The following is a 55,448-nucleotide window of genomic DNA, read 5'->3' as shown; positions in this document are numbered from 1 at the left end:
CCCGCTCGCGGAGTCGGGCATCGTCGGCACGGCGATCGGTCTCGCGCTGCGCGGGTACCGGCCGGTGGCGGAGATCCAGTTCGACGGGTTCGTCTTCCCGGCCTACGACCAGATCGTCACCCAGCTGGCGAAGATGCACGCCCGCTCGCTGGGCAAGGTCAAGCTGCCGGTCGTCATCCGCATCCCCTACGGCGGCGGCATCGGGGCGGTGGAGCACCACAGCGAGTCCCCGGAGGCGCTGTTCGCGCACGTGGCGGGCCTGAAGGTCGTCTCTCCGTCCAGCGCCTCCGACGCGTACTGGATGATGCAGCAGGCGATCCAGAGCGACGACCCGGTGATCTTCTTCGAGCCGAAGCGGCGCTACTGGGACAAGTCCGAGGTCAACACGGAGGCGATCCCGGGTCCGCTGCACAAGGCGCGCGTGGTGCGCGAGGGCACGGACCTGACCCTGGCCGCCTACGGCCCGATGGTGAAGGTGTGCCAGGAGGCCGCCGCGGCCGCGCAGGAGGAGGGCAGGTCGCTGGAGGTGCTGGACCTCCGGTCGGTCTCCCCGCTCGACTTCGACTCCGTCCAGACGTCGGTGGAGAAGACCCGCCGTCTGGTCGTGGTGCACGAGGCGCCGGTGTTCTTCGGTTCGGGCGCGGAGATCGCCGCTCGCATCACGGAGCGGTGCTTCTACCACCTGGAGGCGCCCGTGCTGCGGGTCGGCGGCTACCACGCGCCGTATCCGCCTGCGCGGCTGGAGGAGGAGTACCTGCCGGGCCTTGACCGGGTGCTGGACGCCGTCGACCGCGCCCTGGCGTACTGAGGAGAGGGTCGTGACGACGATGACTGACGCGTCCGTGCGCGAGTTCAAGATGCCCGACGTGGGCGAGGGGCTCACCGAGGCCGAGATCCTCAAGTGGTACGTCCAGCCGGGTGACACGGTCACCGACGGGCAGGTCGTGTGCGAGGTGGAGACGGCGAAGGCGGCCGTGGAGCTGCCGATCCCGTACGACGGGGTGGTCCGCGAGCTGCACTTCCCCGAGGGCACCACGGTGGACGTCGGCACGCCGATCATCGCGGTGGACGTGACGGGGGGCGCCCCCGCCGAGGAGGCGCAGGCGCCCGTCGAGAAGGCGGTGGAGGAGAAGCCCGAGGCGAAGGAGACCCGGCAGGAGGGCCGCAAGCCGGTCCTCGTCGGTTACGGCGTCGCCGAGTCCTCCACCCGGCGCCGCCCCCGCAAGGCGCCCGCGGCGGCGGCCGAGGAGACCGTCTCCGTTGTCCAGGGCGACCTGAACGGGCACGGCAGGCAGGCCCGTCCGCTGGCGAAGCCGCCGGTGCGCAAGCTGGCGAAGGACCTGGGCGTCGACCTGGCGACGGTACGGCCGTCGGGCCCGGACGGGATCATCACGCGCGAGGACGTGCAGGCGGCGGTGGTCTCCGCACCGGTCCAGGAGACCCCTGCGGCCCCGGCGGCCCCGGTCGCGCCCGCTCCCGTCGTGGCGCCGGCGCCGCCGGTGACGTACGACGGCGGGCGGGAGACCCGTATCCCGGTCAAGGGCGTCCGCAAGGCCACCGCGCAGGCGATGGTCGGTTCGGCGTTCACCGCCCCGCACGTCACGGAGTTCGTGACCGTCGACGTCACCCGCACGATGAAGCTGGTCGAGGAGCTCAAGCAGGACAGGGACTTCGAGGGTCTGCGTGTCAATCCCCTGCTGCTGATCGCCAAGGCCCTGCTGGTCGCGATCAAGCGGAACCCGGACATCAACGCGTCCTGGGACGAGGCCAACCAGGAGATCGTGCGCAAGCACTACGTGAACCTGGGCATCGCCGCGGCCACCCCGCGCGGTCTGATCGTGCCGAACATCAAGGACGCGCACGACAAGACACTCCCCCAACTGGCCGAGGCCCTGGGTGAGCTGGTGGCCACGGCCCGGGAGGGCAGGACGAGTCCCGCGGCGATGCAGGGCGGCACGGTCACGATCACGAACGTGGGCGTCTTCGGCGTCGACACCGGCACACCGATCCTCAACCCGGGCGAGTCCGCGATCCTCGCGGTCGGCGCGATCAAGCTCCAGCCGTGGGTCCACAAGGGCAAGGTCAAGCCCCGCCAGGTCACCACCCTGGCCCTGAGCTTCGACCACCGCCTGGTCGACGGCGAACTGGGCTCGAAGGTCCTCGCGGACGTGGCCGCGATCCTGGAACAGCCGAAGCGGCTGATCACCTGGGCGTAGCGCAGGACGACATGCCTATGGCGAAGGGGGTCTGCCGCTGACCGGCAGCGGCAGACCCCCTCGGCGTGTGGCGGGTGTCAGCCGAGCTTGGCGAAGCCGTAGTTCAGCAGCTTCGTGGCGTCGGCGGCACGCTGGTTGATCGACGACGAGGCGAGGACCGTGCCGATGACCGTCTTGCCGTTGCGGGTGGCGGCGAAGACGAGGCAGTACTTGGCCTCGGGGCCGGAGCCGGTCTTCACGCCGATCGCGCCGCTGTAGCTGCTGAGCAGCGTGTTGGTGTTGGTCCACGGCGCCATGGTGCGGACGGTGCCGGACTTGGTGATGGTCTTCGCCGTGTACGACTTGGTCTTCACGATCGTGCGGAACGTGGAGTTCTTCATCGCGCTGCTCGCGATCTTCGTCAGATCGCGCGGCGTCGAGTAGTTGTTGCCGTTGCCGATGCCGTCGAACGAGTCGAAGTGCGTGTTCTTCAGGCCGAGGCTCGTGGCGGCGCTGTTCATCTTGCCGATGAACGACTTCACGCGCGCCGCACGCGTCGTGCCGGAACCGAACTTGTCGGCGAGCGCGTAGGCCGCGTCACAGCCGGAGGGCAGCATCAGCCCGTACAGCAGCTGACGGACGGTGACCTTGTCGCCGACGATCAGGTGCGCCTGGGAGGCGTTGTTGGCGACCACGTAGTCGCTGTACGCCTTCTGGATCGTCACCTTGGCGTCGAGGTTGAGGTTCGGCTGTGCGAGCACCACCTTCGCGGTCATGATCTTGGTGGTGGAGCCGGTGGAACGCCTGGTGTCCGCGGCCTTCGTGTACAGCGTCCCGCCGTTCGCGTTGTTCATCACGTAGCCGCCCGCGGCCACGATCGAGGGCGTGGTGACGGCCTGAGCGGGCACCGCGGTGAGGGCTCCGGTGGTGAGCACGGCTCCGGTGGTGACCACTGCCGCGACTGCCCTGCGAACTCGCGTGCCCTTAATGCCGGTAATCAAAGTTGAACGCTCCGATTGCGTCTCTGATGCCTCTGAATGCATCCAAATGCCCCTGGGGTGCGGCCAGATGACGCGGCCGCCTTCTCGTGAGACTCGTAGGTAGCACAAAAGGATGTGCGGTTGCCCGGGTGAAATCCGGGACTCGTGTGCCGAGTCCACATGGTGGACGCCCATCGGCATGCGTACGTGTTGTATCTATGATGTGCTCATGCCTGCAGCACCGTCCGTCGCCCGCGTCCCCGAGAAGATGCCCCTCAAACAACCCCCCGCCGCCGACCGTGTCTACACGCACGTCAAACAGGGTGTCCTGGAGCGCCGTTACCAGGGCGGGACGCTGCTGACCGAAGGTGAGCTGGCCGAGGAGGTCGGCGTCTCGCGGACGCCGGTGCGCGAGGCGCTGTTGCGGCTGGAGGTCGAAGGGCTGATCAAGCTCTACCCGAAGAAGGGTGCTCTCGTCCTCGCCGTCTCCGCCCAGGAGATCGCGGATGTGATCGAGACGCGCCAGCTCGTCGAGGAACACGCGGCCCGCAAGGCCGTCCCCGCCCCGCCGGGGCTGATCGAACGGCTCGAGGAACTGCTCGCCCGCCAGAAGGAGCAGGCCGCCGCCGGTGACCTGGCCGGTGCGGCGCTCACCGACCGCACCTTCCACGCCGAGATCGTGCGCAACGGCGGCAACGAGATCCTCTCCCGCCTGTACGACCAACTCCGCGACCGTCAGTTGCGGATGGGCGTCGCCGTCATGCACTCGCACCCCGACCGCATCGCCAAGACCCTCACCGAACACGAGGAGATCCTTCAGGCGCTGCGGTCAGGCGACGCCGAGGCGGCCGTGGACATCGTGCACCGGCACGTCAGCTGGTTCTCCCACCTGGCGCGGGGTGAGGTGCGATGAGGTCGGGGTCGGTGGGCTCCCGCTCCGTGTCCCTGCCCGGTGATCCGCCGGGCGGCCGGCGTGCCGTCGCCGTGTGGGCCATCGGCGTCTCGGTCTACTTCGTCGCCGTCATCTTCCGTACGTCGCTGGGCGTGGCCGGACTGGACGCGGCGGACCGCTTCCATGTGAACGCGTCCGCCCTGTCCACCTTCTCGATCCTCCAGCTGCTCGTGTACGCGGGCATGCAGATACCCGTCGGCCTGCTCGTGGACCGGCTCGGCACCAAGAAGGTGCTGGCCCTCGGGGTCGTCCTGTTCACGGCCGGTCAGCTGGGGTTCGCGTTCTCCCCGTCGTACGGGACGGCGCTGGCCTCGCGCGCGCTGCTGGGCTGCGGCGACGCCATGACGTTCATCAGCGTGCTGCGGCTCGGCACGCGCTGGTTCCCGGCCCGCCGCAGTCCGCTGGTCGCGCAGCTCGCCGGTCTGGTGGGCATGGCCGGCAACCTGGTCTCCACGCTCGTGCTCGCGCGGCTGCTGCACGGAGTGGGCTGGACGGCGGCGTTCGGCGGCAGCGCGGTCGCCGGGGTGGTCGTCCTCGTCCTGCTGCTGCTCTTCCTGAAGGATCACCCGGAGGGGTACGAGCCGGAGCCGTTCCCGCACCGCGGGTCGGCGTACGTGCGACGGCAGATCGTGGCGTCGTGGAAGGAGCCCGGGACGCGGCTCGGCATGTGGGTGCACTTCACGACGCAGTTCCCGGCGATGGTGTTCCTGCTCTTGTGGGGCCTGCCGTTCCTGGTGCAGGCGCAGGGCCTGTCCCGGGCCACGGCCGGTGAGCTCCTCACGCTCGTGGTGGTGTCGAACATGCTGGTCGGACTGGTGTACGGCCAGATCGTCGCCCGGCACCACGCGGCGCGGCTGCCGCTGGCCCTCGGCACGGTCGGGGCGACGGCGGCGGTGTGGGCGGCCACGCTCGGCTACCCGGCCGCGCATGTGCCGATGTGGCTGCTGGTCGTGCTGTGCACGGTGCTCGGGGCGTGCGGTCCGGCCTCGATGATCGGCTTCGACTTTGCTCGGCCGGCGAATCCGCCGGAGCGTCAGGGGACGGCGTCCGGGATCACCAACATGGGCGGTTTCGTCGCCTCCATGACGACGCTGCTGGCGATCGGGGTGCTGCTGGACGCGACGGGCGACGACTACACCGTGGCGTTCTGCGCCGTGTTCGTGCTCCAGGCGGTGGGGCTCAGCCAGATACTGCGGCTCCGGAAGCGAGCGGCGCGCAGGGAGCGGGAGCGGCTCGTCGCCAGCCGGGTGGAGACGGTGCACGTCCCTGCGTGAGGGCGCGCCCGGTGTGCCGGCTAGAGCGGACGACGCGGGGGCGCCAGACCCAGGACCCGGTCCTTCAGCGCCGGGAACTGCTCCCTCGTCGCCGCCACCCTCGCCGGGTCGAACTCCACCGTGAGGATCTCCTCCTCCGCGCCCGCCTCGGCGAGGACCTCTCCCCACGGATCCACCACGATCGAGTGACCCGCCTGCGGAACTCCCGCATGCGTTCCGGCCGTTCCACAGGCAAGGACGTACGCCTGGTTCTCGACCGCCCGCGCCTGGGCCAGCAGCGTCCAGTGGGACCGGCGGCGCTCCGGCCAGCCTGCCGGGAGCACGAGCGTCTCGGCGCCCGCGTCCACGAGCGACCGGAACAGCTCGGGGAAGCGGAGGTCGTAACAGGTGGCCACGCCGACGGTCGTCCCCGGCAGCCGCACCGTCACCGGCTCGGTCCCCGCACCCATCAGCACGGCCTCGCCCTTGTCGAAGCCGAAGCGGTGGATCTTGCGGTAGGACGCGGCCAGTTCACCGGAGGGGGAGAAGATGAGGGACGTGTTGTAGAGGGCGCCCTCGGGGGCGCGCTCGGGGATCGAGCCGGCGTGCAGCCACACGCCCGCGTCGGCCGCAGCCTTCGCCATCGCCTCGTGGGTCGGTCCCTGAAGCGGCTCGGCCTCGGTGCCGAACCGCTCGTAGGCGAACGCCCCGGTGGTCCACAGCTCGGGCAGCACCACGAGGTCGACTCCGGCTTGATCTCGTACCAGCGAGGCGGCTCTCCGCCTACGCGAATCGACCGATTCGTCCTCGTTCACCCGCATCTGGATCAGGGAGGCGCGCACAGTACCACCGTCCTGGTAATCGAGCCTTCTCAACGGGCCTACGATCGTCACACCAAAGCACTGCCGGGGTGCCTCGCAGCAGCGTAACTTAACGTCCCAAGACATCCGCTGACAGCCACCTCCCGCAGTACAGCCACCGACAGAGCCGTCGACCAACGACCGTGCACCGACCGCCCGAGGGGTCCCGTTCCGTGAGTCTGCATCCCACTCTCCAGCCCTACGCCGATGCCTGGACCCACTCCGTCGAAGCGATATCCGAGCTGGTGCAGCCGCTCGTGGAGGGCGAGTGGAACCGGCGCACACCGTGCCCCGCCTGGTCGGTGCGTGACGTGGTCTCGCACGTCATCGGCATGGACTGCGAGATGCTCGGCGATCCGCGCCCCATCCACACGCTCCCGCGCGACCTGTTCCACGTCACCAACGACCACCAGCGCTACATGGAGATGCAGGTCGACGTCCGGCGCCACCACACGGCCCCGGAGATGACCTCCGAGCTGGAGTACACGATCATCCGCCGCAACCGCCAGCTGCGGAACGAGTCGCGGGATCCGGGCACCAAGGTACGCGGCCCGCTCGGCATCGAGCAGACCCTCGAAGAGGCCATGCGGTACCGCGCGTTCGACATCTGGGTGCACGAGCAGGACCTGCGCACGGCGCTCGGCCGACCGGGGAACCTCGACTCCCCGGGCGCCTACATCACCCGGGACGAGCTGCTGGCCGCCCTGCCGGAGGTGGTCACCAAGGGCGCGGGCGCGCCGCCCGGCTCGGCGGTCGTCATCGACGTGCACGGCCCCGTGGAGTTCCTGCGCACGGTCCGGGTGGACGCGGAGGGGCGCGGCTCGATCGACGGCACGCCCTCGCTGGGCCCGGCGGTGACGCTGACGCTCGACTGGGAGACGTACGTCCGCCTGGCCTGCGGTCGGGTGAGCGCGGACGCCGTGGCCGACCGCATCAAGGCGGAGGGCGACCCGGAGCTGACGGCGGCGATCCTGCGCTCGTTCGCGGTGACGAAGTAGGGGACGCGGACGGACCCTCGAGCGTCCTCCTGGCGCCCCTCGGGGCCGGCTCAGTCCTCCTCCCGCTCCTTGTCCGCCAGGTGGATCACGCATACGGCCACCGCGATCAGCAGTGCCGGGTCCGCGTCCTCGCGCACGATGTCGACGCCGTACGTCTCGCGGACGTGCAGCCAGCGGCGGGAGATCTGGGCGAGCAGTTCGCCGTCGTACTCGACGGCGAACTCGCGGTCGAGGATCTTGCCGCTGACGTCGAGTTCCGTGCCGTCCGCCAGCGAGACGCGGTAGTGGTTGCGCAGCAGGGAAAGGCGCTTGCGCTTGATCGTGGCCAGCCGCTCGCCATCGCGCTCGATGATCATCGTGTCGCGCAGGGCGAACATCTTCTGGTGGATGTCGATCAGGACGCGCCCCTGCGGGTCCTTCAGCTCGAAGGTGTCCCTCAGCCGCATCGCCTTGCCGTCGACCAGGAAGACCTTGGTGCCGTGCTGGTCCTCGATCCAGTAGTCCTCGCCGATGCCGAGGAGCCGGTCGCGTACAAAAAGTCTCATACGGTCAGAGCTTCCCCCGGGGCGGGCCCGAAACGCCGCCGGTAGGCCGACGGACTGAGCCCGGTCTCAGCCCGGAGCCGGGCCCGCAGGTTGGCGGCCGTGCCGAGGCCGCTGCGCGCGGCGACCACGTCCAGCCGCTCCTCCCCGCGCTCGATCAGCCGGCAGGCCAGGGCTACTCGCTCCCCCGTCAGCCAAACCAGTGGTGTGGTGCCGAGCTGGGCGCGGAAGCGGCGGTGCAGGGTGGCGGGGCTGACCGCGGCGCGGGCCGCGAGGTCGCCGACGGTGAGCGGTTCGTCCAGTCGCTCCTGGGCCCAGGCCAGCACCGGGGCCAGCGACTCGTCCGGTATGTCCGGCACGGGCCGCTCCACGAACTGCCGCTGTCCCCCGTCGCGGTGCGCGGCGAAGACCAGCCGGCGGGAGACCGCGTTCGCGATCTCGGCGCCGTGGTCGCGGCGTACCACATGCAGGCCGAGATCGAGTGCGGAAGCGCTGCCGGAGGCGGTCAGGATGTCGCCATCGTCCACGAACAGTACGTCCGGTTCCAGCCTGACCCGGGGAAACCGCGCCCGGAAGGAATCCGCCCACATCCAGTGGCAGGCCGCTCGCCGGCCGTCCAGCAGCCCGGCCTCCGCGATGGTGAACGCGCCGGAGCAGAAGCCGACCAACCGTGCGCCCCGCTCATGCGCCCGACGTACTGCGTCCAGGACCTTCGGGGAGCGCGGGGTGTCGGTGTCGGGCCTGTTCGGCACGATCAGGGTGTCCGCATCGTCCGCTGCCTCGAGCCCGGCGACGTCGGTGAGCGTGAAGAAGCCGTCCCGCATCCGGATCCTGGGCCCGACGGCGCACAACCGGAAGTCGTACAGCTCACGGCCGAGTTCCGGCCGCGGTAGGCCGAACACCTCGATGGCGCAGCTCATCTCGAAGGGGTTGGAGTTCTCGTCCACGACGAGCACGACCCGGTGCGGGCGCGACGCCTGAGAGGATCCTTGCGACATATGCGATTTCTAGCACTCGTACGGCGGCAGGTCACCCCGCACGATGACGGCATGGAACCCGACGCACCCATCTCCCTCACCGCGGCCCTCGCCTCCTTCGCCGAACTGTGGAGCCCGCGCATCGTCACCACCGTCAACGACTACGACGTCCGCGTCGCGAAGGTCGAGGGCGAGCACGTGTGGCACACGCACGACCACACCGACGAGTTCTTCCTCGTCCTCGACGGTGAACTGCACATCGCGCTGCGTGAGCCGGCCGGCGAACGCACGGTCACCCTTGCCAGGGGCTCGGTCTTCACGGTTCCGCGGGGCACGGAGCACAAGCCGTCCGCGCCCGCCGGGGCATCGATCCTCATGTTCGAACCCACCGGCACGATGACGGTCGGTGACCGGCACGAAGAGGTCCCCGACCACGTGGACGCGACGACCGGGCACGCCCTGGCCTGAGCCCGCCCCGTCCCGGGCATCCGCCGCCCGCGACATGGACGAGTCCCCCGCAAGCGCGGCGGGGGACTCGTGGACGGCCGTGAGGGACCGCGCAGGGGGAACCGGTCTACCGGTAGCCCTCCCGCCTGTCCTGCTCGTCGAGCTCGTCCTCGTCCCAGGAGGAGCGCCGGTCCTCGCGGTCACGCCGCGTGCCGGACCTGTCCAGGTCCTGGTCCGAGAGGTCGGAGCCGCTCATGTCGGGGTCGCGGCGCTTCCGGTCGCGGATCTCCTCGCCGCTCGTCTCACCGCGCTCGCGGTCGCGGTTCGGGCGGCGCATCTGGTCGTCGATGTCACGAGGCATGGAACTGCTCCCTTGCACTGACCCCCCTGTGTAGGACGAGCATCTCTCCGTCACGCCATGTGCGCATCCCGTAGGAGAGCTTGTACGCACAGTCACCGAGTTGTCCACAGGCCCCGCGGCATGACGAAGCCGGATGGCACTCTTGACCCATGAACGACTCCACTTCGCGTCGCGTCCGTGTCCGTGCCCCCGAGCTGATCGGCAAGGGCGGCTGGCTGAACACGGGCGGAGAGCAGTACAGCCTCGCCGACCTGCGAGGACGCATCGTCATCCTCGACTTCTGGACGTTCTGCTGCATCAACTGCCTGCACGTCCTGGACGAGCTGCGCGAGCTGGAGGAGAAGCACCGCGACACCGTGGTGATCATCGGCGTGCACTCTCCGAAGTTCGTCCACGAGGCGGAGCACCAGGCGGTGGTGGACGCGGTGGAGCGGTACGGGGTGGAGCACCCGGTCCTCGACGACCCCGAGCTCGCCACCTGGAAGCAGTACGCCGTCCGGGCCTGGCCCACGCTGGTCGTCATCGACCCCGAGGGGTACGTGGTCGCCCAGCACGCGGGTGAGGGTCACGCCCATGCGATCGCCCGGCTCGTCGAGGAACTGGAGGAGGAGCACGCGGCCAAGGGCACGCTGCGCCGGGGCGACGGCCCGTACGTGGCACCGGAGCCCGAGCCCACGACCCTCCGCTTCCCCGGCAAGGCGCTCCTGCTGCCGTCCGGCTCCTTTCTGGTCAGCGACACCACCCGGCACCAGCTGGTGGAGCTGGCGGCGGACGGGGAGACGGTGCTGCGGCGCATCGGTTCCGGCGTACGGGGCTTCGCGGACGGCCCGGCTCGGGCGGCGAGCTTCAGTGAGCCGCAGGGCCTGGCGCTGCTCGATGAGGCAACGGTGGTCGTCGCGGACACCGTGAACCACGCCCTGCGCCGACTGGACCTGGCGACCGGTGAGGTCGGCACGCTGGCGGGCACCGGCAAGCAGTGGTGGCAGGGCTCGCCGACGTCGGGGCCGGCCCGGGAGGTGGACCTCTCCTCGCCGTGGGACGTGGCGGTCTTCGGCGGCCGGGTGTGGATCGCCATGGCGGGCGTGCACCAGCTGTGGACGTACGGCCCCGCCACGGCGACGGTCGCGGTGGCGGCCGGCACCACGAACGAGGGGCTGGTGGACGGTCCGGGCGCCGAGGCCTGGTTCGCGCAGCCGTCGGGACTCGCGGTGTCGCCCGACGGGGAGCGGTTGTGGCTGGCGGACTCCGAGACGAGCGCCCTGCGCTGGGTGGACCGGGACGGCGCGGTGCACACGGCGGTCGGGACGGGGCTGTTCGACTTCGGGCACCGGGACGGCGCGGCTGAGCAGGCACTTCTCCAGCACCCGCTGGGGGTGACGGCGCTGCCGGACGGCTCGGTGGCGGTCAGCGACACCTACAACCACGCGCTGCGGCGTTACGACCCGGCGACGGGTGAGGTGAGCACGCTGGCGACGGATCTGCGGGAGCCGTCGGACGCGGTACTCGTCGGCGAGGACATCGTGGTGGTGGAGTCGGCCCGGCACCGGCTGACGCGGCTGCGGCTGCCGGAGGAGGCGGTGCAGGTCGCCGCGGTCGCGCACCGTACGCAGCGCGCGGCGACCGAGGTGACGCCCGGGAGGCTCCGACTCGACGTGATCTTCCAGGCCCCGGCGGGCCAGAAGCTGGACACGCGCTACGGACCGTCGACGCGCCTGCTGGTCTCCTCGACCCCGCCGGAGCTGCTGCTGAAGGGCGAGGGCGCCGACACGGACCTCGCGCGCGAGCTGGAGCTGAACCCGGCGATATCCGAGGGCGTCCTGCACGTCTCGGCGATGGCGGCGTCCTGCGACGACGACCCGGCCAACGAATACCCGGCGTGCCATGTCCACCAGCAGGACTGGGGCGTCCCGGTCCGCCTCACCGAGGGCGGGACGGACCGGCTGCCGCTGGTCCTGGCGGGGCTGGACGACGACCGGTAGACGGAGCCGCCCGGGCGTCCCCCGGACGGGGGATTCCCGGCACCTGAGCGTCCCCGGGCCCGAGCGTCCCCGGGCCCGAGCGTCCCCGGGCCCGAGCGTCCCCGGGCGCGGGCGGCCGCGCCCGGGAACGGGGATGGCATCGGTGGGCGGGTGTCAGCGGCGGCGCGGGCGCGGCGCCGGCTTGAACAGGGCCACCCCGGCCGCCACCAGGGTGGTGGCCGCCACCATCAGCGCCATGCTGTTCATCCACAGGCCGGTGGCGGTTGTCCGTTGTCGTCCCTTGGTCGCCGCATCGTCCCTTGAGTGCCGTACGCGGGCCAGGGCCGTACACGCCTTCTCACTTGGCTTACAGCCAGTACGGCCGGTACAGCGGTACAGCGACGGCGGTTACAGCCCTTACGGCCCTTGGCCCTCAGGGCAGTTGTTGCCCTTACACGCCGTACCCATCGGTGTAGCCGTCGCCGCGGTGGTGCCGGTTCTCCTCCACGACGGTCGTCGGGGGCGGCACGACGACCCGCCTGCGGCGGTAGATGCCGCTGAAGGTGGTCACTCCTATCAGCCCGACGATCATGAGTATGACGCCGACCAAGTGGATGTTGACGCCTTGCATGTGCCAGTCGGTCGCAAACGCGAGGATGGCCCCCACGGCGATCAGGATGATGCATCCACCCAGGCCCATGAGTCCTGCCCTCCCTGTGGGTCCGGTCCTTCCGGCCCCGAACCCGAGTACCCGGGACATCCGTGGACATGCCGGGACGATCGGCGGGCGGGCGGGAGTGTCAGCCCTCCAGAAACGCCGTCAGGGCGTTGGCCAGGAGATACGGGTCCTTCGCGCCGCACAGTTCGCGGGCGCTGTGCATCGACAGGATCGCCGCGCCGATGTCCACCGTCTTGATGCCGTGGCGGGCGGCGGTGATGGGGCCGATGGTGGTGCCGCAGGGCATGGCGTTGTTCGAGACGAAGGTCTGGAAGGGCACGTCCGCCTTCTCGCAGGCCGCGGCGAACAGGGCGCGCCCCGAACCATCGGTGGCGTAGCGGTTGTTGACGTTCACCTTGAGGATCGGTCCGCCGTTCGCGCGCGGGTGGTGCGTCGGGTCGTGCCGCTCCGCGTAGTTGGGGTGGACGGCGTGCCCGGTGTCCGAGGACAGGCACACCGTGCCGGCGAAGGCCCGCGCCCGGTCCTCGTAGGAGCCGCCCCGGGCGAACACCGAGCGTTCCAGGACCGACCCGAGCAGCGGGCCGTCGGCGCCGGTGTCCGACTGCGAGCCGTTCTCCTCGTGGTCGAAGGCCGCGAGCACCGGGATGGACGACAGGGCGGCGTCGGAGCCGGCGACGGCCGCGAGCGCCGCGGTGCCCGCGTGCACGGACAGCAGGTTGTCCATGCGCGGACCCGCCACCAGCTCCTTGTCGCGGCCCAGGTAGGCCGGCGGCTCCACCGAGTGGGTCATCAGGTCCCAGCCGGTCACGTCACCGGCGGCCAGCCCCAGCTCCTGCTCCAGGAACGCGATCAGGTCGCCGTCACGCACGTCGTCGCCCAGGCCCCAGATGGGCTGGAGGTGGCGCTGCTTGTCCAGCTTCAGGCCCTCGCTGGAGACCGAGCGGTCCAGGTGGATGGCCAGCTGCGGCACGCGCAGCAGCGGTCTGTCGATGTTCACCAGGCGCGTCGAACCGTCGCGCAGGGACAGCCGGCCGGCCAGGCCGAGGTCCCGGTCGAGCCAGGAGTTGAGCAGGGGGCCGCCGTAGATCTCCACCGCGATCTGCCGCCAGCCGTGCGCGCCGCTGTCCGGCCGCGGCTTGACCCGCAGGTTGGGCGAGTCGGTGTGTGCGCCGACGATCCGGAACGGGGTGTGCGGATCGGCGCCCTCGGGGACGTACCAGGCGATGATCGCGCCGCCGCGCAGCACATACCGGCCGCCGGACGTGCCGTCCCAGGCGTCCGTCTCCGAGACCTGCCGGAAGCCGGCCTTCTCCAGTCGTTCGGCGGCGCCTGCCACGGCGTGGTACGGCGACGGGCAGGCCGCAAGGAAGGACATGAGGTCGTCGGTGTGGCCGCGGTCGAAGCGCGCACTTGTGCTCATGGGTTCACCTTAACGACGGAGGAGGGCCCGCTCCCGGTGATGGGGAACGGGCCCTCGTAAGGGGTATGTGGAAGTGGTCCTAGAACGCGGCCTCGTCCAGCTCCATGAGGTCCAGGTCCACGCCCTCGGCGATCTTGCGGGCCAGGGTCACGCCCGGCAGGACGTTGGCCGCGAAGAACTTCGCCGCCGCGATCTTGCCCTGGTAGAACGCCTTGTCCTTGTTCGACGCGTTCGGCAGCTTCTCGGCGGCGACCGCGGCGCCCTTCAGCAGCAGGTAGCCGACGACGACGTCACCGGAGGCCATCAGCAGGCGGGTGGTGTTCAGGCCCACCTTGTAGATGTTCTTGACGTCCTGCTCGGTGGCCGCGAGGTCGGTCAGCATCAGGCCGACGATGGCCTCGAGCTCCACGGCCGCCTTGGCGAGGTGGTCGCGGGCCCCGGCCAGCTCCTCGCCGCCCTCGCCCACCGCCAGGAACTTCTTGATCTCCTCGGCGAGGGAGTTCAGCGCGGCGCCCTGGTTGCGGACGATCTTCCGGAAGAAGAAGTCCTGGCCCTGGATCGCGGTGGTGCCCTCGTACAGGGTGTCGATCTTGGCGTCGCGGATGTACTGCTCGATCGGGTACTCCTGCAGGAAGCCGGAGCCGCCGAAGGTCTGCAGCGACTGGGCGAGCTGCTCGTAGCCCTTCTCGGAGCCGTAGCCCTTCACGATCGGCAGGAGCAGGTCGTTCAGCGCGTGCTCCGTCGACGCGTCCTCGCCGTTCGCCTCCTTGACCGCGATCGCGTCCTGGACGGAGGCGGTGTACATCACCAGCGCCCGCATGCCCTCCGCGTACGCCTTCTGCGTCATCAGCGAACGGCGCACGTCCGGGTGGTGGGTGATGGTGACCTTGGGCGCGGTCTTGTCCATGAAGTTCGCCAGGTCGGGTCCCTGGACGCGCTCCTTGGCGTACTCCAGCGCGTTCAGGTAGCCGGTGGACAGCGTGGAGATCGCCTTCGTGCCGACCATCATGCGGGCGAACTCGATGATGCGGAACATCTGGCGGATGCCGTCGTGCTTGTCGCCGATCAGCCAGCCCTTGGCGGGGTGCTTGTCGCCGAACGTCATCTCGCAGGTGTTGGAGGCCTTCAGGCCCATCTTGTGCTCGACGTTCGTGGCGTACACGCCGTTGCGCTCGCCCAGCTCGCCGGTCTCGAAGTCGAACAGGTACTTCGGGACGAGGAACAGGGACAGGCCCTTGGTGCCGGGGCCGGCGCCCTCGGGGCGGGCGAGGACGTAGTGGAGGATGTTCTCCTCCATGTCGTGCTCACCGGAGGTGATGAAGCGCTTCACGCCCTCGATGTGCCAGGAGCCGTCCTCCTGCTGGACGGCCTTGGTGCGCCCGGCGCCCACGTCCGAGCCGGCGTCCGGCTCGGTGAGCACCATCGTGGAGCCCCAGCGCTTCTCGACGGCTATCTTCGCGATCTCCTTCTGGACCTCGGTGCCCTCCTCGAAGAGGATGCGCGCGAACGCCGGGCCGGAGGAGTACATCCAGATCGCCGGGTTCGAGCCGAGGATCAGCTCCGCGTAGGCCCAGATCAGGGACGGCGGGGCGGTGGTGCCGCCGATCTCCTCGGGCAGGCCGAGGCGCCAGTACTCGGAGTCCATGAAGGCCTGGTAGCTCTTCTTGAAGGACGCCGGGACCGGAGCGGTGTTGGTCTCCGGGTCGAAGACGGGCGGGTTGCGGTCGGCGTCCGCGAAGGACTCCGCCAGCTCGTTCTCCGAAAGGCGGGTCAGCTCCTCGAGGATGCTCTTGGCGGTCTCGGTGTCCATCTCCGCGAACGGGCCGGTGCCGTACAGCTTGTCGCGCCCGAGCACCTCGAAGAGGTTGAACTCGATGTCGCGGAGATTCGACTTGTAGTGCCCCATGGCGACGGCTCCGTAGAGGGATCGGCGAGGCACTGTCTCCTCGCAACTGGTTCATCTACCAACAAGTAGCTCCGATGATGCTACCCGTCGGTAATAAGAAGCAACCCCTCATGGCCCAGATGTGGCCCACTACTCTTTGGGGCATGTACGGCTACCAGAACGCGGGCGCTCAGCAGAGTTACGCCTCGGAGCAGATGCCCGGGCAGCAGATGCCGGGTGGGCAGATGCCCGGCGGGTACGGCCAGCAGCCGCCGCTGTACCCCGAGCCGTCGCCGCCGTCGCTCGCGGACGCCGTCCGTGCCTTCACCACCGGGTCGATGTCCGCGGAGGACTTCCAGCAGATCTTCGCCACGTCCAAGGTGTACTGCCCGCGCGGCGACAACCCCGGCTTCCTGGCGCTGCACAACACCCAGCAGCCGGTGATCCCGATGTTCACCTCGCTCAAGGAGCTGCGGCGGTACGCGGGCAAGGAGTCGAAGTACTTCGTGATCACCGGCGCGGAGGTGATCGACCTGCTCCCGACCGGCTACGGCTTCGTCCTGGACATGGAGGGCGAGCACCGGATGGTGTTCGATGCGAAGGCCGTCGAGCAGATGGTCGAGTTCGCCATGCGCCGGATGTATGGCTAGACGCCCGTGCTGCGCGGACGGCCGGGTGCCGTCCTGACCGGCTTCGCGCCCCTGGCGGGGCGCACCCCGAGCCCGGAGGGAATGCCCTCCGGGCTTTCTGTGTTTGGGGTGGCAGAAAGTTCAACGGTCAACTAAACTCGGACCACAAGGAGGTACCGACATGCCCGCAGTGACCGTCGAGAACCCGCTGACCCTTCCCCGTGTGGTCGCGCCCGCCGACGCGGTGGCCCGCCCCGTGCTCGGTGTCACGACCGCGCCCAGCGGCTTCGAGGGCGAGGGCTTCCCGGTCCGTCGCGCCTTCGCCGGGATCCACTACCGCCACCTCGACCCGTTCATCATGATGGACCAGATGGGCGAGGTGGAGTACGCGCCCGGTGAGCCCAAGGGCACCCCCTGGCACCCCCACCGCGGCTTCGAGACCGTGACCTACATCATCGACGGCGTCTTCGACCACCAGGACTCGCACGGCGGTGGCGGCACCATCACCAACGGCGACACCCAGTGGATGACCGCCGGCTCCGGCCTGCTGCACATCGAGGCCCCGCCGGAGTCCCTCGTCGTCTCCGGCGGCCTGTTCCACGGCATCCAGCTGTGGGTCAACCTGCCCGCCAAGGACAAGATGATGGCCCCCCGCTACCAGGACATCCGCGGCGGCCAGGTCCAGCTGCTGACCACCCCCGACGGCGGCGCGCTGATCCGTGTCATCGCCGGTGAGCTGGACGGCCACCAGGGCCCCGGCATCACGCACACCCCGATCACCCTGATCCACGCCACCGTGGCGCCCGGCGCCGAGGTCACCCTGCCGTGGCGGGAGGACTTCAACGGCCTCGCCTACGTCCTGGCCGGCCGCGGCAGCGTGGGCGCGGAGCGGCGGCCGATCCGCCTCGGCCAGACCGCCGTGTTCGGTGCGGGCTCCTCGATCACCGTCCGCGCGGACGAGAAGCAGGACTCCCACACCCCGGACCTGGAGGTCGTCCTGCTCGGCGGGCAGCCGATCCGTGAGCCGATGGCGCACTACGGGCCGTTCGTGATGAACACCCGCGAGGAGCTCCAGCAGGCGTTCGAGGACTTCCAGAAGGGGCGCCTCGGGACCGTTCCGGCGGTCCACGGGATGACGGACAGCGGGCCGCAGGGTTCCTGAAAGATCATTTCCTGACGCCGCGTCACCCGGGCGGGCCGTCCGTACAGGACAGCCCGCCCTCGGCGTGATCGGCTGGAGGAGTGCAGCTCCTCCCCGAACCCGTCCGCCGGCTCGCCGCCTGGTGCGCCGTCGTGCTGCTGGTCTCCGGGGTCGTCTGGATCGTGGCCCGGCTGTGCGGCCAGTTCCGAACGGCCGTCGTACCCGTGCTCCTCGCCCTGCTCGGGACCGCGCTGCTCGGGCCGCTGCACCGCTGGCTCATGCGGGTCGGCGTGCACCGGTCGCTCGCGGCCGGGATCACCTGTGTCGCCGTGGTGGCGGTGGTCGGCGGGGCGGTGTACATCGTCGTCACCGCGCTCGTCGACACCGGAGACCAGATCCTCGCCTCGCTCAAACGGGCCGCGAAGTCGCTCGGGCGGTACTTCGGGGCGGCCGGCACCTCGCTCGACGACCTGGCCTCCCACGCCAGGGATCTGCTGGGCAAGTTCGCGGGGACCGCCGCCTCCAACGTCATCAGCGGCGTCAGCGTCGTCGCCGAGTCCCTCGCGATGGCCGCCCTCGCCCTGCTGCTCGTCTTCTTCTTCCTGCGCGACTCCGACCGGGCCGTCGGACTGCTGCGCTCGCTCGCCCCGCACGGCACCGCCGACGCCCTCGAGGCCACGGCACGGCGCGCCTTCCAGGCCGTCGAGGGGTTCATGCGCGGGACCACAGTCATCGCGTTGATCGACGCCACCCTGATCACCGTGGGGCTGCTGGTCCTCGGTGTCCCGGGGGCGATCGGGCTCGGCGCGCTCGTGTTCATCGGCGCGTACATCCCCTACCTCGGCGCCTTCATCTCCGGTGCGGTCGCGGTGCTGGTCGCGCTAGCCGACCGCGGGCTCGTCATCGCGCTGTGGGCGCTCGGCGTCGTCATCGCCGTGCAGGTCCTTGACGGGCACGTGCTCCAGCCGGTGGTCCAGAGCCGGACCGTGCGGATGCACCCGGCGGCGGTGCTGCTGGCGCTCACCGCGGGGGCGTCGGTGGCCGGGATCCTGGGGATGCTGCTGGCCGTACCGGTGACGGCGGCGGCATCCGGCGTGGCGCACGAGCTGCGCGTGCGGTACGGGCACGGCCCTGAGGCTTCACAGGACCCGTAGGGCCGCCGGGCAGACCCGCTGCGGCGCCCACGACCCCGTGCTGCCTCGCAGGCGCCCAGTGCCGTGACTCCTACGCCTCCCCGTCCTCCTTCACCGGCTCCTCCTCCAGCTCGAACCAGATGCTCTTGCCCTCGCCCCGCGGATCGACGCCCCAGGCGTCCGCGAGGAGCTCCATCAGGACCAGGCCGCGGCCCGAGGAGGCCAGCTCGCCGGGGTGGCGCCTGTGCGGGAGGTCGTCGCCGGCGTCCGTGACCTCCACCCGTACCCGGCGCCCGGCCCGGCCGCCCGGGCCGTCGACGTCGCCGGAGACCTCGGCGACCAGCAGCGCGTCCGCATCGGTGTGCACCAGGACGTTGGTGAGCATCTCGGAGGCCAGGAGCACCGCCGAGTCGACCTGCTCGGTGGAGGACCAGTCGTGCAGCAGTTCGCGCAGCTGCTGCCGGGCGCCCGCGATCCGCTCGGGCTCGGCCTGGGCGATCGTCAGCGCCGTACGCCGTATCACCGGCAGTACCGGAGCGACCGCGCCGCCGCAGACGCCCGCCTCGCTCGCACGGCACAGCAGCACCACGGCGATGTCGTCCTCGCGCCGGTCGGTCAGCGGCCCGGTCGCGTAGTGCGAGGAGGGGCCGTGCACGGCTTGGACCAGCGCGTCGGCCAGCTCCTCCATGTCACCTTCGTGCTCCTCGAGGATGCGCCGGATACGCCGCCAGCCGGTCTCCAGGTCGTGCCCGCCGGTCTCGATCAGGCCGTCCGTGCAGAGCAGCATGGTCTCGCCGGGCTCCAGGAGGAGCCGGGTGGTCGGGTAGTCCGCGTCCGGATCGATGCCGAGCGGCAGTCCGCCCGAGGTCGGCCGCATCAGCACCGTGCGGTCCGCCATGCGGATCGCGGGGTCCGGGTGGCCGGCGCGGGCGATCTCCAGCGTCCCGGTCGCCGGGTCCACCTCCACATAGAGGCAGGTCGCGAAGCGCAGGTCGGCGCCGTCCTCGCCGTAGGTCATCCCGTGCAGGAAGCGGGAGGCGCGGGAGAGGACCGCGTCCGGGCGGTGGCCCTCGGCGGCATACGCGCGCAGGGCTATCCGCAGCTGGCCCATGAGGCCCGCGGCGCGCACGTCGTGGCCCTGGACGTCGCCGATGGTCAGCGCGAACCGGCCTCCCGGCAGCTGGATCATGTCGTACCAGTCGCCGCCCACCTGGAGCCCGCCGCCGGTCGGCACGTAGCGGGCGGCCACCGTCATGCCGGGTATCTGCGGGCCCAGCGTGGGCATCATCGACCGCTGCAGCCCGTCCGTCAGTTCCCGCTCCGTCTCGGCGGCGCCCGCCCGGGTGAGGGCCTGGGCGAGCATGCGGGCGACCGTGGTGAGCACCGAACGCTCGTCGGGCGTGAAGGCGACCGGGTGCTTGAACGCCGCCATCCAGGCGCCCATCGTGCGTCCCGCGACGGTGAGCGGCAGGAAGGCCCAGGACTGGCGGCCGAACTGCGCGGCGAGCGGCCAGGAGGCCGGATAGCGGGCCTTGTACTCCTCGGGCGAGGACATGTACACGGCGCGGCCGGTGCGGACGACCTCGGCGGCCGGGTAGTCCGTGTCCACCGACATCTGGATGAAGGGCGCCTCGTCGCCCGGCTTGTGCCCGTGGTGGCCGATGACGGTCAGCCGGTCGGCCTCGACCCCGAAGACGGCCAGCCCGTCCGGCGAGAACCCGGGCATCGACAGCCCGGCCGCGACCCGCAGCACCTCCTCCGTGGACCGCGCCTCGGCCAGCGCGCGCCCCGCGTCCAGCAGGAACGCCTCGCGGGAGCGGCGCCAGTCGCCGATGACGGGTGCCCGGGCGGCGGCGCCCGGGACGGGCTCGGTGACCTCCTGGAGGGTGCCGACCAGCTTGTACTCGCCGGTGCGCGCGTCCAGCGACGGCTTGGAGCGGCTGCGGACGACACGGACGACACGGTTGTTCTCGTCCATGATCCGCATCCGGACCTCGGCGATGGTGCCCTCGGCGAGGGCGAGCTGGACCACCCCGTCGACCTCGTTCCAGTCGACCGGGTGGAACCGGGAGCGGATCTGGGCCTCGGTGAGCGTGGTCGGCTCCGCGGGCAGCCCCACGAGCCGCGCGGCTTCGGCATCCAGGGTGACGAGCCCGGCGGAGGCGTCGTAGCGCCACATGCCGGTCGCGAGGTCGGACAGGACCTCCCCCACGGCGGGCAGGGGCTCACCAGTGCGCATTGCCCCACTGTAAGAAGAGGGGATCGGGAGGTGCCACTGAAAGTGAGCAACGGCAGATCTTGAGCGGGTTCGCGGTGATTCCGGCGCACCGGAAGAATCGGGGCGAGGCGATGTCGGGGCGGCCGGTACGCTTGATGGGTCCGGGCCGTGCCCGCCCGGAGGCGCCGGGGCGAGCGGCCGCGGCGAGACCCCGATCCTGCGAAGACTGGATGAACGACGATGCACCGGTACAGGTCCCACACCTGCGGCGAGCTCCGCGCCTCTGACGTCGGCAAGGACGTCCGGCTGAGCGGCTGGCTGCACAATCGGCGCGACCTGGGCGGCATCCTGTTCATCGATCTGCGCGACCACTACGGCATCACGCAGCTCGTCGCCCGTCCGGGCACGGCGTCGTACGAGGCCCTGGACAAGCTCTCCAAGGAGACGGTCGTCCGCGTCGACGGCAGGGTCGTCTCCCGTGGTGCGGAGAACGTGAACCCGGACCTGCCGACCGGTGAGATCGAGATCGAGGTCGGCGAGGTCGAGGTGCTGGGCGCGGCCGCCCCGCTCCCCTTCACGATCAACACCGAGGACGGGGTCAACGAGGAGCGGCGCCTGGAGTACCGCTTCCTGGACCTGCGCCGCGAGCGCATGCACCGCAACATCATGCTGCGTACGGCCGTGATCTCGGCGATCCGCCACAAGATGGCGGCGATGGGCTTCAACGAGATGGCGACCCCGATCCTGACGGCGACCTCCCCCGAGGGCGCCCGCGACTTCGTGGTCCCCTCCCGCCTGAACCCGGGCAAGTTCTACGCGCTGCCGCAGGCGCCGCAGCAGTTCAAGCAGCTGCTGATGATCTCCGGCTTCGACCGCTACTTCCAGATCGCGCCCTGCTTCCGTGACGAGGACGCGCGCGCGGACCGTTCGCCGGGCGAGTTCTACCAGCTCGACGTGGAGATGTCCTTCGTGGAGCAGGAGGACGTGTTCCAGCCGATCGAGAAGCTGATGACGGAGATCTTCGAGGAGTTCGGAGGCGGCCGGCACGTCACCTCCCCGTTCCCGCGGATCCCGTTCCGTGAGGCGATGCTGAAGTACGGCTCCGACAAGCCGGACCTGCGCGCCCAGCTGGAGCTGGTCGACATCACCGACATCTTCGAGGGCTCGGAGTTCAAGGCGTTCGCGGGCAAGCACGTGCGCGCGCTGCCGGTGCCGGACACGGCCTCGCAGCCCCGCAAGTTCTTCGACCAGCTCGGCGAGTACGCGGTGGAGCAGGGCGCCAAGGGCCTGGCGTGGGTGCGGGTCGGCGAGGACGGCTCGCTGTCCGGCCCGATCGCGAAGTTCCTGACCGAGGAGAACGTGGCGGAGCTGACGAAGCGGCTGTCGCTGTCGGCCGGTCACGCGGTGTTCTTCGGCGCGGGCGAGTTCGACGAGGTCTCCAAGATCATGGGCGCGGTCCGGGTGGAGGCGGCCAAGCGGGCCGGCCACTTCGAGGACGGCGTCTTCCGCTTCTGCTGGATCGTCGACTTCCCGATGTTCGAGAAGGACGAGGACACCGGAAAGATCGACTTCTCGCACAACCCGTTCTCGATGCCGCAGGGCGGCATGGAGGCGCTCGAGACGCAGGACCCGCTGGACATCCTGGCCTGGCAGTACGACATCGTCTGCAACGGTGTGGAGCTGTCCTCGGGCGCGATCCGGAACCACGAGCCGGACATCATGCTCAAGGCCTTCGGTATCGCGGGCTACGACGAGGAGACGGTCGAGCGCGAGTTCGCCGGCATGCTCCGCGCGTTCCGCTTCGGCGCCCCGCCGCACGGCGGCATCGCCCCGGGCATCGACCGCATCGTGATGCTCCTGGCGGATGAGCCGAACATCCGCGAGACGATCGCCTTCCCGCTCAACGGCAACGCGCAGGACCTGATGATGGGCGCGCCGACGGAGCTGGACGAGGCGCGGCTGAGGGAACTGCACATCTCGGTGCGCAAGCCGCAGGCGAAGTAGCGAGGCGCGAGAGCGGCCCGGAACCGACGGTCGGTTCCGGGCCGCTTTCGCGTGGGAGAGGCCCGGCCGGTTCGTCACCCGGCTCCGGGCCTCTGCTGCGAGGGGCGTGTCGCATGACCTCGGTGCGGTGTACGGACCTCCGCCGGCCAGAAGATCGCCAAGCTGCTCAGCGGCGACGGCACGGGTTCGGTCGCGGGCGGCGGCAACCTGGTCAACGGGACGGCGACCGACCTCGTCGCCGCGTACAACGCCGCCTCGTCGAAGAAGATCAAGACGACCGTGAACTGGAAGCCGACGCTCACCGCGGGTCTCCAGACGTCCGCGAAGAACCTGCCGACGGAACTGGCCGGCACCACCGGCGCCGGGGTCCTCTCCTAGGAGTACTAGGAGTACGCAGACGAACAGGGGCCCGGGAGCCTTTCGGCTTCCGGGCCCCTTTCGGTGTGCGGGCGCCGCTACTCCGTCTCGCCGCCGAAGCGCTCCCTGTACGCGGCCAGGTCCTCGTCGGTCAGCTTCGCGAACAGCACCGGCGGGACCGTGAAGGGCGTGCCCGGGGTGACCGCGGTGAGGGACCTGGCCTCGTCCTGCGTGACCCAGGTCGCCGTGTCGTCCTTCAGGTCGAAGGCGGCGCGCATGGCCGCCGAGGACGTCGGGATGAACGGCTCCGAGACCACCGCGTACAGGTGGATCAGGTTCATCGCGGTGCGCAGGGTGAGGGCCGCGCCCTCCTTGTTGGTCTTGATCTCCAGCCAGGGGGCCTTCTCCTCGAGGTACGAGTTGCCGGCCGACCACAGGGCGCGCAGCGCCGCCGCCGCCTTGCGGAACTGGATGGCCTCCATGTGCTCCTCGTACTCCGCGAGCAGACGGGCGATCTCCTCGCCGAGCCGCGCCTCGGCCTCACCCGGCGCGCCGCCCTCGGGGACGGAGTCTCCGAAGCGCTTGCGGGAGAAGGAGAGCACGCGGTTGACGAAGTTGCCCAGCGTGTCGGCGAGGTCCTTGTTCACCGTGGCCGTGAAGTGCTCCCAGGTGAAGGAGGAGTCGTCCGACTCGGGCGCGTTCGCCATCATGAAGTAGCGCCAGTAGTCGGCGGGCAGGATCTCCAGCGCGTCGTGCGTGAACACGCCGCGCTTCTGCGAGGTGGAGAACTTGCCGCCGTAGTAGTTGAGCCAGTTGAAGGCCTTGATCACGTCGACCTTCTTCCACGGCGCGCGGGTGCCCAGCAGGGTCGCCGGGAACATCACGCTGTGGAAGGGCACGTTGTCCTTGCCCATGAACTGGGTGTAGTGGACGTCCGCGTCCGACTCCCACCACCAGGAGCGCCAGTCGCGGTTCTCCGGGTCCTGGTCCGCCCACTCCTTGGTCGCTCCGATGTACTCGATCGGGGCGTCGAACCAGACGTAGAAGACCTTGCCCTCCGCGGCCAGGTCCGGCCAGGTGTCGGCCGGGACCGGGACGCCCCAGTCCAGGTCACGGGTGATCGCACGATCGTGCAGGCCCTCGGTGAGCCACTTGCGGGCGATGGAGGAGGCGAGGACCGGCCAGTTGTCGGCACGCTCGTCCACCCAGGCCTCGACCTCGCCGGCCAGGGCCGACTGGAGGAGGAAGAGGTGCTTGGTCTCGCGGACCTCCAGGTCGCTGCTGCCGCTGATCGCCGAGCGCGGGTCGATCAGGTCGGTGGGGTCCAGCACACGGGTGCAGTTCTCGCACTGGTCGCCGCGGGCCTTGTCGTAGCCGCAGTGCGGACAGGTGCCGATGATGTACCGGTCCGGCAGGAAGCGGCCGTCGGCGTTCGAGTACACCTGGCGGATGGCCCGCTCCTCGATGAAGCCGTTCGCCTTCAGCTCGCGGGCGATCTCCTGGGTGATCTCGCGGTTCTGCGGGGAGGAGCTGCGGCCGAAGTAGTCGAACGCCAGGTTGAAGCCGTCGTAGACCGCCTTCTGCGCGTCGTGCGCCTGCGCGCAGAACTCGTCCACCGGGAGACCCTGCTCCTTGGCGGCCAGCTCGGCCGGGGTGCCGTGCTCGTCCGTCGCGCAGATGAAGAGGACCTCGTGGCCGCGCTGGCGGAGGTAACGGGAGTACACGTCCGCCGGGAGCATGGACCCCACCATGTTGCCCAGGTGCTTGATCCCGTTGATGTACGGAAGGGCGCTGGTGATGAGGTGTCGAGCCATCGCGGGCTGCTCCCAGGTCGGTACGTGGGGTGACGACGGCCGGTTCTCGGGCCGGCTGCGCATCGTCTACGAACCTTGAAATCGTAGCCGACACGGGTACGCCGCCCGCTTCGCGTTGTGGGGCGTGAGAAGCGGGCGGCGTCCGAGGGGGCGTCCGGGGAGGTCTACGGGCGCCAGTTCGCCAGTACGCCTTCGTAGACCTCGGCGTCCGTGAGCTCGCGCGGGGTTTCACCGGCCAGGAAGTGGGACGTGTTGTCCGTCTTGAGCTTGCGGAGGTAGTCGAAGGCCTTGTTCTCCGGGTCGCCGAAGGCGATGAAGGAGAAGAAGAGCTGGGGGTGGCTCTTCGCGGCCTCGGTGAGGGACTGGGTGGCGGGGGTCTTCGCGTCCGGGGCGCCGTCCGTCTGGAAGATCACCAGGGCGGGGAGGGCCGGGTTCTCGGACTTGTCGTGGTGGGCGATCACCGCTTCCACGGCCGCGTGGTAGCTGGTGCGGCCCATACGGCCGAGGGACGCGTGGAGGGTGTCGATCTTGTCCTCGTAGTCGGCGAGGGTGAGCTCGCCGGTGCCGTCCAGTTCGGTGGAGAAGAAGACGACGGGGACCGTGGCCTCCGGGTCGAGGTGGGCGGCGAGGGCGAGGGCCTGCTCGCCGAGCGCCTGGGCGGAGCCGTCCTTGTAGTACGGGCGCATGGAGGCGGAGCGGTCGAGCACGAGGTAGACCTTGGCCCGGGTGCCGGTGAGGTGGCGGTCGTCGAGGACGGTGGCCGCGGCCTTGTAGGCGGTGAGGAGGCCGGGAGCGATGGCCTCCGGCTCGGGCTGGGGGGCGGGGGGCTCCGCCTCGGCGGTGGGCTCTGCCTCGGCCTGCGCTTCCGCCTCGGCGGTGGGCTCCGCCTCGGCTTCGCCTTCGGCGGGGGTGTTCCCACCCGCACCACCCGTGCGGGTCGTGTCTTCGGGTGCGGCTGCTTCCTGTGGGTTGGCTTCTTCGCCGTCGGCGGCTTCCTGGGCGTCTGTGGGAGCGGTGGCGGGCTGCTCGGCGGCGGCCGGTTCCGGTGCCTCTGCCTCCGGCTCGGCCTCGGGCTTCGTGCCGGCCTGCGGCTCGGGTTCCGCCTCGGCGTCCTGCCCGGTCTCGGGCGCCGTCTCGGCAACAGGTTCCTGCGCAGGCTCCGGCTCGACCACAGCCGCCGCCTCGGCTTCGGGCTTCACCTCGGCCTCTGCCTCGGCCTCTGCCTCGGTCTCGGTCTCGGTCTCGGTCTCGGTCTCGGTCTCGGTCTCGGCCTCGGCCTCCGGCCTCGTCTCGGCCTCTGCCGTCACCTCGGTGGTGGGCTCCGGCTCGGCCTCGGTCTGCGTCTTCGCCTCCGGCTCGGCCTCTGCCTCCGGCCTCGTGTCGGCCTCTGTCGTCACATCGGCGGCGGGCCCGGGCTCGGTCTCGACCTCGGCCTCTGCCGTCACCTCGGTGGTGGGCTCCGGCTCGGCCTCGGTCTGCGTCTTCGCCTCCGGCTCGGCCTCAGGGTTCGCGTCGGACTGCGGCTCGGGCTCTGCCTCGGTCGTGGGCTGCTCCGTCGCCGTCGGCTCCGGCGTCTCCGTGGCCGGCGGGTCCTCCCTGTGGGTGGGCTGCCTCGGTACCGTCACGTTGTCGAACGCCGCCGCCACCAGCTCGTGCTCCTCGTCCGTACGGCCCGAGGACTGCGCCGGTACCGTCGGCTCCGCGGTCGTCGGCGTCGGCTCCGGTTCCGTGGACTGCGCCGGTACCGTCGGTTCCGGTTCCGTCGGTCGTGCCGTCACCGTCTGCTCCGCGGCCGTCGACTGGGCCGGGACCGTCGGCTCCTGTGACCCCCGCGCGGGCTCCTCCTCGGCGGAGCGACCCTTACGTGAGCGGCCGAACGCGTTCCGCAGGAGAGTGAGAATGCCCATGTGCGCAACCCTTCGCGTGAGTTGATGCCCGTCAATCCCTGGCCAGGACGGACACGTAAGGTTAGCGGTCGAAGGCGGCGATCCCGGGTACCGTCCGAACATCGGAACCGCCGCCTGTCAATACCGCGATTCCGCCGTTACACATCCTCGGGGGCGAGACGGCTCGGCTCGCGCGGCACGCCACGCCGAGTGCCGGCCAACCCCCGTACGGTTCCATCCGGTTCACCGATCGTCCACCGCTCGGCATTGCTCCCGCACACCCGATCCCCCTGACTTCACGTCCACGTCAAGGATTCGTACAGGAAGAGTAAAGTGCGTGGGCGGTCGTGGTCTCAGTGCGGGGACGCGATCGCCCGTGCCGCCGCCACCTCCTGCCGCAGCGGCTCCAGAATGCTCTCCGCCGGGCCCGTGAGGTCGGTGCGGACCGGGACCAGTACCTCCGTCTCCCGCAGGCCCTCCGACAACTCCCGCAGTTGCAGGGTGATCTGGGCGATCTCGGCGGGCGACGGCGGCGGTGCCCCCTGTTTCACCCGTACCCGGGCCGCCGTCGTCGTGTCCACGATCCGTTCCACCGCGACGACGAGAGGCCACCAGGCGGCGGCCCGGCGGCCGGTCGGCGGCGGTTCGGTCAGGGCCCGCTGGAACTCCGTACGGATGGTGGACAGATCCCGGTACAGGCGCCGCCGCATCCGGGCGCGGGAGGCGGGGTCCGCGGTCTCCCCGAACGCCTTCTCGACATACACCGCCGTGTCGGCGACCGCGGTCGCGAGCCGGTCGCCGACACGTGTCTGCCAGCTCTCCGGCCACAGCAGATAGCCGGCCACGAGGGCGATCGCGCAGCCGATGAGGGAGTCGAGCAGGCGGGGGACCAGGAGGGCCGTGCCCAGGTGGTTCAGGATGTCGGACAGGAGCAGGATCACCGGGGTGATCGCGGCCGTCTGGTAGCCGTAGCCGCGGGGGGTCAGCGCGGGGATGAGTGGGGCGAGGACCACGAGCGTCGGCACGTCCCACCAGCCGCGCGGCACCGCGGCGAGCACAACGGCCGCCACCAGCAGGCCCGCCACCGTGCCGAGCGCGCGGAGCAGGGCCCGGGAGAAGACCGAGCCGAAGTCGGGCTTCAGCACGAAGGTGATGGTCAGGGCGATCCAGTAGGACCGCGCGACGGGGACCAGAAACACCAGGGCCTGGGCGATGCCGATGCACAGGGCGAGGCGCAGGCCGTAGCGCCAGGAGGTGCCGGACAGCAGGACGTTGCGGGCCGTTCGGTAGACGCGGACGCGCAGGGAGGCGATGGGGGTCCCCCCTGCTCGAGCGGAGTCGAGAGCTTGGGGGAGGCCGAGGCGGTCGACGATCGTGCGGGGGTCGAAGTTGTGTGCCGTGACGACCTCGGCGGCGTGGCGCAGCGCGTGGTCGAGGGCGCGGTCCGGCTCCCCGGCCGGGACCGGCAGGCCGAGGTCGAGGGGGTCGCGGCGGCCGGTGGCGATGGCGTCCGCGAGGAGCCGTACGGCGGCGGGAACCTGCTCGGGCAGCGGCCTGCCGAAGTGGTGGGCGGCCGGGGCGGCCTCCACGACCGGGGTGATCGCGTTCAACTCGGCGATCAGTCGGACCAGTTCGGGGCTGCGGCCGTGCTGGCGGGCGCGCCGGGCGAGGATGAGGTCGTAGGACTGGTTGAGGGACTGGGTGACGGCGTACCGGGCGGCGTCGTACGTCTTCGTCCCGCAGGCGCCGAGCAGGTCGGCGACCGCGCGGTAGGTGCCCGCGACGGCGGCCCGTTCGGGTACGCCCGAGCGCAACGGCCAGGAGAGCAGGGCGAGGGCCAGAACGAGCAGGCCGCCGCCGGAGAGCAGCAGCGGGGGGAGCCACCAGGGCTGCGGCAGCGGAAGTCCTGCGCCGATGACGCAGTTGAGGAGCAGCAGCAGTCCGGACACGGAGGCGACCGCGCCGATCGAGGAGATCAGTCCGGACAGCAGTGCCACGGAGGTCATGGCGGCGACGGCGAGCCAGCCCTGCCCGAACACCAGGGAGCCGACGGTGACGCCGACGGCGCCGAAGAGTTGGGGGATCGCGATGTTGAGGATGCGCATGCGGTACGCGTCGGCGGTGTCGCCGATGACGCCGGACAGGGCGCCCATGGAGGCGATGGCGCCGTAGGCGGGTTCCCCGAAGGCCAGCCCGATCGCGAGGGGCAGGGACATCGCGATGGCGGCGCGGACGGCGGCGGGCCGGTTGACGGGGGCCTGCTGGGGTTGGAGGTTCCTGATCAGCCAGTCGGGAGGGGTGAGGCCGATGGGGAACTCGCGGGACATGCCCTCATTATCGCTAATGCGTACGGGTGCCCCTTTGGGCTGTTCGGCGCTCTGTGTGCGGGCCGGACTCGTGGAGAGTGAGGTCGACGACCAGGGCGCGGTGATCGGTGTCGGCGATGTGCAGGAAGCGGGCCGAGTCCACGGAGAAGTCCGGGGAGACCAGCACATGGTCGATCTGCGCGCCGAACGGCGGGGCGGTGCGGGCGGGCCACGAGGGCGTACGGGCGTGGTCGGCGAGGCGGGCGCTGTCGCGCAGGCCGGTGCTCAGGATGCGGCGGAAGGCGGCGTGGTCCTCGGTGGCGTTGAAGTCGCCGGCGAGGACGGTCGGGCCCCCGTGACCGGCCGCCGCGTAGACGCGGAGCTCCCCGAGTTCACGGCGCCACAGCGCGAGCCGGCCGGGCAGCGGGGGCATGGGGTGGGCGAGTTGGAGGCGCACCGGGTGGCCGTCGACGACGGCGAGGGCGCCGGGCATGCCCATGGTGCCCGGCACACCGGGTGCGGGCCCGAGCGGGAACCGGCTGAGGACGACCGAGCCGTCCGAGCCGCTGCCGTCGACGGCCCTGCGGTAGGGGTAGGTGCCGTGCAGGCCGCCGAAGGCGCGCTCCAGGAGGGCGGAACAGCGGTACTCGCACTCCTCGACGAACACGATGTCCGGACGGGTGCGGCGGATCGCGGGAACGAGGGAGGGGGCGCCGCGACCGAACTCGACGTTCGAGGTCAGCACGCGGAGGCCGGCGAGCGGAGTGCCGGTGGGTTCCGCCTCGCCGCCGTACGGCTTGGTGAACCACGCGAGCGCGATGAGCGTCAGGGCGCCCCACAGCACTCCGGTGCGCCAGCGGGCGAGCAGGGTGAGGAGGAGGGCGAGGGCGGCGGGGACGAGCAGCCAGGGCAGGAAGGCGAGCAACTGGGGCACGGGGGTGACGCCGTCGGTGCCGGCGGCCCGGCACACGACGACCACGCTCACTCCGGCCAGCACGACCCCACCGCACCAGGCCCCGGCGACCTGCCCCCGGGACCGCCGCCGCACCTCGGCCTGCGGGTCCCCCGCCACGATCGTCGTCTCCACGCGCCGCCGCCTTCCCCCGGTGGACCGGATGCCCGAATCCTCCCTCAAGACGGGGAGTTGCGGGGGATTTTGCCGACGTGGAGAGGGAAGAGGCGGTGCGGAAGAGGTGCTACCGGAGAGCCGCGGGTCCACGGGAGAGCCACGGGTCCACGGGAGAGTGCGGGGCCACCGGGGAGCTACGGAACCCGTTCCGTGCGCGGTACCGTCACCAGGGACCAGATCACGAAGCCGCCGATCGCGATGGCGATGATCGACCAGATCGGGGCGTACGGCAGGAACATGAAGTACAGGATCATGTAGAGGGCCGCCAGGCCCACACCCACCCAGCGGGCCCACTCCAGGCCCTGCAGGACGCCCCACCCCGTGATCGCCACGAGAGCGCCGACGATCAGGTGGATCCAGCCCCACGTGGCGAGGCTGAACTGGTACACGTAGTCGCCGACGCGGACGTAGACGTTGTTCGTGGCGATGCCGGCGATGCCGTTCAGCACGCCGACGATGCCGCCGACCATCATCAGGACCCCGGCGAACGCCATGCCGCCGGTGGCCCACGCCGTCTGTCTGGCGTGCGGGGTGGATGCGGTGTGCTGGGCCATGGGGATGCCTCCTAGGGACGGGGCCTTCCCCCGCAGGTTCGCCCCGAGGAGGGTGCGCCGCAGGGTGAAGCGGTCCGAACGGGTGAGTGAGAACTCCCGCGGCCGCTCGGCGCGGGGGGTGCCGCCGCGGACCGCGTCAGGCCTGGACCTGCGACGGTCGCTCCGCCGGAACCGGTGCGGGCTCTTCGGACGCCCGCCGGCGCCGCACGTACCGGCCCGTGAGCCAGGCGCCCAGGGCCACCACGAGCCCGAGTCCGAGCAGCACCCAGGAGACCAGGCGCAGGGTCTCGGTGAGCGCGTCGTAGACCGCGCCGGCCGCCGGGTGCGAGACGTCCGGTGGCAGGTCCGCCAGCGTCATGCGGCGCCCCACCGCGATCGCGACCCCGAGCAGGGCCGCGCCCAGCGCGGTGCCGAGGCCGGTCGCCAGCACGGCGCGGCGGCGGCAGACGGCCACCAGGATGCCGGTCACCGAGAAGGCCACGGTGGCGACGGGAAGCCAGAAGCCCGCGAATTCGAGCACGTGGAACCCCTTCCGGAGCTTCGTCAGGTCCTGCGACTGCAGCAGCGTGATCTCGGTGTGCGTGACGGGGATGCGGCCCGCGAACGGCACATGATCGTCGGCGAGCTGCTGCTTCATGCGCTCGGTGACGGGAGCGAGGTCGAGGGTGACGGGCCCGTCGCCGCGGTCGTCGTCGTGCAGCGCGCGTATCACGGCGTCGTGCGCGCTGAGGTTCGCGGTGTCCCAGGCGGCGCGGAAGGCCTCCGTGTCCGTGAACGAGCGCACCGCGTCGTGGACGAAGGCGTGCATGGAGCCCCGCAGGGGCGGGCTGACGCGCACCTCGCGCATGATGCCGTCGGTGACGGCACCGGCGATGGCGTCGCGGACCTCGGCGTCGGAGGCGAGCGGGGCGGTGCTGGCCGCGTAGCGGTCGGCGTCCTCGATGCCGAACCTCGCCCACGCGGCGAGCACGCCGAGCGGTGCGAGCAGACACGCGAGGCCGACCAGTACGGCGGACAGGACGCTGCGAACACGTCGGGACACGCCACCAGCGAAACGTCGGCACGGACGACGCGCGAGCGGACCGCCTGCAAACGGGTGGACGGGACGGCGGAGCGCGTGACCACGGACGGGCGCGGTCCCGGCCGGCCGGGCCGGTGGGGGCCTCGGCGCCGGGCCCGCGCGACGGCGTCCGCGGACGGGTCAGCCGGCCGGGCGGCCCTCGCCGTCCGCGTGCGCGGCGTAGTGGGAGAACGTCGAGTAGCGGTAGCAGTCGAACAGGAACACGGCCAGCGCGACCACGAGCGCCAGACCCGCCGCGTGCAGCACGCTCACATTGGTCTGGATGTAGAGGAAGCCGAGCGTGATGCCCGTGAACGCGCCCCACACCGCCGCGTGCGCTCCGCGCCGAAGGCGCGGCGTCATGACGAACAGGGCGGAGCACAGCACCGTGAAGACGATCGTGCAGGCGAAGCCGAACACGAGGTTCCAGCCGGTGATGGGGCCGCCCTGGCGACGGTTGGCCGCGGCCCAGTAGCCGTAGAGGAGGCCGATGGCGAGCGGCACGGCCAGCCGTCCGAGGCGGTGCACGCGCCGGTCGAAGAGGTCCGGCGGCCGATGGGCCGGGACGAGAGCGCGGGAGGTGGTGGCGGGTGGGTGCGGGGTCCTGGATGCGGGTGCCGCGTGAGCCATGGGAGCACTCCTCTCTCCTCGCCCCTGCACACCAGGGCACACCCTGGCGGGGGCGGCGGGCAAGTCGGGATGCGAGGGCTTTCGGAGCATGTTTCGCTGGGGCTCATGAGGATCGTCCTGTTCGGCGCGACCGGGATGGTGGGCAGCCGGATCGCCGCGGAGGCGACGCGGCGCGGACACCGGGTGACGGCCGTCAGCCGCTCCGGCCGGTCGCCGGTGCCGGGGGTGACCGCGACGGCGGCGGACGCGTCGGATCCGGCGAAGGTCGCGGAGCTGGCGAGGGGGGCGGACGCGGTGGTGAGCGCGTGCGCACCGCCCCGGGACGGCACGGACCCGGAGGAGCCCTTCCTCGCGATCAACCGGGCGATCGTGCAGGGCACCCGGGACGCAGGAGTGCGGCGGCTGATGGTGGTCGGCGGCGCGGGCAGCCTGGAGGTCGCGCCCGGGGAGGCGCTGTACGACCAGCCCGGTTTTCCTGAGGCGGTCCGGGCGGAGGCGCTGACGCACGGCACGGCCCTGGACTTCTACCGCACGGTGGACGACCTGGACTGGACGTACGTCTCCCCCGCCGCCGAGATCGCCCCCGGGGAGCGCACGGGCCGCTTCCGGGTGGGAGGCGAACAGTTGCTGACCGACGCGGAGGGCCGCAGCCGGATCAGCGCGGAGGACTACGCGGCGGCGTTCCTCGACGAACTGGAACAGGGCGCCCATGTACGCGCCCGCATGTCCGTGGCGTACTGACGAATTGACGAAGCGCGCGACCGACGGACTGACGACACTGGCGAACCGCAGGCAGGTCCGGTGCGCACGAGACGAGCCCCCGACGACCGACCGGAGGAAGGCCGGAGGGAAGAGGACGGCGCCGTACGCCGGCGAGAGGACACCCCACGGCTGGGCCCGCGCGCCGGTGGCCGAGGACCCGCGCGCGGCGGACCCCGCCCGCCTGGTCCCGCTGGTGCGCGACGGCACCCTGCCCCCTGCCGCGGCCGTCTGGCCGACGACACGACGATCTTCGCGGTCCGGCCCCGCCCGTCCGTCGCCCGCTGAGCGTTCGCCGGACTCCGTCGCCCCTTTGCAGGCGCAGAGGTTACGGTGCTGACGTACATCGATGGGGGAGGGAACGATGCCCGGAACCGTGCTGCTGCTCGCGGCCTCGCCGGCGGGCAAGGGATGCCTGGTGGACGCGGCCTCCGTGCTTCCGGTGCTCGCGGCCGTCGCCCCGCCGGTGCTCTCCGGCACGGACACGGCGAACGTCGTCGAACTTGCCGACCCGCTGGAGCCGCAGGCCGTCCTCACCCGGCTGCGGGCCGCCGCGGCCGCCCCCGTCCCGCTGACGGTGTTCCTCACCGGGCAGCTCCAGCTCGACCGCCGCCAGCACCTGCCGCACCTGGCGCTGGCCCGCACCACCCCGGCCACCGTCCGCTACACCGGCTTCCCCTGGCACTGGTTCCGTGAGGAGCTGAGGCTGCGCCCGCCCGGTGCGACGACCGTGTTCGCCGATCTGCACGCGGATCCGGAGACCTGGCAGCACCTGCGCGGCGTCGCGCCCGACTGCGGCCCCGCCGTCACCCTCTACGGCCGGGTCGCCCCACCGCCCCCGCGCCGCGCGCTCGCCACCCCCACCTACATGAAGGCCGTTGCGACCCTGCTCCGCAGCGGCCACCGCCCCGACCCGGCCACCCTCCACCACCAGGCGGTGACCCGGGCCTACGCGGACGACGGCACGCGGGGGGACATACTGCTCGCCCCGTACCAGCCGCCGGCGCAGCTTCCCGTCCGGAGAAGCCTGCAGCCCGTTCCCGCGCCACCCCCTCATCCGGCCGCGCCCCCCGACCCCCACGCCGCCCTCACTGCAGCCGTCCAGGACGGCCGGCACACGGAGGCCGCCGCGCTGGCCGCACAGTGGGAACAGGCCGCGCTGCGGCAGCACGGGCCCGGCTCGCAGGAGGCGCTGCACTGGATGGAGGTCCGCGCCGACCTCGCGATGCTCGCGGGCGACGCGGGCCGCAGCTGCGAGACCTGGCTGACGGTCGCCGCCGCCCGCCTCGCGGCCGGCCAGTCCCCCGAGGACCCGGCGGTGGAGGCGGCCGTCGACCGCGCCCACCACCAGTGGGGCCGCATGACCGACGCGGCCCGCGCCCGCGAACTGGGCCCCGCCCTTGCGGAGTTGCGCGAACGGGTACCGGGGCGCCGTGAGGGAGCGCTCCGCCACGTCCGTCAGCACCTCGAGGAACTCAGGCAGTCGCAGCGCGTGCCGGGGTAGCGACCGACGGCCGCCGGAAGGCCGGGCCGCGTTCGCCGCGTACGCGACCCGGTGGGAGCCGTCGGGTCGTCAGCGGGCTCAGAGCATGCCACCGGCAAGTGGGCCGGCGCCCCCGACTCGGTCGTCGCGTACCCGGGCCGCGCGCAGCCGGTCGGCGGGCTTTCCCGCGGTCCGGTGCCCGCGCCGGGACAGCTCGGGATGGCGGTGCAGGATCCGGTGGCAGTCCGCCGGGTCGGCGAGCGGGATGTCGGCGGTGAGGTCCGGCGCGGTGCGTGCGGCGGGGGAGCTCACGGGGTCAGCGTAGGCGGCCCGGGATGTCTCCGGGGTGAGTGAGCCCACGGGGGGCCGCCTGTGCGGGGAGCGGCTGCCGGGGTTCCGCGGCCCGGGCCGGGCCCGCGTTGGCGGCGGTGACCAGGGCGGCCACGGCGACGACGGCCGCGCCGAACCCTCTGACGCGACGCGCGGATATGTGTCCGTGGTGCACGGAAGGGCGTGGGGGCACGGCAACCGACCTCGCAATGACAACCGCGGATTAAGCACGTTTAATGCCTCTTCCAAGCTAGGGGCTGGGGCGGGTGCCGGGGAAGAGGATCAGACCGGTTGGCATGTGCCGACAGAAGGTTGACGAGTAGTCAGTAACTGCTCATTGGTAAGTGGGCTTACTGGCATGATGAATCCCATGGCGGAGCGGGACGACCCGGAGACCATCGGGCGCAGGGTGCAGCGGCTGCGGCGGGAACGCGGACTGACCCAGCGGCAGTTGGCCGAGCCGGCCTACACGCCCGCGTACATCTCCACCCTGGAGGCCGGCCGGGTCCGCCCCTCCGACGAGGCGCTCAGGCATCTCGCCGAGCGGCTCGGGGTCGCGTTCGACGAGCTGGCCACCGGGCGTCCGGCCCACCTCGCCACCGGGCTGCGGCTCAGGCTCACCGACGCCCAGCGCACCCTCGCCACCGGTGAGGCCGAGGTGGCCGCCGAGCAGTACGCCGCGCTGCTGGCCGAGGCCGAGGAGCACGGGCTCACCGCCGAGCGGGCCGCCGCCCTGCTGGGGCTCGGCGAGTGCGCGATGGAGCTGGGCGACCTGGTCGCGGGGCGGCAGTACTTCGAGCGGGCCGAGAAGTGCCTGCACGACGCACCGCTGCCGGCCCGCGTCCCGGCACTGCGCGGCCGTGCCGTCTCGCACTACCTCGCCGGTGAACTCCGTTACGCCTGCTACCTGCTGGAGACCACCCTCGACGAGCTGAACCGCTCGGGACTGCACGATCCGGACGCCCTGCTGCTGCTCTACGCGAGCGCCATCGGCCCGTACATGGACATGGGAGCGCACGCCAGGGCGGCTCAGGCGGCCGAGTTCGCCCTCGCGCTGGCGTCCCAGGTCCAGGACCCGGCCCTGGTGGCCCGCATGCACCGTTCCGTGGCGCGTACGCTGCTGGCCGAGGGGCGCCTGGCCGAGGCGGACTCCAACCTCGCCAAGGCCGCCGAGCTGTACCGGCAGCTGCAGATCCGCACCGAGCTGGCCAACTGCCACTGGATGCGCGGCTATCTGTACGCGCAGAACGGCGAACTGGAGCGTGCGGAGCGCGAGTTGCGCGAAGCCCTCGCCATGCTGTCGGAGAAGCGGGCCGCCCTCTACAGCAGCCAGGTCGCGGTCGAGCTGGCGGACGTGCTGCACCGGCGCGGCAGGTCCGCCGAGGCCGCTCGGCTGCTGCGCGACGTCCTCGGTGACATCGGACCCGAGCGCGGCGCGGTGCACTCCGCCGCCGCGCACCGTCTCCTCGGCATCATCGCCGAGGACGGGCGCGACACGGAGGCAGCCGAGGAGCACTACGTGCGCGCGCTCAGCCTGCTGGAACGGGCGGGCGCCGCGGGCGACCTCGCGGACCTGTGCCGGCTGCTCGGCGATCTGTTGCGCCGCACCGGCCGGGTGGAGGCCGCCCTGGACGCCTACCGCACCGGACTCGGCCACCGCACCGCGCCCGGCACGACGACCCTCGGCCCGGCCCCCGCCCAGCCGCCGCTGTGACAGCCCTGGGCCCTGTCTACGGGGTGACGATCGGGAACCCCCGGTCCGGCCGGGAGACGTAGGAGAACAGGCGCTTGAGCAGGCCCCGGTCCCCTTCCGTCTCGATGCCGGCGAGGCCGTGGCCCGCGAGCAGGCCGAGCAGTTCGGGGCGGGTCAGGGTGAGCGTCAGTCCCGCGTGCGGCTTCGGGGTGCGGTGCAGCGGCATGCCGCGGTGGGTGAGCGCGCCGTGCTCGAGGTTGATCCGGTGGCGTCGGTCCTCGTCGATCACCACCAGGTCGATGATCAGGCGTGGCTCCTGGGCCGCGCGCGGCCCGTCGATGCGCACCGCGAGGGCGTCGAGGAGCATGCTCACGGTCAGTTCCGAGGTGAGCTCGGGCGTGTCCGGGGTGACGGCCGGGGCGCTCGCCCCCTCGCGCAGTTCCAGGGCGCCGGTCAGGTAGATGTTCCGCCAGGGCCCGTTCTCGGCGCCGTACCCGAGGCGTTCGTACACCCCTGCCAGGGTCTGCTTCGCCTCCTCGTCGCCCGGGTCGGCGAAGACGAGGTGGTTGAGCAGGGTCGCGGCGAAGCGCAGGTCACCGGCCTCCACGTACCGTCGGGCCGCCGCGAGCGTCGCCTCCGGACCGCCCGCCACCTCCACGTACCGCCGCGCGAGGGCGACCGGCGGGTGCTCCCACAGGTGGGCGGGGTTGCCGTCGTACCAGCCCAGGTAGCGCTGGTAGACGGCCTTGACGTTGTGGCTGAGGGACCCGTAGTAGCCGCGTGCGTGCCAGGCGTCCTCCAGCACGGGCGGCAGCCGCAGCTCCTCCGCGATCTCCGGGCCGGTCAGACCGCTGTTGAGCAGCCGGAGCGTCTGGTCGTGCAGATACGCGTACAGGTCGCGCTGCTCCGCCAGCAGGCGTACGACGCTCTCGTGCCCCCAGGTCGGCCAGTGGTGGGAGGCGAAGGCCACGTCGTAGCCGTCGCCGAAGAAGTCGATGGCCTCGTCGAGGTAGCGGGACCAGAGGCGGGCGTCCCGGACGACGGCGCCGCGCAGGGTCAGGATGTTGTGCAGGGTGTGGGTGACGTTCTCCGCCAGGCACAGGGCGCGTTGCTCGGTGAAGAGGAAGTTCATCTCGGCCGGAGCCTCGGTGCCCGGCGTCAGCTGGAACAGGATGCGCACGCCGTCCACGGTCTCCGTCTGCCCGGTGCGGGTGATGTGGACGGTCGGCGGGACGAGGGTGACCGTGCCGGTGGACATGGCGAGGCCGAGGCCTGTGCCGATCTGCCCGTCGGGCGCCTTCGCCAGCCGTTCGCCGTACATGAAGCCGGCGCGGCGGGACATCGCGGGCCCCGCGTACACGTTCTCGCTGACCGCGTGCTGAAGGAACCCGGCCGGCGCGAGCACCGGGACGCCCGCCTCCGCCTCGCGCGGCAGCACCCCGCGGGCGCCCCCGAAGTGGTCGACGTGGGAGTGGGTGTAGATCAGCGCGGTCACGGGCCGCTCACCGCGGTGCCGCCGGTACAGGGCGAGGGCGGCCGCCGCGCACTCGGCGGAGATGAGCGGGTCGACGACGACGACGCCGGCACGGCCCTCGACGAGCGTCATGTTGGCCAGGTCAAGGCCGCGGACCTGGTAGACGCCCTCGCACACCTCGTACAGCCCCTGCCGCGCGCACAGCTGCGACTGCCGCCACAGGCTCGGATGCGCGGTGCCGGGGCACTCCTCGTCCAGGAACCGGTACGCGTCCGCGTCCCACACCACCCGCCCGTCCCGGTCGGTCACCACGCCCGGCTCCAGGGCGGCGACGAAACCGCGGTCGGCGTTCTCGAGGTCGGTCCGGTCCTCGAAGGGCGGCAGGCCGTCACGGGGCGGGGCGTCCATGCGGCCAGCTTGGGGCCGGGGCGGACGGCGGGCCAGCGGTGGGGGACCGTTCGAGGTGCCGGGTGCCGTGTGAGCGACCGCACCGGGACGTCCCGCGCGTCCGGCCGCACTTCCGCTGAGGCCCGCTCCTAGGATGCCGGGCATGGACATGCTGATCTTTTTAATGGTGTTCGCCCTGCTCCTGGCCGGTTTCGCGGGGGTCGAGGCGAGGATCAAACGGACCGATCGCCGGATGGCCCGGGTCGAGCGGAAACTCGACCTGGTCCTCGACCGCTTGGGGCTCCACCAGGGCGACCCGGACCTGGAGCGGGTCGCCGCCCTGCTGCGGGACGGCAAGAACATCCAGGCCATCAAGGTGTACCGCGAGATCACCGGGGCCGATCTGAAGGAGGCGAAGGAGGCCGTGGAGCGGATGGGCTAGGTGCCGCGTGGCCGGGCGGCCGCGCAGGCTTTACTGCGACTTTCTTGCAAGTAGAACTCGGCTGCATGAAAGTGGGTCGCGCAGCACCCAGAGCAGAAAGGCCCCACTCCATGCCTCCGTCCTCCTCCCGGATGCGCCTGTCCATCACGCGGCAGGAGTGGGGCCGGCTGGGCGGCATGGCCGCGTTCGTCCTGGCCCTGCACGTCATCGGGTGGTTCACGCTCGTCGGGATCGTCGCGCCCGAGCACTACACCATCGGCGAGAAGTCGTTCGGCATCGGCATCGGCGTGACCGCGTACACCCTCGGCATGCGGCACGCGTTCGACGCGGACCACATCGCCGCGATCGACAACACCACCCGCAAGCTGATGAGCGAGGGGCAGCGGCCGCTGTCGGTCGGGTTCTGGTTCTCGCTCGGCCACTCCAGCGTCGTCTTCGGACTGGCGCTCTCGCTCTCGCTCGGCGTCAGGACGCTGGCCGGACCGGTCCGCGACGACAACTCCGAGCTGCACGACGTGACCGGCCTCATCGGCACGACGGTCTCCGGCACGTTCCTCTACGTCATCGCCGCGATCAACCTCGTCATCCTGGCCGGCATCTGGAAGGTGTTCCGGCAGATGCGGTCGGGCGAGTTCGACGAGGTGGCGCTGGAGGAGCAGCTGAACAACCGCGGCTTCATGAACCGACTCCTCGGCCGCGTGATGAAGTCGATCACCAAGCCGTGGCAGATGTACCCGCTGGGCCTGCTCTTCGGCCTCGGCTTCGACACGGCGACGGAGATCGCGCTCCTCGTCCTGGCCGGCTCGGGTGCGGCCTCCGGGCTGCCCTGGTACGCGATTCTGTGCCTGCCCGTCCTGTTCGCGGCCGGCATGTCGCTGCTCGACACGATCGACGGGTCGTTCATGAACTTCGCGTACGGGTGGGCGTTCTCCAAGCCGGTCCGCAAGGTCTACTACAACCTCACCATCACGGGCCTGTCCGTGGCCGTGGCACTGATCATCGGCACGACGGAACTGCTCGGCCTGCTCGCCGAGAAGCTCGGCCTGCACGGGGCCTTCTGGGACTGGATCGCCGGCGTCGACCTCAACACCCTGGGCTTCGTGATCGTCGGCCTCTTCTTCGCCACCTGGGTGCTCGCGCTGGTGGTGTGGAAGGTCGGCCGCATCGAGGAGAAGTGGACGGCGGGACTGGCCCGGCCGGAGCCGCAGCCGGTGGAACAGGCGGTGGAGTGAGCACCCGGACGAGCGCCGCGGGGCGGGTGCTTCTCGCGCGATTCCGCCGCCTAGCGGATCGTGTCATTCCTGATGTGGCCGAAACGTGATCGCATTCTGAACTCGTGGTGGTTTCAACGAGGTTGACAGTGTCGTCACCGTGATCGAATATGTGCTCGCGCTGGCTCATGTGACGAAAGAGCCGCTTGTTTCTCTCGACCACTTTCTTCCCGGCCACGGTCCCGGCGGCTTCGTGCTGCCCGCTGCCGTCGGCCGGGTCCGGCCCGTCAAGATGGGGGACCGAATGTCCGACACGAGACGTGTCACCGTGCGCCGTCTGCTGGGGGCGGGCGCCGCGGCGCTCACCCTCACCGCCGTCACCGGGGGTGCCGCCTGGGCCTCGGGTACGCCCGGTGGTGGCGGCTGGGACCAGGGGAGCCGCGCGTACGCGTCCGGGAACGGGCCTGGCACCGTCACCGAGGCCGACCACTGCCAGTTCTCCCTGGACGGAAACGCGTTCACCGACTCCGTCCGGGTGGACGACCAGAACCTGAAGCCCACCGAGGACGGCAAGGTCCACATCAAGGTGCGTGCCGCGGGCGACGCGGCGACCTGCACCGCCTCCCTCGCCTCGTACCGCACGCACGGCGCCACCTTCAACACGTCCGGGCTGCAGGTCTTCCACGACTTCGACTCGGTGACGGTGAAGCAGGGCGAGACCGACTCCCTCGACATCTCCGTGCCGGACGCCGGCTGCTTCGCGCAGATCGACCTCTACCGGGGCAAGGTCAAGTTCGACGGGAACCTCGGCGCGCAGGACGGCTTCGAGCACGGTGACGTGCCCAAGGGCCCGGACCGCCCGGTCATCAAGGACAAGCTGATCGCGTCCTGGAACGGCGGTACGAAGGACTGCACGGCCCAGCCGCCGAGCACCCCGGCCACCACCCCGCCCGCGTCGGCCCCGGCCACCACGCCGCCCGCGTCGGCCCCGGTCACCCCGGCGACGCCTGCCTCTCCGTCCGCCTCCGTCTCGACCCCGCCCGCCACCGGCGAGTCGAGCACGCCTCCGGCGCCCACCCCGAACGGCGGCACGTCCACCCCGCCCGGCGGCCTCGCCGAGACCGGTGGCGGCAGCACCGCGCTGCCGATCGCCGCGGGCGCGGCGGCCCTCGTCGCGGCCGGTGCGGGCATCGCGGTCGCCGCCCGGCGCCGTACGACCCGCGGTCGCGCCTGACGCCTCCGGGCGTCCGCTGAACCATCCCCGACGGGCCCGGCGCTCTCGTCCCCCGGAGAGCGCCGGGCCCAATTCTCGCGACTCGGGACCTGTCTCGGACCGTCAGCCGGTGGTCGGCGCCGACCCGGGGGCCGCCGCCGCGCCCGGAGTCGTCGACGGCGGCGGGGTGAAGCCCGGCGGCGGGGAGAGGACCACCGTCGGCTCGCCGGGCTGCGGGGCCGGCGGGGTCAGGCTGGACTTCGGGAGCTTCGGCGGTGTCGTCTCCTGGAACACCAGCGAGTCGAAGTCCACCAGGCCCGTCTGCTCCATGACCGTGATGTGGTCGAGGACGGTGTCGTTGGCCACGTCGGCCAGCTGGCGGACCAGCGTGTTCTTCGTGGTGGCACGGATGTTGGCGATGGCGGGGAAGATCTGTCCGTGCGTCAGCCGCAGGATGTTCGCGAGGTCGCTGTCGAACTGCTTGCCCGTGTCGTTGGTCAGCGTCGTCACGAATCCCTGCTGCTGGGGGCTCGGCTGGTTGGGCAGCGTGATGCCCAGCTCCGCGGCCACCTTCCGGTCGACGGCGTCGAGGTTGACGTGTCCGTTGACCAGATGCGCCCCGGCGGTGCGTACGGCCGGGGTCGTGCCCTTCTTCATGGCCAGTTCACCGGACGGGAACTCCCACAGGCCGGCCGCCCGTACCTTGACGACGAAGTCGCGGTCCGCCTCGGTGAGGGGTCCCGCCGAGGTGTTCGCGATCACGCGTGAGGGGGCGCTGGAGACCGTCTGCACTCCCAGCATCGACGGATAGACGAGCGCCGTCAGTGTCAGGGTGAGGGCGCCCGTCACGAAGAGGGTTCCCGCCGCGGTCCGCGAAATGCGCATGGCACCTCCTGGTTGTTCCAACGCCCAGGGGTACGGGTGCGACCGGAGCCGGAAACCTTTTCCACAGGCAAAATCCACGGCCCACGCTGTGGGGGCCGTCACACCGTCGATCGGCACGTCCGGCATGCCGCCGTCGGTCACACCACGGGCCGCGCGCGTCCGCCTCGGCAGACTGAGGGCGTGGCGGTCCCGGGAGGGGAGGTCGGGTGCCCGTTATGTTCGATCCGAACATCCGACAGTCGGAGCCGTCATGCAGAAGACAGAGGAACTGGCCGAGGAGGCGGAGGCGGGCGCCGCGGTCCCCGCGGCGCCCGAGCGCGTCCCCGCCCGCGGCCGGCCCGCGTTCTGGCCGCTGCTGCTGGCGGCGGCCGTCCTCGCCGGTCCGGCGCTGCTCCTGCTCGGCCGGTGGATGGACGCGCCCGCGATGCAGGCGTGGCGCACCGTCTGGCTGGCCATCACCGTGCAGGCGCTGCCCTTCCTGCTGATCGGCACGGCCCTGTCCGGCGCCATCAACGCGTTCGTGCCGGCGACGGCGTTCAGCCGGGCGCTGCCCCGCAACCCCGCGCTCGCCGTTCCGGTCGCCGGGGTCGCCGGGGCGGTGCTGCCCGGCTGCGAGTGCGCGTCGGTGCCGGTCGCGAACAGCCTGATCCGGCGGGGTGTCACCCCGGCCGCCGCGTTCGCGTTCCTGCTGTCGGCTCCGGCCGTCAACCCGGTGGTGCTGACCGCCACCGCCGTCGCCTTCCCCGGCAGCCCCCTGATGGTCCTGGCCCGGCTGCTCGCCTCGCTCGCCACCGCGGCCGTGATGGGCTGGCTGTGGCTCTGGCTCGGCAGGGAGGAGTGGCTGCGGCCGGCCGTGCGCCACACCGGTCACCGACCGGGGCACAGCCGCTGGCGGGAGTTCCGGCTCGGCTTCCAGCACGACTTCCTGCACGCGGGCGGCTTCCTGGTCGTCGGGGCCATGGCGGCGGCCACCTTCAACGTGGCGGTCCCGCGCTCCGTGCTCGACGTGTTCTCCGGCTCGACCTGGCTGTCGGTGCTGTTCCTCGCGGGGCTCGCCGTCGTGCTCGCGGTGTGCTCCGAGGCGGACGCCTTCGTGGCCGCCTCGCTCACCGGCTTCTCGCCCGTGGCGCGGCTGGCCTTCATGGTGGTGGGGCCGATGGTCGACCTCAAGCTGATCGCCCTTCAGGCGGGCACGTTCGGACGGGCGTTCGCGGTCCGCTTCTCCACCGCCACAACCGTCGTGGCGGTGGCGTGCAGCGCGCTGATCGGAGGGGCCCTGCTGTGAAACGGCCCTTCCCGGCGGTCCTGCTCGTCCTCAGCGGCCTCGGTCTGCTGCACGCCTCGCTCTTCACCGACCTGTGCCTGAGGTACGTGCGGCCGGGACTGCGCCCGTATCTGATCGCCTCCGGGGCGCTGCTGCTCGTGCTCGGACTGGCGAGCGCGGCCCTCGACCGCGGGCGGGGCAGCCACGCCGAGCACGGCGGTCACGGCGACACCGGCCACGGCCACGACCACTCCGCCGCACCCCGTGTCGCCTGGCTGCTGTTCCTGCCCGCGCTGAGCCTGCTCCTCTATGCCCCGCCCGCCCTCGGCTCGTACACCGCCTCCCGTGAGCCCGCCAGGGCCGTCGCGCAGCAGCGGCACTTCGAACCGCTGCCCGCGGCCTCGCCGCTGCCGATGACGCTCACGGAGTTCACCAGCCGTGTGCAGCAGGACCGTGCGCAGGCCATCAAGGGGCGCAGCGTCACGTTGACCGGATTCGTCACGCCGGACGAGCGAGGCGGGGGCTGGTACCTGACCCGGATCATCTTCTCGTGCTGCGCTGCGGACGCCCAGTCCGTGAAGGTACGGATCCACGGGTCCCCGGCGCTGCCGGCCGACACCTGGGTGGCCGTCACGGGCACCTGGCACCCCGGCGGGACGCTGGGCACACGGTCGGCGCCGGCCGCGCTGGACGCCGGTACCGTCGAGCGGGTGGACAAGCCGGTGAACGCGTACACGGACGACCTGCCGCTGACGCCGTCCCGCTGACGGCGTGCCGCTGAGGGGGTGCCGCTGGCGGCGTGACTGTGACGGTGTGCCGCCGAGGCGGGGAGTCCGTCGCGCTCGCCGTACACCTGGGTGAACCAACGCCCAAGCGCTGCCCATGACTTCACAACCCGGTGCATTCGCCCGGACAAACCTTCAACCAAGCTTCTCCCGGTCCCGCAAAGGGGTCTACCCGCATAGACGCTCCGGTGCTGTCATGCTCACGACCGCCTGGAATCGTGCCGGGCACCCCCACCGGGAGACTCCCCATGTCCCGAATACCGCGCCCCCTGGTGACCACCCTGTCCACCCTCGCCCTCGCCGCCGCGGGCCTGACCGTCACCACCGGCAGCGCGCACGCGCAGTCGTGCAGCCAGGACTACCTGCCCCTCCCCGACCCCAGCTGCCAGCCCGGCGCCCTCAACCCGGACGTCACGCAGGACACCATCGACTCCACGATCTGTGTCTCCGGCTGGACCGCGACCGTGCGGCCGTCGAGCTCGTACACCACCGCGCTGAAGAAGAAGCAGATCGTCGAGTACGGCTACAGCGACACCAGCACCTCGGACTACGAGGAAGACCACTTCGTGCCGCTCGAACTCGGCGGCGCGCCCAGGAGCGAGCTGAACCTCTGGCCCGAACCGCATTACGGCGACGAGACCTCGGCCGACAAGGATGTCGTCGAGAACAAGCTCAAGAAGGCCGTCTGCGCGGGCGACGTCAGCCTGGAGGACGCCCAGAACGCGATCATCACGGACTGGACGACCGCGCTCTCCAGCCTCGGCCTGAGCTGAGCCCCGGGCCTGTCAGGGCCTCTAGGCCATCCAGAAGAACACGGCCGTCATGCGCCTGTCCTCCAGGTCGCCGCCCCAGTAACCCGTGGCGCTGTGCATGAGGTTGGCCTTGTACAGGAGCAGCCGGTTGTAGCGCTGTGGCACGCGGACGTCCTCGGTGAACGCGTCCGGCGAGACGTACCGCGTGCCCAGCGCCTCGACCAGGTTCGTGTGCGGCGCCTGCACCATGTTGCCGCCGAGGACGCCGCCCGGCAGGCTCTGCCGGTAGAAGCTCGTGCCGCAGTCCTTGGGGATGTTCGGGCTGAGGTAGAGCACGGCGGCGTACCGGCACAGGGCGCGCGAGTCGGTGTGCGGGCGCGGTTCGCCCTCGTCCTTGCCGACGACCTGGACGCAGTTGTGGTTGAGGGTGCCGCCGCCGGGGGCGGTCTCCTGCCAGAGCTTCGCGGCGCCGGTCTCCTTGCGCACCAGCCGCTCGATCCGGGCGAGTTCGGCCGGTTCGAGACCGGGCATGGTGCGCATCCCCGGCCAGCTCTCCTGCGTGTACGGGTGTCCCTTGACCCAGTCGTCCTTGGCGAGACAGCGGGCCCGGACCTCGTCCACGTTCGGCAGCACGTCGTCGAGGATCCAGTAGTCGCGGCCACGGGTGGGCTTGCGGTACGGCAGGACGGGCAGACGCGGGGGTTGTGGGGGCATGCCGGTGAACCTACAGTTCGCCCCCACCGTCGTTTCTTTTCGTTCGGTCAAGCCTTCGTCAACTCAACTGGCATGATCGGCAGGCAAGTTGAGCCGGGCGTCACGGCGTCGGCGCGGCCGGGCTCGATCGGCCCGTCTCCTGCGGTGTCTCCGCCGAACTGCTGTCCGGGCTGAACACCGACATGCCCACGTACATCGCCGTGAGGAACAGCAGCGCCGCGGCGATCAGCCCGACCGCGCGCGGCCGTCCGGCGACGAACGTGCGCAGCGAGGGCCGCGCGCGCCGGTTGCCCGACGACGACCGCGGGCGGGCGGCGCGGTGGCCGGGCAGCGCGGACGGGAGTTTGTACGTCGTCGCCGGGCCCTCCGTCCGGGGCGGGACCGGCGACTGAGGGGCCGGGACCGGGATCGGTGCCGCTGCCGGGACCGGTGCCGCGGCCGGAAGCGGTTCCGGGCGGCCCCGCCAGGCGCCCGTGGCGAACCAGTCGGCGGCCTGCCGTGCCGTGGGCCGGTCCTCGGGCCGCTTGGCGAGCAGGCTCAGCAGATAGTTCTCGAAAGCGGGCGGGAGGGCGGCACCCAGCTCGCGCGGGGGTACGGGCGTCGCGTCCAGGTGCTGGTGCAGGATCGCGATCGGGCTGTCGGCGCGGAACGGAGGCCGTCCGGTGAGGAGTTGGTAGAGGACGCAGCCGAGCGAGTACACGTCGCTGGCCGGTCCCGCGGGCTTGCCCAGGGCGCGCTCGGGCGCGATGTACAGGCTCGTACCGACGATCTGCCCGGTCGCGGTGAGCGCTCCCGACGGGTCGTCCATGAAGCGGGCGATGCCGAAGTCGCCGATCTTCAGGGTGCCGCCCGCGTCGAGGAGCAGGTTGCCGGGCTTGATGTCGCGGTGCACGATGCCCTGTTCGTGCGCCACTGCGAGCCCGGCCGCCGCCTGGGCCGCGATGGCCGCGACCTGTTCGGCGGGCAACGGCCCGTCGTCGGCGAGCACCCGGGCGAGGCTGTCGCCCTCCACCAGCTCCATCACCAGGAACAGCCGCCCCTCGTGCTCCCCGAAGTCGAGCACACCGACCACGTGCGGGTGGTGGAGCCGGCCCGCGGTCTGTGCCTCGAGGCGGAAACGGGAGTCCGCGGTGGGGTCGGCGTTCCGGTCGAGCAGCACCTTGACGGCGACGGGACGGCCGAGCATCTGGTCGTACGCCCGCCAGACCTCTCCCATCGCGCCACGTCCGATGGTGGTGTTCAGCTGGTACCGGCCCGCGATCAGCACCTGTTGTTTCATCCTCATGCCGGGAGACGAATGCCGTGCGACGACTCGACCGCCGCCGGACAGGATTCCGCCAGGGCGGGTGGGGGTGGGGTGCCGCAGCGGATCACAGCCTACTGGCACGGACACACGATTCGATCACGGTCTCCCCCATCCGGTGACCACCGGGTGACGGTCCGGCCGCGCAATCCTCGCGTGTCCGACACTCCTGGCCGACCGGACCCCGGTGGGAGCGGGACCGAACGCCGGGGCGCCGGGCCCGGGTTCGTGAGCGCATCCCGTGGACACGCCGAAACCGCCCGCCCGCGGGATCGCGGGGGGCGGCGAGTGGCCGTGGTGGCGTTCGCCTGCGGTCAGCCGAGGCAGACGACGAGCAGGCAGACCTGCGACGGCGAGGTGGCCGCCGGGGACGGAGCGGTCTGCGAGGTGCCCGGGTCCGTGCCGCCGCCGGTGCCGGTGGTCGGGGAGGACGGCTGCTGGGACGTCCCCGTGGACGACGAGGAGGACGAGGAGTCCGTTCCCGACCGGGAGGGGGAGTTCGCCGTCGTGTGACCGGTGCCCGACGTACCCGTGCCCGCCGCACCTGTCGTGCCCGCCGTGTGCGTCGTACGGGTGGAGGTGGCCGTGTGCGGCTGAGCGGCCGACGGCGTGGCATGGGCCGAGACCGGCGAGGACAGTCGGGCCGGGTCGGCCGCGGGGGACTGCGCAGTGGGGGTGTGCGCTGCCCGGGGCGCGCCGGAGCCCGGGGTGCCGGAGCGGGGCGGCGCCGGACTGCTGTACAGCGACGTCGGTTCCTCCGCACCGCCGAGGGCCGACGCCTCCGGAGCCGGGGCCGCCTGGGCGCGGTCGGCGGTGTGCCGGTCCATCGAGGCCACGGTCAGACCGCCTCCGACGAGGGCGACGGCGGTCGCCACCAGGGCCTTGCGCTGGGTCTTCTTCCAGCGCGCCAGCCGGCGCCGCCGCGCGGCACGCCCTTCCGTGCGGCGCGTCGGGCCCGTGGGGTCGGCGGGCGGACCGGCGTGCGGGGCCTCGTCGACGTCCGGAGCCGCGAACTCCCATGCCGCCGTGGCCGCCGTCGCCTCCATGACCGGCGTCGCCGTGGTGGCCGGGCCCGGGACGGTGTGGCCGTCGGCGGTGACCGGGGCGATGTCGGGGGCGTAGGCACCGCATCCGGGGCACACCAGGGCGCCGTTGAGATGCCGACGACACGAGGAGCAGTAGTCCATTGCGGTCTTCCTGTGTGGGCTGGCCGCCGCCCCGACGGGCCGCGTTCGCACTTGGAATCGAACGGGTTGCCACGCTAACGGGGTTATCGAAAGACCGTGTGCAGACTGTGTGGGGCTCGTGAGGGGATTCTCCGGGGGCCTTGCAGGGGTGCCTCCCGCGCCTTGCGGCCCAGGGGGCGGTGGTGGTGAGACTGACGGTTGCGCCGGCACACTCCCGAACACCGACTGACCTGCGGGCTCAGCGTTCGAACGGCCAGGGGACCGCCGCTCTCGCGGGCCTCCCGCGACTCGACCACGCGGACCGGCATGGGGATCCGCCTGCCGACGCCCCGGGCCGTGCACGTCTGCGTCGCGCCGACCGAGTGGCCGTGACTACCTCGGCCGTATCGACGGGCTGAGCGACGGTGCGGTGCCGGCCGCGGTCCGGCTCGCCGACGGCTCGGGACGTGCCGCGGTCGGTGTCGCCGACGGTTCCCGGGTGGCGGCCGGCGGGCGGCTCGGGGTGCGGGAACCGCCGGCACGGGGAGGCGTGGTGGGGCGCCGGGTGACGCTCCGGGGCGGCGCCGACGGCGAGGGCGACGCCGACGGGCCGGCGGGCGCCGGACGACCGCTCGGGGGCGGGGGCGCGAGGGGGACCGACGGGGGCGCCGGTGTCTCGGGCGTCGTCAGGTGGAGCGGCAGGGCGACGAGGACGGCGACGGCGGCGGTCAGGCCGGCCCCGGCCGCGGCGCGGAGCAGCCGGCGGCGGGCCGCGGCGCGGCGGATCGCGCGGAAGCGGCCGGGGGGCGGGCCGAGATGGTCCGAGGGGGGCCGCAGGATCACCGCGAGGGGGTCGTCGGGTTCCAGCTCCGGACCGTCGTCAGAGCGTGTGGTCAAGGCTTCTCCTCAGGTGGACGCGGAGCAGTTCCCGGGCCGCGTGCAGGTCGGCCTTGACGGTTCCTTCCTTGCGTCCGGTCAGCACGGACACCTCCCGGATCGGCATGTCAGCGTAGTAGTGCAGCAGGATCGGGACGCGCAGTCGCTCCGGCAGCGACTGCACGAGCAGGCGCACCGAGGGGTCGGCCTGTTCGGGGTGGGGGCGGACGGCGGCCTCCGTGGTGGCACGGTGCACGGCTCTGCGCTCGCGCTCCAGCTTGCGCCAGTGGTCCCGGACGAGGTTGGCCGCGGTGACGTAGAGGAAGCCGCGGGGCTCGTCCACGGAGGTCCAGCGGGCCCAGAGCCGGGTGAACGCCTCCGAGGCGATCTCGTGGGCCGTCCCGTCGTCGTCGACGAGACGGCGGCACCAGCCGGCGAGGCGTGGATAGACGGCGGCGAACAGCTCGGACGCCGCCCTCTCACGGGACCGTTTCAACGCTCTCCATGGTCGTGGGGCAGTCGTGGGGTAGGACCCCGGGCCATCGGCGTACGTTCCGAAGGCCCGGGATCGGTAAGGGCGGTTCAGGGCGTGGACGTGGTGAGCGCCGCGAAGACGATCACGTTGTCGAGGTATCCGTCGCCGGTACGGGGACCCCCGCAGGTGATCAGCCGCAACTCCGGGCGGTTCACGTTCCCGTAGACCTCCTCCGTCGGGAAGTCCGCCTTGGCGACCGTCCGTACGGCGCTGACCGTGAACACGGCCGCCGTTCCGTTCTCCAGGCGCACCACGATCCGGTCGCCCCGGTGCAGCTCCGCGAGGTGACGGAAGACCCCGTCCCCGTAGCTGCCGACCGTGACATGGCCGAGGATGACCGACGGCCCGACCTGGCCCGGTGTCGGCGAGTGCCAGTACCAGCCCGCCCGGTCGTGTGCGGTGACCGGCGGCACCTGCACACTGCCGTCCTGCGCCAGCCCCAGCCGCATGACCGGGGTGTCGACCCCGATGGCCGGGATCCGCAGCCTGACGGGGGCCGAACGCTCCAGCGCCGGTGCCGGTTTCGCGGAGGCCGACGCGGGCGGTGGCGTACTGCCGGGACGGACGGTTCCTGGAAGGGTGGCGGAGGACCGGCCGGCCTCGTGGCCGCCGCAGCCCGCGAGCAGCGCGGCCGTCGCCGAGATGGCGAAGGCGCGCCTGGAGATCCGGGTCATGCCCCGGTCGCCCGCCGGCGGCGTACGACGTGGAGGGCAGCGCCACCGCCGACCAGCACCAGGCCGGCGCCCGCGCCGATCAGCCCGGGGGACACGGACCGGGAGGTCCCCGCCGTCACACCGGTGTCGGGCGCGCCGCTGGGGACGACCGAGACCTGGCCGCGCGCCCTCGTCGGCGCGGCACTCGGAACCGCGCTCGCGGCGGTCGGCGCAGCGGTCCGTTCCGGGGCGGCGGTCGGCGCCGCGGTCCGCTCCGGGGCGGTGGACGGGGAGGCGGTGGCCGCGGGAACGGTCGGGGAGGGGGACGCCCCGTGGGCGAACGCGGGCACGGTGCCCGCCAGCACGGCGGTGCACGCAAGTGCCATGGCGCTGAGGACAGTTCGGCGCATCGAATCGCTCTCTTTCGTCGGTCCGCCCGGGTACTGCGGCGGGCTGAATCACGGATCGAGCGGAGAGACGAGGCGGCGCGAGGACGGGTTGTAAAGAGATGGCAAAGCCGTCGGAGGGTGGCCCGGGACACGCCCACGAGGACGCGGCGGACGTCCTGCGCGACGAGGGCGAGGCGTACGCGAACAAGCTGCGCCAGGCGGGCGTTCCGGTGACCGCGGTCCGCTACCAGGGCGTCATCCACGACTTCGTCATGCTGAACGCCCTGCGTGGGACCCACGCCGCCGAGGCCGCGATCCGGCAGGCCGTCGCCGCCCTGCGGACGGCGCTTGCCGCCTGATCGGTCCGCTATCGCCGCCGCGCGGGTTCCCCGCCGGGCTCCGCGGCGCCGACCTCCTGAGCGTCCTCGGCGGCGATGCGGTCCAGCCACTCGCCGAGCAGGGTGCGCTCCCCGAAGGTCAGGGACCGCACCCCGTCGCGCATCAAGGACTTCAGGGCGACGGCGTGCACGGCGGCGTGGTGGGCGCCGGCACTCGGCCGGGCAGCGGTGTCGTCGGCCGGGGCGAGCACGGAGTCCAGCACGGCTTCCCGGACGTTGTCGGACAGACCTTCGTAGTCGGACAGCCTGCCGTCGGCCTGCGCGGCGATCAGCGTGAGCGTCACCCCCATGCCCGAGGAGTGGATCATCGTGGCGGCGGCCTCGACGCCCGTCCGAAGCCGGCCGGCCTTGGCCACCCGTTCGACGATGCGCAGCAGCACCTGGTGGGCGTCACCCGTGACCGCGAACTGCTGGCCGGGCCGCGGTTCGGTGTACAGCAGCCGGTAGAGCGCGGGATTGGCCAGTCCGAAGGCCACGTGCATGTCCCAGCCGCTCCGCAGCTGCGCCACGGGATCACCGTCCGTGTCCTGGGCCTGCTTCGCGGCCAGGTAGGACGCGTATCCGCGCCGGGCCACCTCGTCGAGCAGTCCCTGCATGTCACCGAAGTGCCGGTAGATCGTCTGCGCCTGCACTCCGGCGGCCGCGCTGACCGCACGGGTGGACACGGCCTCCCGTCCGCCTTCGGCGAGCAGGGCTGCCGCGGCCTGCAGGATCCGCTCGCGGGGCTGCGCTGTCGTCGTGTCGACCGTTGCCATACATCGACGATAACACTTGCGGTGCATCGATGATGTGTTAGCGTTGATGTGTCAGACCGGTGATCGGCGATATGACGATCGGGTGATCCACTGCCCGACGCCCTCGTCGCTCGCGAACCGACGCTTCCGAAGCCCCCCACGCCCGCGAACCGGGGTGTTCGCCCCGAGACCGAGGAGAACCGCCATGACCGTCGCGACCCGCAAGCTCGGTGCGTACGGACCGGAGGTGTCCGCCATCGGCCTGGGGGCCATGGGCATGTCCGACCTGTACGGGCCCGCCGACGACGCCGAGAGCGTCGCCACCCTGCACGCCGCGATCGACGCGGGTCTGAACCTCATCGACACCGCGGACTTCTACGGATCGGGCGCCAACGAGATGCTCATCGCCCGGGCGCTGAAGGAACGCAGGCGCGACGAGGTCGTCCTGAGCGTCAAGTTCGGCTCCCGCCGCACCCCCGACGGCGCCTTCCAGCCCGTGCCGTACGACGTCTCCCCGGCCGCGGTCAAGGACCGCCTCGCCTACTCCCTGCGGCGGCTGAACACCGACTACATCGACATCTACCGTCCCGCCCGCCTCAACCCGGACATCCCTGTCGAGGAGACCGTCGGCGCGCTCGCGGAGATGCAGCAGGCCGGCTTCATCCGGCACATCGGTCTGTCGGAGGTCGGTGCGGACACCATCCGCCGCGCCGCGGCCGTCGCACCGGTCAGCGACGTACAGATCGAGTACTCGCTGCTCTCCCGCGGCCCGGAGGCGTCCGTCATTCCGGCGCTGCGCGAGCTCGGCATCGGGCTGACCGCCTACGGCGTGCTCTCCCGGGGCCTGCTCAGCGGCCACTGGAGCGCCGCGCGGAACCTGGGCGCCGACGACTTCCGCGCCCACAGCCCACGCTTCCAGGGCGAGAACCTCGAGGCCAACCTCCGCCTGGTCGAGGCACTGGGACGCGTGGCGGAGCGCCTGGGCGCCACCACCGGTCAGGTCGCCATCGCCTGGGTGGCCGCCCAGGGCCAGGACATCGTCCCCCTGATCGGTGCCCGCCGGAGGGAGCGCCTGACCGAATCCCTCGGCGCCGCCGGCCTCGACCTGGACGCCGATGCCCTCGCCGAGATCGAGGCGGCGGTCCCCGCCGGTTCCGCCGCCGGGGAGCGCTACGCGGCCCCCCTCATGGCCACGCTCGACAGCGAACGCTGACCCACCCACCCGTAACCCACAGCCACGAAGGACGGAACACCATGACCGACAACACCACCACCACGCCCCGCGTCGCCCTGGTCACCGGCGGCTCCGGCGGCATCGGCCGCGCCGTCGTCGAGCGCCTCGCCAGGGACGGCATCGCCGTCGGCGTGCACTACGCCGGCAACAAGGCCCGCGCCGACGACACGGTCGCCGCGGTCACCGCGGCGGGCGGCCGGGCGATCGCGGTCGGCGGCGACATCGCCGACGAGCACGCCATGGCGGAGGCGTTCGACACCGTGGAGAGGGAGTTCGGCGGCATCGACGTCGTCGTCAACACGGCGGGCATCATGCTGCTGTCACCGATCGCCACGCTCGACCTGGACGACCTGGACCGGATGCACCGCACCAACATCCGCGGCACCTTCGTGGTCTCCCAGCAGGCGGCCCGCCGGGTGCGCGCCGGTGGCGCGATCATCAACTTCTCGACCTCGGTCACCCGCCTGCAGTTCCCGAACTACGGCGCCTACGCGGCGAGCAAGGGCGCGGTCGAGGCCATGACCCTGGTCCTGGCCCGCGAACTGCGGGGCAAGGACGTCACCGTCAACGCGGTGGCCCCCGGCCCCACCGCCACGCCCCTGTTCCTGGAGGGCAAGGACCAGGCCGCGATCGACAACCTGTCCAAGGCAGCTCCCCTGGAGCGCCTGGGCACGCCGGAGGACATCGCCGAGGCGGTCGCGTTCCTCGCCGGCCCGGCGCGCTGGATCAACGGCCAGGTCCTGTACGCCAACGGCGGCGTGGCCTGACCCGGCCACCTCCCCTCCCTGACGCCCTCCCGTCCCGAAGCCCTCCCCCACCCGACCGCGAAGCCATCTCTCGAGGAGAGAACTCCCATGAAGAACATCGTCGTGATCACCGGTGCCTCCAGCGGCTTCGGCGCCCTGACCGCCCGCGCCCTCGCCGACTCCGGCCACACCGTCTACGCCGGCATGCGCCAGACCGGCACCCGCAACGCGCCGCAGGTCGAAGCCGCCGCCGACTACAGCGCCCGGCACGGCGTCGACCTGCGCGCCATCGAACTCGACGTCAACTCCCAGGCGTCCGTGGACGCCGCCATCGACCGGGTCGTCACCGAGCACGGCCGCATCGACGTCCTGATCCACAACGCCGGGCACATGGTCACCGGACCGGCCGAGGCGTTCACCCCCGAGCAGCTCGCCGAGCTGTACGACGTGAACGTCCTCTCCACCCAGCGCGTCAACCGGGCGGTCCTGCCCCACCTGCGGAAGGCGGGCCGGGGCCTGGTGATCTGGGTGTCCAGCTCGAGCGTCAAGGGCGGCACCCCGCCGTACCTCGCCCCCTACTTCGCCGCCAAGGCCGCCATGGACTCCCTGGCCGTGAGCTACGCCGCCGAGCTCGCGCGCTGGGGGGTGGAGACCTCCATCGTGGTTCCCGGCTCGTTCACCAGCGGCACCCATCACTTCGCCCACTCCGGCCACCCCGCCGACAGCGCCACCGAGGCGGAGTACGAGACGAAGTACCCCGGCCTCATGGAACAGGTCGCCCAGAAGCTGGCCGCGCTGGCCCCCGAGGACGCGGACGCCTCGATGGTCTCCGACGAGATCGCCCGCATCGTCGCGCTCCCCGCCGGACAGCGGCCGTACCGCGTCCACATCGACCCCGCCGACGACGGCTCGGAAGAGGTCTCCGACGTCGCCGACCGCATCCGGCGCGAGTTCCTCATCCGTGTCGACCTCGCCGACCTGCTCACCGCGCACCCGGCGCTCGCGCCCGAGGCACCCGGCGCGGTCGTGGCGTGGCCCCCGGCTCGCAACTGACCACGAACCCCAGGCCCTGGCCCGGGGTTTGTCAGACGTTGTCGGGGAGAGCGAGCCACTCCTTCCAGGTGAGGTCGCGCCCTATGTAGCGCGGCTCGCGGAAGGGCCAGGCGTCGGCGATCCACTGCGGGACGAACGCGTCCAGGGTGCGTTCGAGGTCGGTGCCGACCTGGTCGTCCACCACCCACCAGGAGACCTCGGCATCGGCGCCGGTCTTCTCCGGCGGGTCGATGTACACACAGCCCAGCAGGGCGGTGCCGGCCTCGTCGAAGAGCGCGTAGTTGAAGGCCTTGTGCTCGGCGATCTCCCGCTCGTGGTGCAGCAGGTCGTCGCGGTCCTGGTCGTACGTCAGGGTGGCGGGAGGCCAGCCCCATGCCTCGCCGAAGATGGACCACAGCCGTTCCCGCGATCCCATGACCGCCGGGTAGTCGAGGTCCGTGTCGGCGGCGGAGATGGGGCGCAGGTGATGGCCACCGGGGAGTGGCACGCGGACGGGGTGGACGAAGTCATCGGGAAGCCAGTTCATGGACGGGGAGGCTAACTGCCGCTCCGTCACGACGCACCTTCCTCGCCGTCCTGTCGAGCGCCCCCACCTCGACGC

General features: G+C 71.7%; 51 protein-coding genes and 2 pseudogenes (1 of these 53 only partly in view). 25 read left to right on the top strand and 28 right to left on the bottom strand.

Annotated elements, in window-relative coordinates; genetic code table 11:
• Both SY2F82_RS26005 and SY2F82_RS26000 read left to right on the top strand, forming a co-directional pair.
• Positions 1-808: the 3' portion of an alpha-ketoacid dehydrogenase subunit beta gene (locus SY2F82_RS26005; RefSeq protein WP_200421581.1), read on the top strand. The gene continues 170 nt to the left of window position 1, outside the view; 808 of the gene's 978 nt are visible here — the last part of the coding sequence; its start codon lies off the left edge, out of view; its stop codon occupies positions 806-808.
• Between the two features lie 10 nt (positions 809-818).
• Positions 819-2,216: a dihydrolipoamide acetyltransferase family protein gene (locus tag SY2F82_RS26000; protein ID WP_200421580.1), complete on the top strand. Its 1,398-nt coding sequence runs from the start codon at positions 819-821 to the stop codon at positions 2,214-2,216.
• A gap of 77 nt (positions 2,217-2,293) precedes the next feature.
• On the opposite strand, the gene SY2F82_RS25995 is transcribed toward SY2F82_RS26000, so the two are convergent.
• Positions 2,294-3,196 (bottom strand): D-alanyl-D-alanine carboxypeptidase family protein, encoded by a 903-nt coding sequence (locus SY2F82_RS25995; protein WP_236041790.1) that lies wholly within the window; start codon positions 3,194-3,196, stop codon positions 2,294-2,296.
• 208 nt (positions 3,197-3,404) lie between these two features.
• Here SY2F82_RS25995 and SY2F82_RS25990 point away from each other — a divergent pair, with 208 nt between their 5' ends.
• Complete coding sequence (locus SY2F82_RS25990; RefSeq protein ID WP_200421578.1) at positions 3,405-4,088, top strand: GntR family transcriptional regulator; 684 nt, start codon at positions 3,405-3,407, stop codon at positions 4,086-4,088.
• The gene (locus SY2F82_RS25985) at positions 4,085-5,401 is read left to right on the top strand and encodes a nitrate/nitrite transporter (protein WP_200421577.1); all 1,317 of its coding nucleotides are present in this window, start codon (positions 4,085-4,087) and stop codon (positions 5,399-5,401) included. The genes SY2F82_RS25990 and SY2F82_RS25985 overlap by 4 nt, the downstream gene beginning before the upstream one ends.
• Positions 5,402-5,421: 20 nt before the next feature.
• Here the strand turns inward: SY2F82_RS25985 and SY2F82_RS25980 are convergent, their stop codons facing one another.
• Positions 5,422-6,222: a carbon-nitrogen family hydrolase gene (locus SY2F82_RS25980; protein ID WP_200421818.1), complete on the bottom strand. Its 801-nt coding sequence runs from the start codon at positions 6,220-6,222 to the stop codon at positions 5,422-5,424.
• A 191-nt stretch (positions 6,223-6,413) separates the two neighbouring features.
• Here SY2F82_RS25980 and SY2F82_RS25975 point away from each other — a divergent pair, with 191 nt between their 5' ends.
• Complete coding sequence (locus tag SY2F82_RS25975) at positions 6,414-7,238, top strand: maleylpyruvate isomerase family mycothiol-dependent enzyme (RefSeq protein WP_200421576.1); 825 nt, start codon at positions 6,414-6,416, stop codon at positions 7,236-7,238.
• Between the two features lie 50 nt (positions 7,239-7,288).
• On the opposite strand, the gene SY2F82_RS25970 is transcribed toward SY2F82_RS25975, so the two are convergent.
• Together SY2F82_RS25970 and SY2F82_RS25965 are read right to left on the bottom strand one after the other, a co-directional pair.
• On the bottom strand, positions 7,289-7,783 hold the full coding sequence (locus tag SY2F82_RS25970; RefSeq protein WP_200421575.1) for an LURP-one-related/scramblase family protein: 495 nt from the start codon (positions 7,781-7,783) through the stop codon (positions 7,289-7,291).
• Positions 7,780-8,778 (bottom strand): GlxA family transcriptional regulator, encoded by a 999-nt coding sequence (locus SY2F82_RS25965; protein WP_200421574.1) that lies wholly within the window; start codon positions 8,776-8,778, stop codon positions 7,780-7,782. Before SY2F82_RS25965 ends, SY2F82_RS25970 begins: the two co-directional genes overlap by 4 nt.
• Before the next feature lie 51 nt (positions 8,779-8,829).
• Between SY2F82_RS25965 and SY2F82_RS25960 the strand changes: the two genes are divergently transcribed.
• Positions 8,830-9,225 (top strand): cupin domain-containing protein, encoded by a 396-nt coding sequence (locus SY2F82_RS25960; RefSeq protein ID WP_236041789.1) that lies wholly within the window; start codon positions 8,830-8,832, stop codon positions 9,223-9,225.
• A gap of 106 nt (positions 9,226-9,331) precedes the next feature.
• Here the strand turns inward: SY2F82_RS25960 and SY2F82_RS25955 are convergent, their stop codons facing one another.
• Positions 9,332-9,565: a hypothetical protein gene (locus SY2F82_RS25955; protein ID WP_200421572.1), complete on the bottom strand. Its 234-nt coding sequence runs from the start codon at positions 9,563-9,565 to the stop codon at positions 9,332-9,334.
• Positions 9,566-9,714: 149 nt separating this feature from the next.
• Between SY2F82_RS25955 and SY2F82_RS25950 the strand changes: the two genes are divergently transcribed.
• Complete coding sequence (locus tag SY2F82_RS25950; protein WP_200421571.1) at positions 9,715-11,544, top strand: thioredoxin-like domain-containing protein; 1,830 nt, start codon at positions 9,715-9,717, stop codon at positions 11,542-11,544.
• Between the two features lie 430 nt (positions 11,545-11,974).
• Here SY2F82_RS25950 and SY2F82_RS25945 read toward each other — a convergent pair whose 3' ends face one another.
• The 3 genes from SY2F82_RS25945 to SY2F82_RS25935 all read right to left on the bottom strand — a co-directional run bounded on the left by SY2F82_RS25945 (position 11,975) and on the right by SY2F82_RS25935 (position 15,528).
• Positions 11,975-12,223, bottom strand: coding sequence for a DUF6458 family protein (locus tag SY2F82_RS25945; protein WP_103839426.1), 249 nt, complete (start codon positions 12,221-12,223; stop codon positions 11,975-11,977).
• Between the two features lie 100 nt (positions 12,224-12,323).
• A complete protein-coding gene (locus SY2F82_RS25940; RefSeq protein ID WP_200421570.1) occupies positions 12,324-13,622 on the bottom strand; it encodes a M18 family aminopeptidase in 1,299 nt (432 codons plus the stop codon).
• A gap of 79 nt (positions 13,623-13,701) precedes the next feature.
• Positions 13,702-15,528: an acyl-CoA dehydrogenase gene (locus SY2F82_RS25935; protein WP_200421817.1), complete on the bottom strand. Its 1,827-nt coding sequence runs from the start codon at positions 15,526-15,528 to the stop codon at positions 13,702-13,704.
• A 143-nt stretch (positions 15,529-15,671) separates the two neighbouring features.
• On the opposite strand from SY2F82_RS25935, the gene SY2F82_RS25930 reads away from it, so the two are divergent.
• From SY2F82_RS25930 to SY2F82_RS25920, 3 genes are all read left to right on the top strand, one after another.
• Positions 15,672-16,157: an SseB family protein gene (locus SY2F82_RS25930; RefSeq protein ID WP_103839423.1), complete on the top strand. Its 486-nt coding sequence runs from the start codon at positions 15,672-15,674 to the stop codon at positions 16,155-16,157.
• A 160-nt stretch (positions 16,158-16,317) separates the two neighbouring features.
• Positions 16,318-17,298: a pirin family protein gene (locus SY2F82_RS25925; protein WP_200421569.1), complete on the top strand. Its 981-nt coding sequence runs from the start codon at positions 16,318-16,320 to the stop codon at positions 17,296-17,298.
• Between the two features lie 80 nt (positions 17,299-17,378).
• Positions 17,379-18,431 carry an AI-2E family transporter gene (locus SY2F82_RS25920; RefSeq protein ID WP_200421568.1) on the top strand — a complete coding sequence of 351 codons (1,053 nt, stop codon included), beginning with the start codon at positions 17,379-17,381 and terminating at the stop codon, positions 18,429-18,431.
• 70 nt (positions 18,432-18,501) lie between these two features.
• On the opposite strand, the gene SY2F82_RS25915 is transcribed toward SY2F82_RS25920, so the two are convergent.
• Positions 18,502-20,649, bottom strand: coding sequence for a SpoIIE family protein phosphatase (locus tag SY2F82_RS25915; RefSeq protein ID WP_200421567.1), 2,148 nt, complete (start codon positions 20,647-20,649; stop codon positions 18,502-18,504).
• 219 nt (positions 20,650-20,868) lie between these two features.
• Here SY2F82_RS25915 and aspS point away from each other — a divergent pair, with 219 nt between their 5' ends.
• Positions 20,869-22,632, top strand: coding sequence for an aspartate--tRNA ligase (aspS, locus tag SY2F82_RS25910; RefSeq protein WP_200421566.1), 1,764 nt, complete (start codon positions 20,869-20,871; stop codon positions 22,630-22,632).
• A gap of 141 nt (positions 22,633-22,773) precedes the next feature.
• A pseudogene (locus SY2F82_RS25905) lies at positions 22,774-23,010 on the top strand (pectate lyase); the annotation flags it as partial.
• A gap of 77 nt (positions 23,011-23,087) precedes the next feature.
• Here the strand turns inward: SY2F82_RS25905 and metG are convergent.
• The 7 genes from metG to SY2F82_RS25870 all read right to left on the bottom strand — a co-directional run bounded on the left by metG (position 23,088) and on the right by SY2F82_RS25870 (position 32,368).
• Positions 23,088-24,803 carry a methionine--tRNA ligase gene (gene metG / locus SY2F82_RS25900; RefSeq protein ID WP_200421565.1) on the bottom strand — a complete coding sequence of 572 codons (1,716 nt, stop codon included), beginning with the start codon at positions 24,801-24,803 and terminating at the stop codon, positions 23,088-23,090.
• A 164-nt stretch (positions 24,804-24,967) separates the two neighbouring features.
• On the bottom strand, positions 24,968-26,710 hold the full coding sequence (locus tag SY2F82_RS25895; protein ID WP_200421564.1) for a VWA domain-containing protein: 1,743 nt from the start codon (positions 26,708-26,710) through the stop codon (positions 24,968-24,970).
• A 332-nt stretch (positions 26,711-27,042) separates the two neighbouring features.
• Positions 27,043-29,016 carry an FUSC family protein gene (locus tag SY2F82_RS25890; RefSeq protein WP_200421563.1) on the bottom strand — a complete coding sequence of 658 codons (1,974 nt, stop codon included), beginning with the start codon at positions 29,014-29,016 and terminating at the stop codon, positions 27,043-27,045.
• Between the two features lie 13 nt (positions 29,017-29,029).
• The gene (locus SY2F82_RS25885) at positions 29,030-30,082 is read right to left on the bottom strand and encodes an endonuclease/exonuclease/phosphatase family protein (protein ID WP_200421562.1); all 1,053 of its coding nucleotides are present in this window, start codon (positions 30,080-30,082) and stop codon (positions 29,030-29,032) included.
• Between the two features lie 176 nt (positions 30,083-30,258).
• Complete coding sequence (locus tag SY2F82_RS25880) at positions 30,259-30,678, bottom strand: hypothetical protein (protein ID WP_200421561.1); 420 nt, start codon at positions 30,676-30,678, stop codon at positions 30,259-30,261.
• A gap of 136 nt (positions 30,679-30,814) precedes the next feature.
• On the bottom strand, positions 30,815-31,720 hold the full coding sequence (locus tag SY2F82_RS25875; RefSeq protein ID WP_200421560.1) for a hypothetical protein: 906 nt from the start codon (positions 31,718-31,720) through the stop codon (positions 30,815-30,817).
• Positions 31,721-31,879: 159 nt separating this feature from the next.
• Positions 31,880-32,368, bottom strand: coding sequence for a hypothetical protein (locus SY2F82_RS25870; RefSeq protein ID WP_236041788.1), 489 nt, complete (start codon positions 32,366-32,368; stop codon positions 31,880-31,882).
• A gap of 105 nt (positions 32,369-32,473) precedes the next feature.
• Between SY2F82_RS25870 and SY2F82_RS25865 the strand changes: the two genes are divergently transcribed.
• Together SY2F82_RS25865 and SY2F82_RS25860 are read left to right on the top strand one after the other, a co-directional pair.
• A complete protein-coding gene (locus SY2F82_RS25865; RefSeq protein ID WP_200421559.1) occupies positions 32,474-33,109 on the top strand; it encodes an NAD(P)-dependent oxidoreductase in 636 nt (211 codons plus the stop codon).
• Between the two features lie 382 nt (positions 33,110-33,491).
• Complete coding sequence (locus SY2F82_RS25860) at positions 33,492-34,631, top strand: hypothetical protein (protein ID WP_200421558.1); 1,140 nt, start codon at positions 33,492-33,494, stop codon at positions 34,629-34,631.
• Positions 34,632-34,709: 78 nt separating this feature from the next.
• Here the strand turns inward: SY2F82_RS25860 and SY2F82_RS25855 are convergent, their stop codons facing one another.
• Entirely contained in the window at positions 34,710-34,922 is a 213-nt protein-coding gene (locus tag SY2F82_RS25855) for a hypothetical protein (RefSeq protein ID WP_200421557.1), read from the bottom strand.
• Positions 34,923-35,310: 388 nt separating this feature from the next.
• On the opposite strand from SY2F82_RS25855, the gene SY2F82_RS25850 reads away from it, so the two are divergent.
• Positions 35,311-36,654, top strand: a complete 1,344-nt coding sequence (locus tag SY2F82_RS25850; RefSeq protein WP_200421556.1) for a helix-turn-helix transcriptional regulator — start codon at positions 35,311-35,313, stop codon at positions 36,652-36,654.
• 16 nt (positions 36,655-36,670) lie between these two features.
• Here the strand turns inward: SY2F82_RS25850 and SY2F82_RS25845 are convergent, their stop codons facing one another.
• Entirely contained in the window at positions 36,671-38,515 is a 1,845-nt protein-coding gene (locus tag SY2F82_RS25845; protein WP_200421555.1) for an alkyl/aryl-sulfatase, read from the bottom strand.
• A 142-nt stretch (positions 38,516-38,657) separates the two neighbouring features.
• On the opposite strand from SY2F82_RS25845, the gene SY2F82_RS25840 reads away from it, so the two are divergent.
• The 3 genes from SY2F82_RS25840 to SY2F82_RS25830 all read left to right on the top strand — a co-directional run bounded on the left by SY2F82_RS25840 (position 38,658) and on the right by SY2F82_RS25830 (position 41,381).
• Positions 38,658-38,936, top strand: coding sequence for a ribosomal protein L7/L12 (locus SY2F82_RS25840; protein WP_200421554.1), 279 nt, complete (start codon positions 38,658-38,660; stop codon positions 38,934-38,936).
• Between the two features lie 110 nt (positions 38,937-39,046).
• Positions 39,047-40,168: a HoxN/HupN/NixA family nickel/cobalt transporter gene (locus tag SY2F82_RS25835; protein ID WP_236041787.1), complete on the top strand. Its 1,122-nt coding sequence runs from the start codon at positions 39,047-39,049 to the stop codon at positions 40,166-40,168.
• A gap of 283 nt (positions 40,169-40,451) precedes the next feature.
• On the top strand, positions 40,452-41,381 hold the full coding sequence (locus SY2F82_RS25830; RefSeq protein ID WP_200421552.1) for a hypothetical protein: 930 nt from the start codon (positions 40,452-40,454) through the stop codon (positions 41,379-41,381).
• 102 nt (positions 41,382-41,483) lie between these two features.
• Here the strand turns inward: SY2F82_RS25830 and SY2F82_RS25825 are convergent, their stop codons facing one another.
• Positions 41,484-42,245 carry a DUF4142 domain-containing protein gene (locus tag SY2F82_RS25825; RefSeq protein ID WP_200421551.1) on the bottom strand — a complete coding sequence of 254 codons (762 nt, stop codon included), beginning with the start codon at positions 42,243-42,245 and terminating at the stop codon, positions 41,484-41,486.
• A gap of 250 nt (positions 42,246-42,495) precedes the next feature.
• On the opposite strand from SY2F82_RS25825, the gene SY2F82_RS25820 reads away from it, so the two are divergent.
• The 3 genes from SY2F82_RS25820 (at position 42,496) to SY2F82_RS25810 (ending at position 45,067) form a co-directional block, all read left to right on the top strand.
• Positions 42,496-43,530: a permease gene (locus SY2F82_RS25820; protein WP_200421550.1), complete on the top strand. Its 1,035-nt coding sequence runs from the start codon at positions 42,496-42,498 to the stop codon at positions 43,528-43,530.
• Positions 43,527-44,276, top strand: coding sequence for a TIGR03943 family protein (locus SY2F82_RS25815; RefSeq protein WP_200421549.1), 750 nt, complete (start codon positions 43,527-43,529; stop codon positions 44,274-44,276). Before SY2F82_RS25820 ends, SY2F82_RS25815 begins: the two co-directional genes overlap by 4 nt.
• 266 nt (positions 44,277-44,542) lie before the next feature.
• Positions 44,543-45,067, top strand: a complete 525-nt coding sequence (locus SY2F82_RS25810) for a hypothetical protein (RefSeq protein ID WP_200421548.1) — start codon at positions 44,543-44,545, stop codon at positions 45,065-45,067.
• Positions 45,068-45,088: 21 nt separating this feature from the next.
• On the opposite strand, the gene SY2F82_RS25805 is transcribed toward SY2F82_RS25810, so the two are convergent.
• From SY2F82_RS25805 to SY2F82_RS25775, 7 genes are all read right to left on the bottom strand, one after another.
• Positions 45,089-45,760, bottom strand: coding sequence for a DUF6445 family protein (locus SY2F82_RS25805; protein WP_200421547.1), 672 nt, complete (start codon positions 45,758-45,760; stop codon positions 45,089-45,091).
• Between the two features lie 100 nt (positions 45,761-45,860).
• Positions 45,861-47,027 carry a serine/threonine-protein kinase gene (locus SY2F82_RS25800; RefSeq protein WP_200421815.1) on the bottom strand — a complete coding sequence of 389 codons (1,167 nt, stop codon included), beginning with the start codon at positions 47,025-47,027 and terminating at the stop codon, positions 45,861-45,863.
• A 350-nt stretch (positions 47,028-47,377) separates the two neighbouring features.
• A complete protein-coding gene (locus tag SY2F82_RS25795; protein ID WP_200421546.1) occupies positions 47,378-48,250 on the bottom strand; it encodes a hypothetical protein in 873 nt (290 codons plus the stop codon).
• Positions 48,251-48,622: 372 nt separating this feature from the next.
• The gene (locus SY2F82_RS25790; RefSeq protein ID WP_200421545.1) at positions 48,623-49,126 is read right to left on the bottom strand and encodes a hypothetical protein; all 504 of its coding nucleotides are present in this window, start codon (positions 49,124-49,126) and stop codon (positions 48,623-48,625) included.
• A complete protein-coding gene (locus SY2F82_RS25785) occupies positions 49,110-49,601 on the bottom strand; it encodes an RNA polymerase sigma factor (protein ID WP_200421544.1) in 492 nt (163 codons plus the stop codon). The genes SY2F82_RS25790 and SY2F82_RS25785 overlap by 17 nt, the downstream gene beginning before the upstream one ends.
• 86 nt (positions 49,602-49,687) lie before the next feature.
• Positions 49,688-50,314, bottom strand: a complete 627-nt coding sequence (locus SY2F82_RS25780; RefSeq protein ID WP_200421543.1) for a class F sortase — start codon at positions 50,312-50,314, stop codon at positions 49,688-49,690.
• On the bottom strand, positions 50,311-50,703 hold the full coding sequence (locus SY2F82_RS25775) for a Tat pathway signal sequence domain protein (RefSeq protein WP_200421542.1): 393 nt from the start codon (positions 50,701-50,703) through the stop codon (positions 50,311-50,313). Before SY2F82_RS25775 ends, SY2F82_RS25780 begins: the two co-directional genes overlap by 4 nt.
• A 143-nt stretch (positions 50,704-50,846) precedes the next feature.
• Here SY2F82_RS25775 and SY2F82_RS25770 point away from each other — a divergent pair.
• Positions 50,847-51,041: pseudogene (locus SY2F82_RS25770) on the top strand (alpha/beta hydrolase); the annotation flags it as partial.
• Between the two features lie 8 nt (positions 51,042-51,049).
• Here SY2F82_RS25770 and SY2F82_RS25765 read toward each other — a convergent pair.
• Positions 51,050-51,835: a TetR/AcrR family transcriptional regulator gene (locus SY2F82_RS25765; RefSeq protein WP_200421541.1), complete on the bottom strand. Its 786-nt coding sequence runs from the start codon at positions 51,833-51,835 to the stop codon at positions 51,050-51,052.
• A gap of 184 nt (positions 51,836-52,019) precedes the next feature.
• Between SY2F82_RS25765 and SY2F82_RS25760 the strand changes: the two genes are divergently transcribed.
• The 3 genes from SY2F82_RS25760 (at position 52,020) to SY2F82_RS25750 (ending at position 54,847) form a co-directional block, all read left to right on the top strand.
• Positions 52,020-53,027 (top strand): aldo/keto reductase, encoded by a 1,008-nt coding sequence (locus tag SY2F82_RS25760; protein WP_200421540.1) that lies wholly within the window; start codon positions 52,020-52,022, stop codon positions 53,025-53,027.
• Between the two features lie 41 nt (positions 53,028-53,068).
• A complete protein-coding gene (locus tag SY2F82_RS25755) occupies positions 53,069-53,815 on the top strand; it encodes an SDR family oxidoreductase (protein ID WP_200421539.1) in 747 nt (248 codons plus the stop codon).
• A gap of 87 nt (positions 53,816-53,902) precedes the next feature.
• Complete coding sequence (locus tag SY2F82_RS25750; RefSeq protein ID WP_200421538.1) at positions 53,903-54,847, top strand: SDR family oxidoreductase; 945 nt, start codon at positions 53,903-53,905, stop codon at positions 54,845-54,847.
• Between the two features lie 31 nt (positions 54,848-54,878).
• On the opposite strand, the gene SY2F82_RS25745 is transcribed toward SY2F82_RS25750, so the two are convergent.
• The gene (locus tag SY2F82_RS25745) at positions 54,879-55,373 is read right to left on the bottom strand and encodes an N-acetyltransferase (RefSeq protein ID WP_200421537.1); all 495 of its coding nucleotides are present in this window, start codon (positions 55,371-55,373) and stop codon (positions 54,879-54,881) included.
• Positions 55,374-55,448 lie beyond the last annotated feature (75 nt).

It is taken from the genome of Streptomyces sp. Y2F8-2 (assembly GCF_014905555.1).
Lineage (GTDB): Bacteria > Actinomycetota > Actinomycetes > Streptomycetales > Streptomycetaceae > Streptomyces > Streptomyces cynarae.
This window is presented reverse-complemented; position numbering and strand designations above follow the sequence as displayed.

Excerpts from the sequence above, each read along its gene's own strand:
- SY2F82_RS25990 (WP_200421578.1), top strand. The coding sequence starts at position 3,405 with ATGCCTGCAGCACCGTCCGTCGCCCGCGTCCCCGAGAAGATGCCCCTC.
- SY2F82_RS25985 (WP_200421577.1), top strand. The coding sequence starts at position 4,085 with ATGAGGTCGGGGTCGGTGGGCTCCCGCTCCGTGTCCCTGCCCGGTGAT.
- SY2F82_RS25970 (WP_200421575.1), bottom strand. The coding sequence starts at position 7,783 with ATGAGACTTTTTGTACGCGACCGGCTCCTCGGCATCGGCGAGGACTAC.
- SY2F82_RS25965 (WP_200421574.1), bottom strand. The coding sequence starts at position 8,778 with ATGTCGCAAGGATCCTCTCAGGCGTCGCGCCCGCACCGGGTCGTGCTC.
- SY2F82_RS25960 (WP_236041789.1), top strand. The coding sequence starts at position 8,830 with ATGGAACCCGACGCACCCATCTCCCTCACCGCGGCCCTCGCCTCCTTC.
- SY2F82_RS25955 (WP_200421572.1), bottom strand. The coding sequence starts at position 9,565 with ATGCCTCGTGACATCGACGACCAGATGCGCCGCCCGAACCGCGACCGC.
- SY2F82_RS25950 (WP_200421571.1), top strand. The coding sequence starts at position 9,715 with ATGAACGACTCCACTTCGCGTCGCGTCCGTGTCCGTGCCCCCGAGCTG.
- SY2F82_RS25945 (WP_103839426.1), bottom strand. The coding sequence starts at position 12,223 with ATGGGCCTGGGTGGATGCATCATCCTGATCGCCGTGGGGGCCATCCTC.
- SY2F82_RS25940 (WP_200421570.1), bottom strand. The coding sequence starts at position 13,622 with ATGAGCACAAGTGCGCGCTTCGACCGCGGCCACACCGACGACCTCATG.
- SY2F82_RS25935 (WP_200421817.1), bottom strand. The coding sequence starts at position 15,528 with ATGGGGCACTACAAGTCGAATCTCCGCGACATCGAGTTCAACCTCTTC.
- SY2F82_RS25930 (WP_103839423.1), top strand. The coding sequence starts at position 15,672 with ATGTACGGCTACCAGAACGCGGGCGCTCAGCAGAGTTACGCCTCGGAG.
- SY2F82_RS25925 (WP_200421569.1), top strand. The coding sequence starts at position 16,318 with ATGCCCGCAGTGACCGTCGAGAACCCGCTGACCCTTCCCCGTGTGGTC.
- SY2F82_RS25915 (WP_200421567.1), bottom strand. The coding sequence starts at position 20,649 with ATGCGCACTGGTGAGCCCCTGCCCGCCGTGGGGGAGGTCCTGTCCGAC.
- aspS (WP_200421566.1), top strand. The coding sequence starts at position 20,869 with ATGCACCGGTACAGGTCCCACACCTGCGGCGAGCTCCGCGCCTCTGAC.
- metG (WP_200421565.1), bottom strand. The coding sequence starts at position 24,803 with ATGGCTCGACACCTCATCACCAGCGCCCTTCCGTACATCAACGGGATC.
- SY2F82_RS25895 (WP_200421564.1), bottom strand. The coding sequence starts at position 26,710 with ATGGGCATTCTCACTCTCCTGCGGAACGCGTTCGGCCGCTCACGTAAG.
- SY2F82_RS25890 (WP_200421563.1), bottom strand. The coding sequence starts at position 29,016 with ATGTCCCGCGAGTTCCCCATCGGCCTCACCCCTCCCGACTGGCTGATC.
- SY2F82_RS25880 (WP_200421561.1), bottom strand. The coding sequence starts at position 30,678 with ATGGCCCAGCACACCGCATCCACCCCGCACGCCAGACAGACGGCGTGG.
- SY2F82_RS25870 (WP_236041788.1), bottom strand. The coding sequence starts at position 32,368 with ATGGCTCACGCGGCACCCGCATCCAGGACCCCGCACCCACCCGCCACC.
- SY2F82_RS25865 (WP_200421559.1), top strand. The coding sequence starts at position 32,474 with ATGAGGATCGTCCTGTTCGGCGCGACCGGGATGGTGGGCAGCCGGATC.
- SY2F82_RS25860 (WP_200421558.1), top strand. The coding sequence starts at position 33,492 with ATGCCCGGAACCGTGCTGCTGCTCGCGGCCTCGCCGGCGGGCAAGGGA.
- SY2F82_RS25850 (WP_200421556.1), top strand. The coding sequence starts at position 35,311 with ATGGCGGAGCGGGACGACCCGGAGACCATCGGGCGCAGGGTGCAGCGG.
- SY2F82_RS25845 (WP_200421555.1), bottom strand. The coding sequence starts at position 38,515 with ATGGACGCCCCGCCCCGTGACGGCCTGCCGCCCTTCGAGGACCGGACC.
- SY2F82_RS25840 (WP_200421554.1), top strand. The coding sequence starts at position 38,658 with ATGGACATGCTGATCTTTTTAATGGTGTTCGCCCTGCTCCTGGCCGGT.
- SY2F82_RS25835 (WP_236041787.1), top strand. The coding sequence starts at position 39,047 with ATGCCTCCGTCCTCCTCCCGGATGCGCCTGTCCATCACGCGGCAGGAG.
- SY2F82_RS25830 (WP_200421552.1), top strand. The coding sequence starts at position 40,452 with ATGTCCGACACGAGACGTGTCACCGTGCGCCGTCTGCTGGGGGCGGGC.
- SY2F82_RS25825 (WP_200421551.1), bottom strand. The coding sequence starts at position 42,245 with ATGCGCATTTCGCGGACCGCGGCGGGAACCCTCTTCGTGACGGGCGCC.
- SY2F82_RS25820 (WP_200421550.1), top strand. The coding sequence starts at position 42,496 with ATGCAGAAGACAGAGGAACTGGCCGAGGAGGCGGAGGCGGGCGCCGCG.
- SY2F82_RS25810 (WP_200421548.1), top strand. The coding sequence starts at position 44,543 with ATGTCCCGAATACCGCGCCCCCTGGTGACCACCCTGTCCACCCTCGCC.
- SY2F82_RS25805 (WP_200421547.1), bottom strand. The coding sequence starts at position 45,760 with ATGCCCCCACAACCCCCGCGTCTGCCCGTCCTGCCGTACCGCAAGCCC.
- SY2F82_RS25795 (WP_200421546.1), bottom strand. The coding sequence starts at position 48,250 with ATGGACTACTGCTCCTCGTGTCGTCGGCATCTCAACGGCGCCCTGGTG.
- SY2F82_RS25780 (WP_200421543.1), bottom strand. The coding sequence starts at position 50,314 with ATGACCCGGATCTCCAGGCGCGCCTTCGCCATCTCGGCGACGGCCGCG.
- SY2F82_RS25775 (WP_200421542.1), bottom strand. The coding sequence starts at position 50,703 with ATGCGCCGAACTGTCCTCAGCGCCATGGCACTTGCGTGCACCGCCGTG.
- SY2F82_RS25765 (WP_200421541.1), bottom strand. The coding sequence starts at position 51,835 with ATGGCAACGGTCGACACGACGACAGCGCAGCCCCGCGAGCGGATCCTG.
- SY2F82_RS25760 (WP_200421540.1), top strand. The coding sequence starts at position 52,020 with ATGACCGTCGCGACCCGCAAGCTCGGTGCGTACGGACCGGAGGTGTCC.
- SY2F82_RS25755 (WP_200421539.1), top strand. The coding sequence starts at position 53,069 with ATGACCGACAACACCACCACCACGCCCCGCGTCGCCCTGGTCACCGGC.
- SY2F82_RS25750 (WP_200421538.1), top strand. The coding sequence starts at position 53,903 with ATGAAGAACATCGTCGTGATCACCGGTGCCTCCAGCGGCTTCGGCGCC.
- SY2F82_RS25745 (WP_200421537.1), bottom strand. The coding sequence starts at position 55,373 with ATGAACTGGCTTCCCGATGACTTCGTCCACCCCGTCCGCGTGCCACTC.